Annotated in this window: 45 protein-coding genes, 1 tRNA gene and 1 pseudogene; 25 read left to right on the top strand and 22 right to left on the bottom strand. The window is 61.4% G+C overall.

The window, feature by feature from the left end:
• The coding region (locus tag PHF15_RS13590) for an integrase core domain-containing protein (protein WP_300120569.1) at window positions 1–87 on the top strand (87 nt) is incomplete at its 5' end.
• A 91-nt stretch (window positions 88–178) separates the two neighbouring features.
• On the opposite strand, the gene icmF is transcribed toward PHF15_RS13590, so the two are convergent.
• The 4 genes from icmF to PHF15_RS13610 form a co-directional block, all read right to left on the bottom strand.
• On the bottom strand, window positions 179–3,544 hold the full coding sequence (gene icmF, locus PHF15_RS13595) for a fused isobutyryl-CoA mutase/GTPase IcmF (protein WP_300121841.1): 3,366 nt from the start codon (window positions 3,542–3,544) through the stop codon (window positions 179–181).
• Window positions 3,545–3,699: 155 nt separating this feature from the next.
• Complete coding sequence (locus PHF15_RS13600) at window positions 3,700–5,652, bottom strand: TRAP transporter large permease subunit (protein WP_300121843.1); 1,953 nt, start codon at window positions 5,650–5,652, stop codon at window positions 3,700–3,702.
• Window positions 5,649–6,275: a TRAP transporter small permease subunit gene (locus PHF15_RS13605; protein ID WP_300121844.1), complete on the bottom strand. Its 627-nt coding sequence runs from the start codon at window positions 6,273–6,275 to the stop codon at window positions 5,649–5,651. The genes PHF15_RS13600 and PHF15_RS13605 overlap by 4 nt, the downstream gene beginning before the upstream one ends.
• An 85-nt stretch (window positions 6,276–6,360) precedes the next feature.
• Entirely contained in the window at window positions 6,361–7,479 is a 1,119-nt protein-coding gene (locus tag PHF15_RS13610) for a C4-dicarboxylate ABC transporter (RefSeq protein WP_300121845.1), read from the bottom strand.
• A 477-nt stretch (window positions 7,480–7,956) separates the two neighbouring features.
• Here PHF15_RS13610 and PHF15_RS13615 point away from each other — a divergent pair.
• The 3 genes and pseudogenes from PHF15_RS13615 to PHF15_RS13625 form a co-directional block, all read left to right on the top strand.
• Window positions 7,957–8,256 (top strand): annotated as a pseudogene (locus PHF15_RS13615) (MBL fold metallo-hydrolase); the annotation flags it as partial.
• A gap of 174 nt (window positions 8,257–8,430) precedes the next feature.
• Window positions 8,431–8,868, top strand: a complete 438-nt coding sequence (locus PHF15_RS13620) for a rhodanese-like domain-containing protein (RefSeq protein ID WP_300121895.1) — start codon at window positions 8,431–8,433, stop codon at window positions 8,866–8,868.
• Between the two features lie 10 nt (window positions 8,869–8,878).
• Window positions 8,879–9,643, top strand: coding sequence for a type III pantothenate kinase (locus tag PHF15_RS13625; protein WP_300121846.1), 765 nt, complete (start codon window positions 8,879–8,881; stop codon window positions 9,641–9,643).
• Window positions 9,644–9,688: 45 nt separating this feature from the next.
• On the opposite strand, the gene PHF15_RS13630 is transcribed toward PHF15_RS13625, so the two are convergent.
• Window positions 9,689–10,879, bottom strand: coding sequence for a M20 aminoacylase family protein (locus tag PHF15_RS13630; RefSeq protein WP_300121847.1), 1,191 nt, complete (start codon window positions 10,877–10,879; stop codon window positions 9,689–9,691).
• Window positions 10,880–11,087: 208 nt separating this feature from the next.
• On the opposite strand from PHF15_RS13630, the gene PHF15_RS13635 reads away from it, so the two are divergent.
• The 4 genes from PHF15_RS13635 to PHF15_RS13650 are packed head-to-tail and all read left to right on the top strand — an operon-like array spanning window position 11,088 to window position 15,443.
• Window positions 11,088–11,318 carry a hypothetical protein gene (locus PHF15_RS13635; protein WP_300121848.1) on the top strand — a complete coding sequence of 77 codons (231 nt, stop codon included), beginning with the start codon at window positions 11,088–11,090 and terminating at the stop codon, window positions 11,316–11,318.
• 11 nt (window positions 11,319–11,329) lie between these two features.
• On the top strand, window positions 11,330–12,544 hold the full coding sequence (locus PHF15_RS13640) for a histidine kinase (RefSeq protein ID WP_300121849.1): 1,215 nt from the start codon (window positions 11,330–11,332) through the stop codon (window positions 12,542–12,544).
• Window positions 12,541–13,344: a LytTR family DNA-binding domain-containing protein gene (locus tag PHF15_RS13645; RefSeq protein WP_300121850.1), complete on the top strand. Its 804-nt coding sequence runs from the start codon at window positions 12,541–12,543 to the stop codon at window positions 13,342–13,344. Before PHF15_RS13640 ends, PHF15_RS13645 begins: the two co-directional genes overlap by 4 nt.
• Before the next feature lie 11 nt (window positions 13,345–13,355).
• Window positions 13,356–15,443, top strand: coding sequence for a molybdopterin oxidoreductase family protein (locus tag PHF15_RS13650; protein WP_300121851.1), 2,088 nt, complete (start codon window positions 13,356–13,358; stop codon window positions 15,441–15,443).
• Window positions 15,444–15,682: 239 nt separating this feature from the next.
• Here PHF15_RS13650 and PHF15_RS13655 read toward each other — a convergent pair.
• A tRNA-Arg gene (locus tag PHF15_RS13655) sits at window positions 15,683–15,758 on the bottom strand.
• 160 nt (window positions 15,759–15,918) lie between these two features.
• Between PHF15_RS13655 and PHF15_RS13660 the strand changes: the two genes are divergently transcribed.
• Window positions 15,919–16,476 carry a c-type cytochrome gene (locus PHF15_RS13660; RefSeq protein ID WP_300121852.1) on the top strand — a complete coding sequence of 186 codons (558 nt, stop codon included), beginning with the start codon at window positions 15,919–15,921 and terminating at the stop codon, window positions 16,474–16,476.
• A gap of 16 nt (window positions 16,477–16,492) precedes the next feature.
• On the opposite strand, the gene PHF15_RS13665 is transcribed toward PHF15_RS13660, so the two are convergent.
• The 3 genes from PHF15_RS13665 to PHF15_RS13675 are packed head-to-tail and all read right to left on the bottom strand — an operon-like array spanning window position 16,493 to window position 18,481.
• Window positions 16,493–17,032, bottom strand: coding sequence for a DUF2946 family protein (locus tag PHF15_RS13665; RefSeq protein WP_300121853.1), 540 nt, complete (start codon window positions 17,030–17,032; stop codon window positions 16,493–16,495).
• A gap of 13 nt (window positions 17,033–17,045) precedes the next feature.
• Window positions 17,046–18,017 carry an alpha/beta fold hydrolase gene (locus tag PHF15_RS13670; protein ID WP_300121854.1) on the bottom strand — a complete coding sequence of 324 codons (972 nt, stop codon included), beginning with the start codon at window positions 18,015–18,017 and terminating at the stop codon, window positions 17,046–17,048.
• An 11-nt stretch (window positions 18,018–18,028) separates the two neighbouring features.
• A complete protein-coding gene (locus tag PHF15_RS13675) occupies window positions 18,029–18,481 on the bottom strand; it encodes a nuclear transport factor 2 family protein (protein ID WP_300121855.1) in 453 nt (150 codons plus the stop codon).
• Between the two features lie 78 nt (window positions 18,482–18,559).
• Between PHF15_RS13675 and PHF15_RS13680 the strand changes: the two genes are divergently transcribed.
• The 3 genes from PHF15_RS13680 to PHF15_RS13690 are packed head-to-tail and all read left to right on the top strand — an operon-like array spanning window position 18,560 to window position 22,026.
• Window positions 18,560–20,071 (top strand): Wzy polymerase domain-containing protein, encoded by a 1,512-nt coding sequence (locus PHF15_RS13680; protein WP_300121856.1) that lies wholly within the window; start codon window positions 18,560–18,562, stop codon window positions 20,069–20,071.
• A 48-nt stretch (window positions 20,072–20,119) separates the two neighbouring features.
• Window positions 20,120–21,415, top strand: coding sequence for an aminotransferase class I/II-fold pyridoxal phosphate-dependent enzyme (locus PHF15_RS13685; RefSeq protein ID WP_300121858.1), 1,296 nt, complete (start codon window positions 20,120–20,122; stop codon window positions 21,413–21,415).
• A gap of 23 nt (window positions 21,416–21,438) precedes the next feature.
• Window positions 21,439–22,026 carry a hypothetical protein gene (locus PHF15_RS13690; protein ID WP_300121859.1) on the top strand — a complete coding sequence of 196 codons (588 nt, stop codon included), beginning with the start codon at window positions 21,439–21,441 and terminating at the stop codon, window positions 22,024–22,026.
• Window positions 22,027–22,155: 129 nt separating this feature from the next.
• Here PHF15_RS13690 and PHF15_RS13695 read toward each other — a convergent pair whose 3' ends face one another.
• From PHF15_RS13695 to fur, 3 genes are all read right to left on the bottom strand, one after another.
• Window positions 22,156–23,451, bottom strand: a complete 1,296-nt coding sequence (locus tag PHF15_RS13695; protein WP_300121860.1) for a solute carrier family 23 protein — start codon at window positions 23,449–23,451, stop codon at window positions 22,156–22,158.
• An 83-nt stretch (window positions 23,452–23,534) separates the two neighbouring features.
• Complete coding sequence (locus PHF15_RS13700) at window positions 23,535–24,527, bottom strand: extracellular solute-binding protein (protein ID WP_300121896.1); 993 nt, start codon at window positions 24,525–24,527, stop codon at window positions 23,535–23,537.
• A 131-nt stretch (window positions 24,528–24,658) separates the two neighbouring features.
• Window positions 24,659–25,087 carry a ferric iron uptake transcriptional regulator gene (fur, locus tag PHF15_RS13705; RefSeq protein ID WP_300121861.1) on the bottom strand — a complete coding sequence of 143 codons (429 nt, stop codon included), beginning with the start codon at window positions 25,085–25,087 and terminating at the stop codon, window positions 24,659–24,661.
• Window positions 25,088–25,179: 92 nt separating this feature from the next.
• Here fur and PHF15_RS13710 point away from each other — a divergent pair, with 92 nt between their 5' ends.
• From PHF15_RS13710 to PHF15_RS13720, 3 genes are all read left to right on the top strand, one after another.
• Window positions 25,180–25,902, top strand: coding sequence for a VOC family protein (locus PHF15_RS13710; RefSeq protein WP_300121863.1), 723 nt, complete (start codon window positions 25,180–25,182; stop codon window positions 25,900–25,902).
• A gap of 2 nt (window positions 25,903–25,904) precedes the next feature.
• A complete protein-coding gene (ppk2, locus tag PHF15_RS13715; RefSeq protein ID WP_300121864.1) occupies window positions 25,905–26,705 on the top strand; it encodes a polyphosphate kinase 2 in 801 nt (266 codons plus the stop codon).
• A gap of 68 nt (window positions 26,706–26,773) precedes the next feature.
• Window positions 26,774–27,352, top strand: a complete 579-nt coding sequence (locus tag PHF15_RS13720; RefSeq protein WP_300121866.1) for a restriction endonuclease — start codon at window positions 26,774–26,776, stop codon at window positions 27,350–27,352.
• A gap of 13 nt (window positions 27,353–27,365) precedes the next feature.
• Here the strand turns inward: PHF15_RS13720 and PHF15_RS13725 are convergent, their stop codons facing one another.
• The 4 genes from PHF15_RS13725 to PHF15_RS13740 all read right to left on the bottom strand — a co-directional run bounded on the left by PHF15_RS13725 (window position 27,366) and on the right by PHF15_RS13740 (window position 31,590).
• A complete protein-coding gene (locus PHF15_RS13725; RefSeq protein ID WP_300121867.1) occupies window positions 27,366–27,752 on the bottom strand; it encodes a thioredoxin family protein in 387 nt (128 codons plus the stop codon).
• On the bottom strand, window positions 27,742–28,860 hold the full coding sequence (locus PHF15_RS13730; protein WP_300121868.1) for an ATP-dependent 6-phosphofructokinase: 1,119 nt from the start codon (window positions 28,858–28,860) through the stop codon (window positions 27,742–27,744). The genes PHF15_RS13725 and PHF15_RS13730 overlap by 11 nt, the downstream gene beginning before the upstream one ends.
• Before the next feature lie 76 nt (window positions 28,861–28,936).
• Window positions 28,937–29,560, bottom strand: a complete 624-nt coding sequence (locus PHF15_RS13735) for a response regulator (protein ID WP_300121869.1) — start codon at window positions 29,558–29,560, stop codon at window positions 28,937–28,939.
• Window positions 29,561–29,580: 20 nt separating this feature from the next.
• The gene (locus tag PHF15_RS13740) at window positions 29,581–31,590 is read right to left on the bottom strand and encodes a PAS domain S-box protein (protein WP_300121870.1); all 2,010 of its coding nucleotides are present in this window, start codon (window positions 31,588–31,590) and stop codon (window positions 29,581–29,583) included.
• Between the two features lie 86 nt (window positions 31,591–31,676).
• On the opposite strand from PHF15_RS13740, the gene PHF15_RS13745 reads away from it, so the two are divergent.
• The 5 genes from PHF15_RS13745 (at window position 31,677) to PHF15_RS13765 (ending at window position 36,231) form a co-directional block, all read left to right on the top strand.
• Window positions 31,677–32,171 (top strand): LapA family protein, encoded by a 495-nt coding sequence (locus PHF15_RS13745; protein WP_300121872.1) that lies wholly within the window; start codon window positions 31,677–31,679, stop codon window positions 32,169–32,171.
• A 7-nt stretch (window positions 32,172–32,178) separates the two neighbouring features.
• Complete coding sequence (locus tag PHF15_RS13750; RefSeq protein WP_300121873.1) at window positions 32,179–33,198, top strand: DctP family TRAP transporter solute-binding subunit; 1,020 nt, start codon at window positions 32,179–32,181, stop codon at window positions 33,196–33,198.
• Window positions 33,199–33,303: 105 nt separating this feature from the next.
• Window positions 33,304–34,299 (top strand): TRAP transporter substrate-binding protein, encoded by a 996-nt coding sequence (locus tag PHF15_RS13755; RefSeq protein ID WP_300121875.1) that lies wholly within the window; start codon window positions 33,304–33,306, stop codon window positions 34,297–34,299.
• Between the two features lie 52 nt (window positions 34,300–34,351).
• Window positions 34,352–34,951 carry a TRAP transporter small permease gene (locus tag PHF15_RS13760; RefSeq protein WP_300121877.1) on the top strand — a complete coding sequence of 200 codons (600 nt, stop codon included), beginning with the start codon at window positions 34,352–34,354 and terminating at the stop codon, window positions 34,949–34,951.
• A complete protein-coding gene (locus PHF15_RS13765; RefSeq protein WP_300121879.1) occupies window positions 34,948–36,231 on the top strand; it encodes a TRAP transporter large permease subunit in 1,284 nt (427 codons plus the stop codon). The genes PHF15_RS13760 and PHF15_RS13765 overlap by 4 nt, the downstream gene beginning before the upstream one ends.
• A gap of 62 nt (window positions 36,232–36,293) precedes the next feature.
• Here the strand turns inward: PHF15_RS13765 and PHF15_RS13770 are convergent, their stop codons facing one another.
• Window positions 36,294–36,935, bottom strand: coding sequence for an MBL fold metallo-hydrolase (locus PHF15_RS13770; RefSeq protein ID WP_300121880.1), 642 nt, complete (start codon window positions 36,933–36,935; stop codon window positions 36,294–36,296).
• A gap of 94 nt (window positions 36,936–37,029) precedes the next feature.
• Between PHF15_RS13770 and PHF15_RS13775 the strand changes: the two genes are divergently transcribed.
• On the top strand, window positions 37,030–37,452 hold the full coding sequence (locus PHF15_RS13775) for a hotdog fold thioesterase (RefSeq protein WP_300121881.1): 423 nt from the start codon (window positions 37,030–37,032) through the stop codon (window positions 37,450–37,452).
• Window positions 37,453–37,456: 4 nt separating this feature from the next.
• On the opposite strand, the gene PHF15_RS13780 is transcribed toward PHF15_RS13775, so the two are convergent.
• From PHF15_RS13780 to PHF15_RS13795, 4 genes are all read right to left on the bottom strand, one after another.
• A complete protein-coding gene (locus PHF15_RS13780) occupies window positions 37,457–38,938 on the bottom strand; it encodes a M20 family metallopeptidase (RefSeq protein WP_300121883.1) in 1,482 nt (493 codons plus the stop codon).
• Window positions 38,939–38,972: 34 nt separating this feature from the next.
• Window positions 38,973–39,800 carry a 2-oxo-tetronate isomerase gene (gene otnI / locus PHF15_RS13785; RefSeq protein WP_300121885.1) on the bottom strand — a complete coding sequence of 276 codons (828 nt, stop codon included), beginning with the start codon at window positions 39,798–39,800 and terminating at the stop codon, window positions 38,973–38,975.
• 48 nt (window positions 39,801–39,848) lie between these two features.
• Entirely contained in the window at window positions 39,849–40,970 is a 1,122-nt protein-coding gene (locus PHF15_RS13790; RefSeq protein ID WP_300121887.1) for an alkene reductase, read from the bottom strand.
• 107 nt (window positions 40,971–41,077) lie between these two features.
• Window positions 41,078–41,776 carry a nucleotide-binding protein gene (locus tag PHF15_RS13795; protein WP_300121888.1) on the bottom strand — a complete coding sequence of 233 codons (699 nt, stop codon included), beginning with the start codon at window positions 41,774–41,776 and terminating at the stop codon, window positions 41,078–41,080.
• A 161-nt stretch (window positions 41,777–41,937) separates the two neighbouring features.
• On the opposite strand from PHF15_RS13795, the gene PHF15_RS13800 reads away from it, so the two are divergent.
• Genes PHF15_RS13800 through PHF15_RS13815 form a run of 4 tightly spaced genes read left to right on the top strand, consistent with a single transcriptional unit; the run spans window position 41,938 to window position 45,947 of the window.
• Window positions 41,938–42,237 carry a DUF3144 domain-containing protein gene (locus PHF15_RS13800; RefSeq protein ID WP_300121889.1) on the top strand — a complete coding sequence of 100 codons (300 nt, stop codon included), beginning with the start codon at window positions 41,938–41,940 and terminating at the stop codon, window positions 42,235–42,237.
• A gap of 52 nt (window positions 42,238–42,289) precedes the next feature.
• Window positions 42,290–43,168, top strand: coding sequence for a PhnD/SsuA/transferrin family substrate-binding protein (locus PHF15_RS13805; RefSeq protein ID WP_300121891.1), 879 nt, complete (start codon window positions 42,290–42,292; stop codon window positions 43,166–43,168).
• A complete protein-coding gene (locus PHF15_RS13810) occupies window positions 43,168–44,622 on the top strand; it encodes a HAMP domain-containing sensor histidine kinase (RefSeq protein WP_300121892.1) in 1,455 nt (484 codons plus the stop codon). Before PHF15_RS13805 ends, PHF15_RS13810 begins: the two co-directional genes overlap by 1 nt.
• The gene (locus tag PHF15_RS13815) at window positions 44,619–45,947 is read left to right on the top strand and encodes a sigma-54 dependent transcriptional regulator (RefSeq protein ID WP_300121893.1); all 1,329 of its coding nucleotides are present in this window, start codon (window positions 44,619–44,621) and stop codon (window positions 45,945–45,947) included. The genes PHF15_RS13810 and PHF15_RS13815 overlap by 4 nt, the downstream gene beginning before the upstream one ends.
• Before the next feature lie 29 nt (window positions 45,948–45,976).
• Here PHF15_RS13815 and PHF15_RS13820 read toward each other — a convergent pair whose 3' ends face one another.
• Window positions 45,977–47,203 (bottom strand): ATP-binding protein, encoded by a 1,227-nt coding sequence (locus PHF15_RS13820; RefSeq protein WP_300121894.1) that lies wholly within the window; start codon window positions 47,201–47,203, stop codon window positions 45,977–45,979.
• Window positions 47,204–47,653 lie beyond the last annotated feature (450 nt).

Genomic DNA, 47,653 nt, shown 5'->3' on the forward strand with positions numbered 1-47,653 from the left:
CAATGGACCTGGTCCTACAATCACGACCGCCCTCACATGGCCCTGGGCGGGATCACCCCAAAGCAGCGGCTACTAAAGGCTGCATAACCCTCTACTTCTGACGCCAGTGGAAAAAGGGGGGATTACCCGACGGCTTCACTCACTATGGCGGAATGAAGTCCGCCCTGCTCACCAAACCTCACATATTGCGCCGGTATTGCCCGCCGACCTCGAACAGGGCGTTGGTGATCTGGCCCAGGCTGCAAACCCGCACCGCGTCCATCAGCACCTCGAACACATTCCGGTTGTCGATCACGGCCTGCTTCAGGCGCGCCAGCATGGCCGGGGCTTCCTTGGCGTGGCGCGCGTGGAAGTCGGCCAGGCGCTGCAACTGACTCTGCTTTTCTTCTTCGGTTGAGCGCGCCAGTTCCAGCTTGTCGTTGACCGGATCGCCATGCGGGTTGCGGAAGGTGTTGACCCCGATGATGGGCAACTCGCCGGTGTGCTTGAGCATCTCGTAGTGCATCGATTCATCCTGAATCTTGCCGCGCTGGTAGCCGGTTTCCATGGCGCCGAGCACACCGCCGCGCTCGGTGATGCGCTCAAACTCCAGCAGCACGGCTTCTTCAACCAATTCGGTCAGTTCCTCAATGACGAAGGCGCCCTGTGACGGGTTTTCGTTCTTGGCCAGACCCCATTCGCGGTTGATGATGAGCTGGATCGCCATGGCGCGGCGTACAGAATCCTCAGTCGGCGTGGTGATAGCCTCGTCGAACGCGTTGGTGTGCAGGCTGTTGCAGTTGTCATAGATGGCAATCAGCGCCTGCAAGGTGGTGCGGATGTCGTTGAACTGGATTTCCTGCGCGTGCAGGCTGCGGCCGCTGGTCTGGATGTGGTACTTGAGTTTCTGGCTGCGCTCGTTGGCGCCGTACTTCTCTTTCATGGCCACGGCCCAGATGCGCCGAGCCACCCGGCCCATCACGGTGTATTCGGGGTCCATGCCGTTGCTGAAGAAGAAGCTTAAATTTGGCGCAAAGTCGTCGATGTGCATGCCGCGCGCCAGGTAGGCTTCCACAAAAGTGAAGCCGTTGCTGAGCGTGAACGCCAGCTGGCTGATCGGATTGGCACCGGCTTCGGCGATGTGGTAGCCGGAAATGGACACGCTATAGAAATTACGCACGTTGTGGTGCACAAAGTAACTGGCAATGTCGCCCATGACTTTCAGGCTGAATTCGGTGCTGAAGATGCAGGTGTTCTGGCCCTGGTCTTCTTTCAGGATGTCTGCCTGCACCGTGCCGCGCACATTGGCCAGCACCCATTCGCGGATTTTTTGCGCCTCGGTGTCGGTCGGCTCACGGCCGTTGTCTGCCGCAAATTTTTCCAGGTTCTGGTCAATCGCGGCATTCATGAACATGGCCAGAATGCTCGGCGCCGGGCCGTTGATGGTCATGGACACGCTGGTGTTGGGCGAGCACAAATCGAAGCCGCCGTAAAGCACTTTCAGGTCGTCGATGGTGGCAATGGAAACGCCACTGTTGCCGACCTTGCCGTAGATGTCCGGGCGCGGGTCGGGGTCGTTGCCATAGAGCGTGACCGAATCAAAAGCGGTGGACAGGCGCTTGGCCGCCATGCCGGAACTGAGCAGCTTAAAGCGCTTGTTGGTGCGAAACGGGTCGCCTTCACCGGCGAACATGCGCGTAGGGTCTTCGCCCTCGCGCTTGAAGGCAAAGGTGCCGGCGGTGTAGGGGTAGCTGCCGGGCACGTTGTCGAGCATCAGCCACTTGAGGATTTCGCCGTGGTCCTCGTACTGCGGCAGGCAGACCTTGCGGATGGTGGTGCCGCTCAAGCTTTTGGTGGTGAGCGCGGTGCGGATTTCCTTGTCGCGGATCCTGACCACGTATTCGTCACCGGCGTAAGCCAATTGCATGGCGGGCCACTGCCCCAGCAATTTGGCGGCGGCCGGGTCTTGGCGCTCACTACGGGCCTGGGCCAATTCAAGTACCGTGCCGTAGGCACCGGGTTTGGCTGTGCCGTCCTTGCACGGGTCAGCGGCCAGCAGCATCTGCGCGCTGGCCTTGAGCTGCTGGATTTCACGCGCCAATCTGGCCTGCGCGCGGGCTTTGGACTTGTAGCCGCGTACGGTGTCGCTGATTTCGGCCAGGTAGCGGGTGCGCGCGGCAGGCAGCACCGGGGTCTGGTTGGTGCTGTGGCGCACATTGACCCTGGGCAGCTTGCCCTCGGAAACGGGCAGGCCGAGCTCGGCCAGGCGCACTTTGAGTGCCTGGTACAGCGCGGTCACTCCGTCGTCGTTGAAGCGCGCGGCCATGGTGCCGAACACCGGCATCTGCTCCGTCGGAACAGCCCAGGCCTCCTTGTTGCGCTGCACCTGCTTGGCCACGTCACGCAGCGCGTCACTGGCGCCCTTGCGGTCGAACTTGTTGATGACGACAAACTCGGCAAAGTCGAGCATGTCGATTTTTTCCAACTGGCTGGCGGCACCGAATTCGGGCGTCATGACGTACATGGGCACATCGACCAGCGGCACGATGGCCGCGTCGCCCTGGCCAATGCCCGAGGTCTCGACAATGACCAGATCGAACCCTGCCACCTTGCAGGCCGCAATCACATCGGGCAGGGCGGCGCTGATCTCGCTGCCGAAGTCGCGCGTGGCCAGGCTGCGCATGAAGACGCGCTGGTTGTTGCCCGTTCGGGCTGGGCTTGTCGAAGCCCAGGGGTTGATGGCATTCATGCGGATTCGGTCGCCCAGCAACGCACCACCGCTCTTGCGCCGCGACGGGTCGATGCTGATCACCGCCACGCGCAAACTGTCCTCTTGGTCCAGCCGCAGGCGGCGAATCAACTCGTCGGTGAGGCTGGACTTGCCGGCGCCGCCAGTGCCGGTGATGCCGAGCACCGGAATCTTCCTGGTCGCGGCGAGCGCCTGGATGTCTTTGGCGAGTGCCTTGAACGGCTTGGATAGCGCCGCCTTGGCCTGGCCGGCGGCGGCTTCGTTCTCAAGTCCGGTGATGAGTTGCGCCAGCGCGCGCCAGCTCAGTTCGGTGTGGCCCTGGATGGCTTCGATGCGGGTGGGTGCGTATTGCGTCAGATCTTTATCGCAGCGCATCACCATCTCGCCGATCATGCCGGCCAGACCCATGCGCTGGCCGTCTTCGGGGCTGTAGATGCGGGTCACGCCGTAGTCCATCAACTCCTTGATCTCGCTGGGCACGATCACGCCTCCGCCGCCGCCAAAGACCTGGATGTGCGCGCCGCCGCGGCTCTTGAGCAGATCGACCATGTACTTGAAATACTCCACATGGCCGCCCTGGTAGGAGCTCATGGCAATGCCCTGCGCGTCTTCCTGCAGGGCGGCGGTGACCACCTCATCGACACTCCGGTTGTGGCCCAAGTGGATCACCTCGGCACCCATGCTTTGCAAAATGCGGCGCATGATGTTGATGGCGGCGTCGTGGCCGTCGAACAGGCTGGCGGCGGTGACAAAGCGCACCTTGTTCACAGGGCGGTAATTGGCCAGGGCCTTGAAGTCGGCGGACAGGTCGGTCATGGTGGGTGTCTCCAGTGGCAGTTTGCAAATGTCAAAACCAGCGATCAGACTAGCAAACGCTGACTTGACGTTGACGTAAACGTCAATCTTAGCGGATTTGAAAATGAAAGGGGCGCCAGTGCGCCCCTTTCAGCCTTCACATGAATACCAACGGCCTACTTGTAGAGCAGCTGCGGCAACCACAAGCCGATCGCCGGAAACTGGTATAGCAGGATGATGGCGATCACCTGGATGCCCATGAAGGGCAACATACCGGCAAAAATCTGATTGAGCGTGACATGCGGCGGGCTCACGCCTTTCAGGTAGAAGGCCGCCATGGCCACGGGTGGGCTTAAAAATGCCGTTTGCAGATTCAACGCCACCAGCAGCCCGAAGAACAGGGGGTCGATGTTGAAGTGGGGCAGCAGCGGGATGAAGATCGGCATGAAAATGACGATGATCTCGGTCCACTCCAGCGGCCAGCCCAGCAAAAAAATGACGATCTGCGCCAGAATCATGAACTGCACCGGTGTCAGCTCCATCCCCAGCACCCAGGTGTTGATCAGCTCCTGACCGCCCAGCAAGGCAAACGCGGCCGAGAAAATGCTGGAGCCGACGAACAGCCAGCACACCATGGCGCTGGTCTTGGCCGTGAGGTAAACCGACTCCCGCATCACCGTCATGTTGAGCCGCCGGTAGGCGCCTGCCAGCAACAGACCGCCCATGGAGCCCATGGCCGCTGCCTCGGTGGGTGTTGCCAAGCCAAACACAATGGTGCCCAGCACCGCGAGAATCATGATGGCCAGCGGGAAAAACGAGCCCAGCAGCATCTTGAAGATTTCCAGCCGGGTGAAGCTGAAGATGGCATAGAAAATGATCAGCGCCACTGCGCAACTGGCCAGGCCAATCCAGAACGTCATCGGCGCAGGCACGCGCTCCTGCTCTGCCACAGGCTCAGCTGCCACCGCCGCGGCAGCCACCTGCTCCGCGGCAACCGGCGCGGCAGGCGCGGCGGGCGCCTCGGCCACAGCACCCAGCGGGGCGGGGGCTTCGTCAGCGGCCGGGGGCGACTGCAGGCCATCTTCTGCCTCGGGTTCGGCCAGGCCACCTTCTTCGGCAGGCGCGTCAAATGAGGAACCGCCCATGGCCACAACCTCCCCGGCCACCTCCGGCGGCAGCGGCGCCGTCACCTTCAGGTAAATGCCGCCCATGATGAGCATCACGGTGATCGCTGGCAGCAGGGCGATGAACAAGTGATTGACCAGCGTCTTCATCGGCACGGCCGCATTGCGCTTGCCCTTGATGGCGCCAATCAGGCCCGGCAGCACTTTGTTGCTGACGTTGGTGGACACAATTTCCGCAAACTCGGGCAGCGGCACGTGCCGGTCCTCGGCCGACATGGGTGGTGCCATGTGGGGCTTGAGCTTGGCCAGAATGATGACATAGACAACGTACAGGCCGGCCAGCATCAGGCCGGGAAAAAACGCACCCGCATACAGCTTGACCACCGACACGCCGGCCGTGGCGCCGTACACGATCAACATCACGGACGGCGGAATCAGAATGCCCAGGCAACCGCCGGCGGTGATGGCGCCCGCCGAGAGCTGCACGCTGTATCCGGCGCGCAACATGGCAGGCAAAGCCAGCAGGCCCATCAAGGTCACCACGGCGCCCACGATGCCGGTGGCCGTGGCAAAAATGGCGCAGGTGATGATGGTCGCCACCGCCAATGAGCCCGGTATCCGCGCCGTGGCCAGGTGCATGCTCTTGAACAGTTTCTCGATCAGGTTGGCGCGCTCGATCAGGTAACCCATGAACACAAACAGCGGGATCGAGATCAGCACGTCGTTGGACATCACCGAATAGGTGCGCTGCACCATCAGGTCGAGCGTCTGCTGCACCGCCAGGCCCGGGTTCTGACTTCGGTAGGCAATCCAGGCAAACACCATGCCCATGCCCATCAGGGTAAAGGCGGTGGGAAACCCCAGCATGATGGCTACCACCACCAGCGCCAGCATCAGCAGCCCCAAATGACCGTTCGTCATTTGCGCGGGCGACGGCAACAAAATAAACGCGGCCAGCACGACCATGGCCATGATCGTCAGCCCAAACCAGACTTCTTTTCTCACTTCTCACTCCCGTTGGGCTTGCTCACAAACGCGTCCAGCTTGGCAATATCTTCGTCTTTCACGTGCACCATTTCTTTCAATTTTGCGACGTCGACTTCGGCCACATCGTCCCCGCGTGAGGGCCAATCTCCCTGTTTCAGACACACGATGCAACGCACGATTTCAACCAGCCCCTGCGCCAGCAAAAAAGCACCGGCGATCGGAATGATGGTCTTGAACGGGTACACCGGCGGACCATTGGCCGTGACGTTGGAGTGCTCGTTGATGACCCAGGATTCGGCAGCGAAGTTGTAGCCAGCCCAGGCCAGCGCCACCACGCCGGGGATAAAAAACAGAAGGTAGAGCACCAGGTCAAGACCGGCTTGCAGGCGTGGCGGGAAAAATCCGTAAAGAACGTCGCCGCGCACATGACCGTTTTTGGACAAGGTGTATGCGCCCGACATCATGAACAGGGTGCCATACATCATGCTCATGACGTCAAAAGCCCAGGGATGCGGGTTGTCCATCACATAGCGCGAGAAGACCTCCCAGGAAATCATCAAGGTGAGCGCCAGAATCAGCCAGGAAAAAAACTGGCCAATGACGGTACTGAGCTTGTCGATCGTAAGAAGCAATTTCTGCATGAGGGATACCTAATTGAAAAAATCAGCCCTGCGGGCAAGACCCGCAGGGCTGATCCAGGAAGCAAAAAAAGCAAACTTTTTCGGGTCAGGCCTTTTTGCCGCCGAAGAAATGCCCCACCGCCATTTTGCGGCTGACATAGGTGTCCTGGTCCCACTTCACGGCGCGCTGGGCAAAGGCTTTTTGCGAGGCCACAATTTCCTTGAACAAGGGGTTTTCTGCAGATTTCTTGGCCACGATCTCGTCCCACAACTTGAGTTGATCCTGCAGCACGGAATCGGGAGTTTTGTAAAACTTGACCTTGTCCTTGGTCTGAAGCTCGATGTAATCCTTGGAATAACGGTCAATGGCCTTCCAGGACATGTCGGCAGACGCGGCTTCGGTGGCACCGGCAATGATGGCTTTCATCTTGGCGGGCAGAGCGTCGTACTTGGTCTTGTTGAACATGATCTCGAACGTTTCCGCGCTCTGGTGATAGCTTTGCAGCATGCAGACCTTGGACACATCGGCGAAGCCAAGCAGGCGGTCCGAACTGGCGTTGTTGAACTCGGCGCCGTCCAGCAAACCGCGGTCCATGGCGGGCACGATCTCGCCACCTGGCAGCGCGTTCACAGCGGCACCCATGGCGGTGAACAAGTCGATGGCCAGACCGTTGGTGCGGAACTTGAGGCCCTTGAAATCGCTCGATTTTGTGATCGGCTTCTTGAACCAGCCCAGCGGCTGCGTGGCCATGGGGCCATACAGGAACGATTGCACATTGCCGCCAATGGACGCGTAGAGCTTGGCCAGAAGCTCGGCACCGCCGCCGTACTTGTGCCAGGCCAGCACCATGTTGGCGTCCATGCCGAAAGCCGGGCCGGAGTTCCACAATGCCAGTGCGTTTTGCTTGCCGTAGTGGTAACCCAGCACGCCATGGCCGCCATCGAGCGTGCCCTTGGACACCGCTTCGAGCAAACCAAAAGCCGGCACCACGGAACCTGCGGGCAGCACCTCGATTTTGAGGTCGCCGCCGGTCATGTCATTCACCTTTTTGGCGTAATCGAGGGCGTATTCATGAAAAATGTCCTTGGCCGGCCAAGTGCTCTGCCAGCGCATTTGGATCGGACCAGTCTGTGCTTTCGCAATCATGGGGGCAGACATGGCACCTGCGGCAATGGCAGCACCTTTGAGCAGGCTGCGACGACGGGGGGTTTTGCTATCGGTCAAGGAAGTCTCCTGTTGTAAATAATGGGCTTCTTATTTTCAACACAGATGCTTCCGCAAAAGATTAGGGTTTTCACTCACATGAGCCCGTTACCTTCACAAAAGACTTTTTACTTTTCCGCTTGTACTCCGGGCATAAAGCTCACTTTATGTGTCTCCCACGCGACAAATAGGTCATAAGACCTTTTGCCGACCGCAACATCCACGGGAGTTACAGTTCAGATTGAGTACACCGTTCCCTAGACCTTAGCCCATACCCCATTGCCCGCCCACCCCGCCATGAACCCGATTCAACTCTTCGACACCGCATCGAGCACTTACACCTATGTGCTGTTTGACACCAGCACGCGCGATGCCATCATCATCGACCCGGTGGACACGCAGCTTGAGCGCGACCTGCAGGTGCTGCGCGACTACGGCCTGAAACTGGCCTTGACGCTTGAAACACACGCCCATGCCGACCACATCACCAGCGCCGGGATGCTGGCTGAGCTGGCCGGCGCCAAAACCGCTGCGCCAGTGGACTGTGGCATCAGCACGGCGGCGGTGCAACTCAAGGATGGCGCCATCCTGAGCTTTGGCACTGAGAAGCTGCGCGCCATGCACACCCCCGGCCACACCGCAGGCAGCATGAGTTTTGTATGGCGCGACCACGTCTTCACCGGCGACACGCTGCTGATCAACGGCTGCGGTCGCACCGATTTTCAAAGTGGCAGTTCCGAGGCCATGTACCACAGTCTGACCCAGGTGCTGTTCAAGCTGCCTGATGGCACCACCGTGTGGCCAGGCCATGATTACCAGGGCAAGACCAGCTCGACCATCGGCGCCGAGAAAGCCGGCAATGCCCGGATGGCAGGAAAGACCGAGGCAGAGTTTGTCGCCATCATGGACGCGCTGCACTTGCCACCGCCCAAACGCATCGCTGAAGCGGTGCCCGCCAACCTGCACGGCGGCCTGCGCCACGATGCGCACCCCGCCAACAGCTTGCAGGTGCAACCGGCCGCTGGCTACGCGGGCGACGTCAGCTGCGCGCTGGCCTGGGCGTGGGTGCAGCATGGCGAGGCCGTGCTGGTCGATGTGCGCACCGATGCCGAGCGCGCCTGGGTCGGCTTTGTGCCCGATGCCGAGACGGTGGCCTGGAAGCAGTGGCCAGGCATGGTGACCAACCCCAGCTTCGATGCAGAACTGCTGGCCGCGGTACCCCCTGGAAAAAAAGTGGTGCTGCTGTGCCGCAGCGGCCTGCGCTCCATCGCAGCCGCCAAACGCGCCACCGAACTTGGTCTGCAGGCGTACAACATTCTGGATGGTTTTGAAGGCGACCCCGACGGCAACGCGCACCGCGGTCACAAAGGCGGATGGCGCCTGAGCGGATTGCCGTGGCGACAGAGCTGATAATGCCGCCATGACTTTTTTGGCCATTGATGTCGGCAACACCCGTTTGAAATGGGCGTTGCACACCGCTCCCCATCGCAATGCACCGCTGCTGGCGCAAGGTGTCGAGTTTCTTGAAAATATCGACCGACTGGCCAATGGCGACTGGGGCGGCCTGCCTCATCCGACCCGCATGCTGGGCTGCACCGTGGCAGGCGACGTCGTCAAACGCCGGGTCGAAGAGCAAATGGAGTTGTGGGATGTGTCCGCCAACTGGGTGGTGGCCAACAGCGTTGAGGCCGGCCTGACCAATGGCTACGACTACCCGGCGCGCCTGGGCGCCGACCGCTGGGTGGCCATGATCGGCGCCTGGCACCGCAGCCTGGCGCAGGGCCCGGCGCGCCCGCTGGTGGTGGTTATGGTGGGTACCGCCGTGACGGTGGATGCCATCGACACGCAGGGCAAATTTTTGGGCGGCCTGATCCTGCCCGGCCACGGCATCATGCTGCGCGCGCTGGAATCCGGCACCGCTGGCTTGCACGTGCCCACCGGCAACGTCTGCGAATTTCCCACCAACACCAGTGATGCCCTCACCAGCGGCGGCACCTACGCCATCGCCGGCGCCATGGAGCGCATGGTGCAGCACCTGCGCCAGCATTGCGCACAAGAGCCGCGCTGCATCATGACCGGCGGTGCCGCCTGGAAGATGGCCCCCAGCATGTCGGTGCCGTTTGAGCTGGTGGACAACCTGCTGTTCGAGGGACTGCTGGAAATGGCGGCGCGGCGCTTTGGCTGAGCGACCGCAGGCGGTCCCCCTGTAGGAGCGGCGAGGGCGCCGCTCCTACAGGGGTTTTAGCCAGACCTCAGCCAGACGCACCCAGTAAGTCGCCCCCAGCGGCAGCAGTCCGTCATTGAAGTCATAACTCGGGTTGTGCAGCATGCACGGCCCGCCGCCGTGCCCCAGGGCGCGGTGGTCACCGTCACCATTGCCAATAAAAACGTAGCAACCGGGCTTGGCTTGCAGCATGAAGGAAAAGTCTTCGGCGCCCATGGTCGGCTCCTGCGCCAGCACCTGGTCAGCACCCACGATATCGGTCATCACTTGGCGCGCAAAGTCGGCTTCGGCCGCGCTGTTGATGGTGGGCGGGTAGTTGCGCCTGAATTCAATGTCGGCGCGCAGGCAAGATGCGGCACAGAGATGCTCGGTCATCACCCGCATGCGCTGCTCGATCTGATCGAGCACCGCCAGCGAAAAAGTGCGCACCGTGCCTTGCAGCTCACAGGAATTTGGAATGACGTTGGTGGCCTCCCCAGCATGAATCATGGTGACCGAAATTACGCCCGCATCAATGGGTTTCAGGTTCCGGCTGATGATGGTCTGGAACGATTGCACCAGTTGGCAGGCCACCGGCACCGGGTCCAGCGCGTTGTGCGGCATGGCGGCGTGACCGCCTTTGCCGTGCAGGGTGATCTTGAATTCATTGCTGGAAGCCATCACCGGGCCGCTGCTCACCGCAAACTGTCCCAGCACCATGCCGGGCCAGTTGTGCATGCCAAACACCGCGTCCATCGGAAACTTCTCGAACAAGCCGTCCTGGATCATCTCGCGCGCACCGCCACCACCTTCTTCGGCGGGCTGAAAAATCAGATAGACCGTGCCATCAAAATTGCGCTGCGTGGCAAGGTACTGCGCGGCGGCCAGCAGCATGGCCGTGTGACCGTCGTGGCCGCAGGCGTGCATCTTGCCGCGCTCGGTGCTGGCGTGGGCAAAGGTGTTGGCCTCCTGCATCGGCAGCGCGTCCATGTCGGCGCGCAGTCCAATGGCTCGGTTCGAGGTGCCCGCCTTGACAATACCGACCACTCCGGTGGTACCCAGGCCACGATGGATTGGAATACCCCACTCGGTGAGCTTGGCGGCCACCACATCGGCGGTGCGGAACTCGTTGAAGCACAGCTCGGGGTGGGCATGCAGGTCGCGGCGCAACTCAGCCACCGCGGCGGCCTGGGACACGATGGAATCGATCAGGTTCATGTTGGCTCCTTCGCTTCCAGTCTAAATCTTTCGCCAAGGCAGCGCTCTTTTGGGGACGCTCATCGCCTGCCATTGCCATTCATCGCACCGAGCCGCAGTTCATCGCAAAGCGGGTGCACCACACCGTTGAGATGCCTAAAGTTCACCCATCGCAGTCAACCGGCTGCCTCGATCAACCCGAAACCACTTTTGCAACAAGGAGCTCACCATGAATCGCGCCACCATCCAGCCACTGAAACTGAGCGCAGCCATTTTGAGCATCGCCATCAACCTGGTTCTGTTGCTGGCCATCGATACCGGCTTTGCTTCTCAAGCGGCGCCCAGCCTGCGCGTGGTGCAGTTGCCCACCGTCACCGTCCATGGCAAACGCCTGCCCCGCGCGGGCGCTGCGGTGACCGCAGCCTGCACACCCTGCACAAGCAGCGCCCATTCACATTAAACTTTGAAGCCATGAACACTCCCCACGACGCGCCCAAGACTGTTGCCATGGCCTGGCTCAAACGCCTGAATGCCACACTCAGCGCCTGGGCGGCATCGCTGAGCTGGTGGCGCCTGATCCTTCTGGCCTTGATCGCTGTGATGGCCGGGTCCATCATTGCGGAAAACCTGAAGCTCTCGCACGAGAGAAGACACGAGGTCGTCAGGAAAACCAGCACGCAGCCTGCGGAGCCAGCCGGCAGCACCTCCAAGACCTGCAAGACGCAAGAAATCATTATTGGCGGCAAGCAAACTGTCGTCATCACCGAGAAGGGCTGCACGCCGGCGACGCCGGCCTCCGCCGCCAGTGAAAGTGGTACCGGCGAAGCGCCGATCCGCATTGAAGTTCCGGTCTTGCCAGGCGGCGAGGACGTGGCTGGTGACAATGAAACCGAACTGGTCATTGAACGGACCCTGGGTGGCTGGATCAGCGACGTGTTCTCCGCGCTGTTGGTGGCCTTCTTTGCCTACCTGGCAGCGGCCAAGATCATCATGCGCAAGACGGCCGAATCGGATGCCAAACTGCAGGTGGCCAACGCCAGCGCCGAGCGCGAGGCGATGCAACGCCAATTGGTGCAGGCGCGGTTGAAATTGCTGCAAGCCCAGGTGGAACCGCACTTTTTGTTCAACACGCTGGCGGCCGTGGACTACCTGATCGAAACCGACCCCAGGCGCGCCTCCGAAATGCAGAAGCTGCTGATCGCTTACTTGCGCGCCGCGTTGCCACAGATGCGCCAGGAGTCTTCGACCCTGGGACGGGAGCTGGCGCTGATCAAGCCTTATCTGGAACTGCTCAAGTTGCGCATTGAAGACCGGCTGAGCTATGACATCCAGGTGCCCGTCGGGCTGGAGTCCACGGTGTTCCCGCCGATGGTGCTGCAAACGCTGGTGGAAAACGCCATCAAACACGGCATTGAACCCAAGCCCGAGGGCGGTCGCGTCACGGTCTCCGCGCAGGTGGTGGACGGCCATTTGCAGGTGGAGGTGGCCGATACCGGCGTTGGCTTGGGCGTGGGCAACATCTACGCATCCAGCACACAGGGCACGGGCCTGGGGCTGGACAACATCCGCAACCGACTGACCCTGCTGTACCCGGGTGCCAGCAGCCTGGAATTGCGTGCCGGCGTGCCTTGCGGTACCGTGGCGCGCCTGACCATTCCCTACCGCGCCGAAGTGACCAAATCATGATAACTGGCCAGGTTGACCTGCCCCCGGTGCGCGCCCTGATTGCCGACGACGAGCGTTTGCTGCGTGAGCAATTGCAGGCCCGACTGGTCGAATGCTGGCCGGAACTGCAGGTCTGTGGCATCGCCCGCGACGGACTCGAAGCCGTGCGCCTGACGTCTGAGCTCAACCCCGACGTGGTGTTTCTGGACATCCGCATGCCCGGTCTCACCGGCATCGAGGCGGCGCGCGAGATTGCCGCACAAGTTCACTGGCGCGGCGAAATTGTGTTTGTCACTGCCTACGATGAATATGCGGTCACGGCGTTTGAGGAAGGAGCCGTGGACTATCTGCTCAAGCCGGTCGAGCGCGCACGGCTCGACGTGACCGTAGCCCGGTTGCGCGCCCGCCTGGCGCAGGTCAACCCCCCGGACCATCAGGGCGCACTGCTGCAAACCCTGACGCAGTTGCAGGCGCGCCTGAACGGCAATGCCACGCCCAGGTTGCGCTGGCTGCAATGCGGCGTCGGTAGCAGCACCCGGCTGGTGAATGTGGAAGACGTGCTGTTTTTCCGCTCAGACGAAAAATACACGCGGGTTCAATTGCAGCATCAGGAGGCTTTTGTCCGCACCCCGATCCGCGAACTGATCGTCCAGCTCGACCCGCAGCAGTTCTGGCAGATTCACCGCTCGACCGTCGTCAACCTGGGCGCCGTGGCTGCGGTGCAGCGCGACGACAGCGGGCGCCAGCGGGTCACACTGAAGCAGCATCCTGAAGTGCTGGAAGTCAGCAGGGGGTTCAACCATTTGTTTCGAGGTACATAATTATTCCCGCCATGCCCCACTACGCATCGACCTCCGGTTCTGACACCCTCCAGATTCTGGGTGCCTGCCCGCACGACTGCCCCGACACCTGCTCACTGCTGACCACGGTGCAGGGCGGCGTGGCCGTCAAGGTGCAGGGCAATCCGGCGCACCAGCACACGGCAGGCAGCCTGTGCACCAAAGTGTCGCGCTACCCCGAGCGCACTTACCACCCCGAGCGCATCCTGCATCCCCTGAAACGCACCGGCACCAAAGGCAGCGGACAGTTTGAACGCGTGAGCTGGGACACCGCCCTGAGCGACATTGCCGCGCGCCTGAGCACCATCGCCGCGCGCGACCCGCAGGCCATCCTGCCCTACAGCTACGCCGGCACCATGGGGCTGGTCCAGGGCGAAAGCATGGCGGCGCGATTTTTCAACAAGCTGGGCGCATCCCAGCTGGAACGCACCATTTGTGCGACCGCCGGCGGTGAAGGGCTGGTGCACACACTGGGCGGCAAGGTCGGCATGCGGGTTGAGTTTTTTGCTGAGTCAAAACTCATCTTGATCTGGGGCAGCAACTCGATCACCAGCAACCTGCACTTCTGGCGCTACGCAGCCCAGGCCAAACACAACGGTGCCAAACTCATTTGCATCGACCCGCGCAAGACTGAGACCGCCGACAAATGCCATGAGCACATCGCCCTGCTGCCCGGCACCGACGGCGCGCTGGCGCTGAGCCTGATGCATGAGCTGATTCAAAACGACTGGCTCGACCATGATTATTTGGCGCGTTACACGCTGGGCTGGGACCTGCTGCGCGAACGCGCCCTGCAGTGGCCGCCAGAGCGCGCCGCGGCCATCTGCGGCATCACGCCCGAGCAGATTCGCGCCCTGGCCCACGACTACGGCGCCTGCGCCGCCAGCCGCGCGCCAGCCGCCATCCGCATGAACTACGGCGTGCAACGCGTGCATGGCGGCGCCAACGCGGTGCGCCTGATTGCCAGTCTGCCGGCGCTCATTGGTGCCTGGCGCCACCGCGCTGGTGGCGTGCTGCTGTCGAGCTCGGGGGCTTTTCCGGTGCAAAGAGCTGCCCTGCAGCGCCCTGATTTGTTGGCTGGCCGCACGCCGCGCACCCTCAACATGGTCACCATTGGCGACGACCTGATGCGTCGGAGTGGCCCGACATTTGGCCCGGCCATCGAGGCGCTGATCGTCTATGACGGCAACCCGGTGGCGGTGGCGCCCGAGTCGGCCAGGGTCGTGCAGGGCTTTGCCCGTGACGATTTATTCACCGTGGTGCTGGAACATTTTCAGACGGACACCGCCGACTACGCAGATTACATCCTGCCCGCCACCACTCAACTGGAGCACTGGGACGTGCACAGCGCTTATGGCCACACCGACGCGCTGCTCAACCGGCCGGCGATTGCGCCGCTGGGCGAGGCCAGGCCCAATGCGCAGATTTTTCGGGAACTGGCTGCACGCATGGGCTTTGACGAACCGTGCTTTTCTGACAGCGACGAGGCGCTGTGCCGCCAGGCCTATGGCAACACCGTCAACTTTGACACACTGCTGGCCAACGGCTTTGCCACACTCGACACGCCAGAGGCACCCTTTGCCCAGGGAAACTTCCCGACACCCTCCGGCAAATGCGAGTTCTTCAGCGCGCGACTGGCGGCACAGGGGCTTGACGGCCTGCCCGACCATGTGCCCAACCATGAAGCGGCGCACACCTCCGCCGCCTACCCACTGGCCATGATTTCGCCCCCGGCGCGCAATTTTTTGAATTCGAGCTTTGTCAACGTCAAGAGCTTGCGCGAGAGCGAAGGCGAGCCGCTGCTGGAAATGCATCCGGCTGACGCCGCTGAGCGCGGCATTGCCGACGGCGCTGTGGTGATCGTTTATAACGACCGCGGCAATTACCAGTGCCGTGCCCGCCTCAGCGCACGGGCCCGTCCGGGCGTGGTCAACGGTCTGGGCGTGTGGTGGCGCAAACTGGGACTCAACGGCACCAACGTCAACCAACTCACCAGCCAGAAACTCACCGACTTGGGCCACGGGCCAACCTTTTACGACTGCCTGGTGCAGGTTGCCTTGCTTGACGCCAAAGGCTCGTAAAGTTAAAAATCGGCCTTTTTGACTGTGGTGATCTCGCCCCGGTATTCCGCACTCCTTAAGCCACCCATTCTGCGGACTTCCTGTCTTGCTGCTGGGCCGCTGGGACTGTCATACGCACAAAATAGATGCCGCTTACGCGGCGCTGCAAATTCTCCATCGAGACACCCTTTGTATGAGGGTGCTGTAGAGGGCGCTGAAACGCTGATTTTTATTAATTAAATCAACAGATTATCGAGACGTGGTGCGGCTGGCGGGGATCGAACCCACGACCCTCGGCTTCGGAGGCCGATACTCTATCCACTGAGCTACAGCCGCAATGCTGTTCAAGACCGATACTCACATTCTCGCTTCGGAGGCCAATACTCTATCCATTGAGCGACGGCCGCGACGAAGAGTGGCGATTGTAGGTGTTTAAAAACGACCCAACCCTATAATCGCCTCCAGTTTTGGCACCCAACATCGAATCGAGACCATCATGAGCGACCACCATCACCCCGCAGAACACGACGCGCATGCAGCACCAGCTCCCAGCGCCCTCAAAAAAATCGCCTCAATTACAGTTTTGCTGGGCTTGCCCTTGTTGGTGATTGGCTCCCTGGTGAGCTATTACAAAGCTGAAAGTGGCGGCCAGGTGGCCTCCAGCATGTCCGAAGAAGCGGTTGCCGCGCGCATCCAGAAGGTGGGTACCTTGCAGCTGGGCGAATCCAAGCGCGAGCCGAAAACCGGTGAAGAAGTGTTCAAGGCGCAATGCACCACATGTCACACCGCTGGCCTGGTGGGCGCGCCCAAGTTTGGCGATGCCGCTGCCTGGGCGCCACGCATCGCCACGGGGTATGCCGCACTGCTGAACTCGGCTCTTAAAGGCAAAAACAGCATGACCGCACAAGGTGGCGGTGCTTTTGCCGACTTTGAAGTGGGCCGTGCCGTGGCTTACATGGCCAATGCCGCTGGCGCCAAGTTTGAAGAGCCCAAGGCACCGGAGTCGGCTGAAGCGGCAGCAGCACCTGCCTCGGCGGCATCCGAGGCCAAATAAGTTCAACCTCATGCGGCTACTTTTTTTGAAGTGATTGCGGGCTTTTGACAAAGCCGAAGCGCGTGGGCAGGTCGCGCTGCAAAACCTCTTGCGGCTGCCACAGGCCCAGTTCCACGGCGTCTGCGGCCAGGCCCATGTCCTGGGTGTGCACCCGCCCCAGCCCGGCCGTTGACGCCAGATACAAGCAACCTGCTTCATCGAGCCAAGTCTGCTGTATTTCGGCGTCCCGGCCCAGGTGGTCCTTGACCGTGTGGTCGGGTTGCACGCGCCAGATCAGCGGCGTGGCTTGCAGTTCCACATACACGCGTTGCGGCCCGTTCTGAAAAAACCATTGGCCCTGCGCATCGGGCTGGTAGTTGCGGGCGATGAAGTCGATCAGTTTCTCATGCGTCAGCAAGGCGCCCTTGCTGTCCGCCAGTCCGCTCTGGAAAGCCCCCGCGGCTTGCGCCCGGTCGTCGCGCAGGTACCAGTTGCCGCGCGCATCCAACCCGAGCCAGCCGAAACAGTCGGGCACGTTGGGCCATTTGGTCATGGCTTGTTTGACGATGTCGTCCATTTTTCGGTTCCTTTCAACTGTGCGCCATCAACCAGCCACCCACCAGCTCCGGCAGGGTGTGCAGGTGGCCCGGCGGCGACCCGGCCGCAAAACCGACATGCCCGCCCTGTCCGGGCTGCCAGAGGGTTACATGCGCGCCGACATCGCGCTGCTGCGGCAGGCTGGCCGCCGGTACAAACGGGTCGTTCAGGGCGTTGACTACCAGGGTCGGCAGTGGAATGTCGGCCAGGCGCGGCTTGGCCGATGCGCGCTGCCAGTAGTCGCGCGTGTTTTTGAAGCCATGCAGGGGTGCGGTAAACACATTGTCAAAGTCGTAGAGATCGCGCGCGGCGTGCAGCGCCCGGACGTCGAACAAGCCGGGGAACTGGGACAGCTTGAGCAGCGCCTTGGGTTTCATGGTTTTCAGGAACATGCGGGTATAAACCTGCCGGTTCATGCCCCGACCCATGGCCAGGCCGCTGGCCGTCAGGTCCACCGGGGCCGAAATGCTGGCGAGCGCCTGCACCACGCTTGCCGCCGTGCTGTCCGCCTCCTGCGCCCAGCGCAGCAAGGCGTTGCCACCCAGCGACACACCTACTGCGTAGAGCGGCCCGGCGTGCCATGCGCGCAGGCGCGCCAGGATCCAGCCGATTTCTTCAAAATCACCCGAATGGTAGGCGCGCGGGGCAAGGTTGATCTCACCACTGCAGCCCCGAAAATGCGGCACGGCAAAGCCCCATCCTTGTGCCTGTGCCCATTGGGCCAGCGCCAGCGCGTAGTGACTGTGCGAGGAACCCTCCAGCCCGTGAAACAGCACCAGCAAAGGCGCCGCAGGTTGGTCAGCAGGCGCATCGCGCCAGTCCACATCGACAAAGTCGTCATCGGGCGTGGCCCAGCGCTCGCGCCGGTACGGCATTGCAGGCAAGCGGTCGGTACGGCTTTGCAACGCCGGCCAGATGGTTTGGGCATGGCCACCGGGCAACCACCAGGGCGCGCTGTAGTGCATGGCCAAGAGCCCTAATGCAAAACCGGTGGTGTGTCGGTGACGTCCTGCGGCTCGCGGGCGTTGCCGGGGCTGGCGTGGTGCGCCACCAGGCGCCAGCCTTGCGCGGTCTTGTGATAGACGTTGGTGGCAATCACCACCGCCTCCATCGGGCCCTCGGGCGTGAGCAGTTCCACGCGTTCGCGCACGCTGTGCACGGCGCTGCCCAGCGCTTCAATCTTGCGCACACCTTCGGCGCGCACACGCACACTGCCGTTGTTGAACATGGCCTCGAACGCCGAGCGAATGGCGCCCAGGCCGATCATGCGCGGGCCGCCCGGATGCACACAGGCCACCTCGTCGTCATCGGCCCAGCAGGCCATCAGCCGTTCCAGGTCGGCGTTTTGCAGCGCCTCGTAAAAGGCGGCCTCCACCTCGTCGGATGACCCCCCCACGATGGCAGCAATATTTTTTTTGGCTTTGGACATGGCGCGACCTCTTTCAGTGTGAGCCCGATTTTGCCGTGCTTTCAAAAAACTGCGGCGCCCACACCAGCCGTCCGCCTGATGGACAATGCCGCTCTCATGCGCTTGCTTGCCTTTGCCATCCTCATCTGCCTGCCCTGGCTCAACCCATTTTCGCCCGGGCCGACGGCTGCCGTGGTGCCACTGCTGTTTGCCTGGAGCTGCGCGGCCGGCTTGCTGTTGCTGTGGGCTAGCGCCTACCCGCAGCAGCAGCGCACCGACCGGGTGAGCGCCATGGCCGGAGCTTGGGCTGTGGCCGCAGCCATGAGCGCCGTGATTGGCTTGTTGCAGTATTTCGGCGCCACCGAATGGCTCGGAGTGTGGGTCAACCACACGGAAGTCGGTCTGGCTTTTGGCAACCTGCGCCAGCGCAACCAGTTTGCCAGCTTGATGGCCATCGGACTGGTGTCCTTGTTGTGGTGGGCAACGCAGCCGTCGCGCCCCGGATTCGGGCGACACGCTGGCCTGATCGGTCCGGCCGCGCTATTGGGCGCGGGCAACGCGGCCTCCTCGTCTCGCACCGGTTTGTTGCAGTTGCTTTTGGTGGTGGTCTTGAGCCTTTACTGGCAACACCGCAAGCGCCATCACGACATCGGCAGTCAAAACCGGCAGGCGCTGCAGCGGGTCTTATTGGCTGCCGTACTGGCTTATGCGGTGGCCACCTGGGCGTTGCCGTGGCTGGCGGGGCTGGACCCGATGCACAGCGGCGCCTGGGCACGGCTGCGCGAAGGCGATGCTGTGTGCACCAGCCGACTCACCCTGTGGCGCAATGTGCTGTTCCTGATTGCCCAGAAGCCCTGGCTGGGCTGGGGCTGGGGTGAGCTGGACTACGCCCACTTCATCACGCTCTACCCGGGCGCGCGCTTTTGCGACATTCTGGACAACGCCCACAACCTGCCCCTGCACCTGGCTGTGGAGTTGGGTGTGCCGCTGGCGCTGTTGGTGAGCGGCGGCGCGCTGTGGCTCATCTGGCGCGCCCAGCCATGGCGCGAGCAGGACCCCACACGACGCATGGCCTGGGGCGTTTTGGCAGTGATCCTGCTGCACAGCCTGCTGGAATACCCGCTTTGGTACGGCCCGTTCCAGATGGCCGCCGGCTTGTGCGTCTGGCTGTTGACACCACAAAACAGGCGGCCAAAAAAGTCGCTGGCGCCCTACCTGCAAGCCGCATGCGCCGGCGTGTTGATCACCTTTTGTGCGCTGGCAGCATGGCAATACCACCTGGCCAGCCAAATCTACCTGGATCCCGAGCAGCGCGCCACGGCCTACCGCGTCAACACGCTGGAAAAAACGCGCCACGTGCATCTATTTCAGGACCAGGTGCGCTTTGCCGAACTCACCATCACCGAACTGACGCCAGGCAACGCGGTGCAGATGAACCGGCTGGCCAAGGAAACATTGCACTTTTCGCCCGAGGCGCGCGTGGCTGAGAGCGTGATCGACAGTGCGCTGATATTGGGCCGTGATGCTGAAGCCGCCTATTACCTGGCACGTTTGCAAGCTGCGTTTCCGCAGGCGTATGCCGAGTGGCGCAAAGCGCACCTCTCGCCATAGTGCCTAAACTACCACCCACCTGTTCACCTCACCCCTCAGGAGCCTTCCATGTCCCAGTCCTGGAAATTCGAAACCAAATCCGTCCACTCGGGTTACAGCCCCGACCCCACCACCAAATCGGTGGCGGTGCCGATCTACCAAACCGTGGCCTATGCCTTTGACAGCGCCCAACATGGCGCCGACCTGTTCGACCTGAAGGTGGCGGGCAACATCTACACCCGCATCATGAACCCGACCAATGACGTGCTGGAGCAGCGCGTGGCGGCACTTGAAGGAGGTATCGCCGGGTTGGCATTGGCATCGGGTTCTGCAGCGGTCACCTATTCGATCCAGACCATCGCCGAAGTGGGCGACAACATCGTGGCCAGCAACGCGCTTTATGGCGGCACCTACAACCTGTTTGCCCACACCTTTCCGCTCTCGGGCATTGAGGTGCGCTTTGCCGACCCCGGCGATTTGGCGGCACTTGAAGCCCTGATTGATGACAAGACCAAAGCGGTGTACATCGAATCCATCAGCAACCCGCAGGGCCGGGTGACTGACATTGCCGCCATCGCAGAAGTGGCCCACCGCAATGGTGTGCCGCTGATCGTGGACAACACGGTGGCCACACCTTACCTGCTGCGCCCGATCGAGCACGGTGCCGACATCGTGGTGCAGTCGCTCACCAAATATCTGGGTGGCCACGGCAACAGCATTGGCGGCGCCATCATCGACTCCGGCAAGTTCCCCTGGGCGGAGCACAAGGCCAAATTCAAGCGCTTGAACGAACCCGACCAAAGTTACCACGGCGTGGTCTATACCGAAGCCCTCGGCCCGGCCGCCTACATTGGCCGCGCCCGCGTGGTGCCGCTGCGCAATACCGGCGCGGCGCTGTCGCCGTTCAACGCGTTTCTGATTTTGCAGGGCATCGAGACACTGGCGCTGCGCATGGACCGTATCAACGACAACACGCTCAAGGTGGTGCAGTATTTGGAATCCCACCCGAAGGTGGCCTGGGTCAGCTACGCGGGTTTGCCCAGCCACCCGGACTACGCCCTGGCGCAGAAATACCTGGGCGGCAAGGCTTCTGGCCTGTTTACCTTTGGCGTCAAGTGCCAGCCAGGCCAAGGCCGGGTGGCCGGCGCCGCCTTTCTGGATGCCCTCCAGCTGTTCACCCGCCTGGTCAACATTGGCGACGCCAAGTCGCTGGCCACGCACCCGGCTTCCACCACGCACCGCCAGTTGTCACCGGCCGAGCTGGCCAAATCTGGTATCTCAGAGGACGCGGTGCGCCTGTCGATTGGCATCGAGCACATTGACGACCTGCTGTCCGACCTGGCCCAAGCCCTGGCCGCCGTTTAAACCGCCGCGACCAGGTAAGCACCATGAACGATCGAATCAACGAGTTGCTGGCGCAGATGGCTGCACTGGAGGCCGACCTGAAAGAGGCCGTTCATGCGCAGGAAAGCCGGATGCTTTTTCAGATCAATGGGAAGCGTGTCGAGTTCGAGGACTCGATCAAGGCGGCGCACCGCAAGCTGAAGACCAACTTCTTTCGCTGGCTGGTCACCAACCGGCCACAGAACCTGATCACCGGCCCGATCATTTACAGCATGATCGTGCCGCTTATGCTGCTGGACCTATGCGTGAGCTTTTACCAGTGGAGCTGTTTTCCGATCTACGGCATCACCAAGGTGCGCCGCAGCGACTACCTGGTGTTTGACCGCGCACAGCTGGAGTACCTCAATTTCATCGAGAAATTCCACTGCTTCTACTGCGACTACGGCAACGGGCTGATGGGCTACATGCGCGAGATTTTGGCCCGCACCGAAGCCTATTTTTGCCCGATCAAGCATGCCCACAAGATCCTCGGCACGCATGAACGTTACAACCGGTTTCTGGACTACGGCGACGCCGCCGACTACGAGGCCCGGCTGGAGGAGTTTCGCCAGGCCCTGGGCAAAGTGAAATAGGGTTCACCCAAGCCGGACGAACCGGAACCTGACAGACATTCGCGGCGGGGCGCCGCTCCTACAAAGACAAAGTCCCGTGGCCTCTGTTGGAGCGGCGCCCTCGCCGCGAATGTCTGCTGTTTTCCCGAGTCAGTTCGAGGCCACGCGACGGTTCAGCAGCGCGTACAACACGATAGCACCAAAGGTGGCGGTACCGATGCCACCCAGCGCGAAATCGCCGAACTTGAGGGTGAAGTCGCCGGTGCCCAAAATGAGGGTGATGGCGGCCACGATCAGGTTTTTGTTGTCAGAAAAATCCACCTTGTTCTCGACCCAGATGCGCGCGCCGGCCACCGCAATCAGGCCGAACACCACGATGCTGACACCCCCCATCACCGGAAGCGGAATAGCCTGGATCACGGCGCCGAACTTCGGCGAGAAGCCCAGCACCACAGCCAGCAGCGCCGCCACCAAAAACATGGCGGTCGAATACACCTTGGTTGCCGCCATGACGCCGATGTTCTCGGCATAGGTGGTCACACCGGTGCCGCCGGCGCTGCCGCTGACCATGGTGGCCACACCGTCGCCAATGAAAGCGCGGCCCATATAGACGTCGAGGTTTCTGCCGGTCATGGCGGTCACGGCCTTGATGTGGCCGAGGTTTTCAGCCACCAGGATGATGGCTACCGGCGCGATCATCAGCATGGCTTTGGAATCGAACACCGGGGCGGCAAAGCCGGGCATGCCGAACCAGGCCGCGTTGAACAGCCCGCTCAGGTCCATCGGCTTGCCCAGTCCGAGGCCATTGGTGAGCAGGGCGTAGAAGACACTGGCGACCAGCAGGCCGACCAGAATCAGCAGGCGCTGTACCATGCCGCGGGTGAACACGGCCACCAGCGCCACGCAGATGAAGGTGGCAGCCTGCATCCAGCTGTCGAAGTTGCTGGCCGCCATGTTCTTGATCGGCACGCCCGCCAGGTTCAGGCCGATCACGGCCACCACCGAGCCGGTCACGACCGGGGGCATCAGCTTTTCGATCCAGCCGGTGCCCGACACCTGCACCAGCAAGCCAATCGCGGTGTAGAGCGCACCGCAGGCGATGATGCCGCCCAATGCCACCCCCATGTTGGCGTTCAGGCCCTGGCCCGCGTAGCCCGTGGCCGCGATCACCACGCCAATGAAGGCAAAGCTGGAACCGAGGTAGCTGGGTACCTTGCCACCGGTAATGAAAAAGAAGATCAGCGTGCCGATGCCGCTCATCAGAATGGCCAGATTGGGGTCGAAGCCCATCAGAATGGGCGCCAGCACGGTCGCGCCAAACATGGCAATCACGTGCTGCATGCCCATCACCGCGGTTTGCGGCCAGGGCAGGCGTTCGTCGGGGGCAATCACGCCGCCTTGGCGCAGAATGTCAGGGCTCTTTTCGGTCCAGTCAAATAGGCTCATGGGGTTCCTTGGTTGTTGTGGTCAAGCCGGTTTGAATTGTGGCACGCCGCATCCCCACCCAGGCCTCATGACTGCAGCACAATTTATCTGAATCCCACCCGGTCGAGCATTTGCTGCACCTTGATCTGGTTCATGCCGACGGCGCTGATCGGCACCAGTTCACGCTTGAAACTGCCACCCGACATGGCCTGCAGGGCCGGGTTGGCAAACTGCACGCCCTTGGCGACCGGCCACTCGTTGTTGCCATCGGCAAAGTGCCTTTGCGCCGAGGGACTGACCAGGTATTCCAGGAATTTGATGGCGTTTTCAGGGTTTTTGGCATAACGCGCCACGGCACCGCCGGCAATGTTGACGTGGGTGCCCCAGCTGGACTGGTTCGGGAACATCACCTTGACCTTGCTGGCCACCGCCTGGTCTTCGGGCTTGCTTGATCGCATCAAACGCGCCAGATAGTACGAGTTGGTGACGGCGACCGCGCATTCACCGGAGGCTACGCCCTTGATCTGGTCGGTGTCGCCGCCCTTGGGCGAGCGCGCCATGTTGGCCACCAGGCCCTTGAGCCAGACTTCGGTTTTGGCAGGGCCGAGGTGCTCGGTCATGGCGCCGAACAGGCTCAGGTTGTAGGGGTGCGAGCCCGAGCGCATGCACAGCTTGCCCTTGAGTTTGGGATCGGCCAGTTTCTCGTAACTGTCGATATCGGCTGCGCTGACCTTGCGTTCGTCATAAACCAGAATGCGCGCGCGGGTGGACAAGCCGAACCAGGGCGTGCCGCCGTTGTTAGCCGGTTTGGCGCGCAGATTGGCGGGAATGGCGTCTTCGAGCACCTTGGACTTGACGGGCTGGAACAGGCCATCGATCTCGGCGCGCCACAGCCGCGCTGCATCCACCAGCAAAATCACATCCGCCGGCGACGCACTGCCCTCGGCCTTGAGGCGCGCCAGAATGCCGGCGTCATCAGCATCGACCCGGTTGATCCTGATGCCGGTGGCCTGCGTGAACTGGCTGTACAGCGCCTCGTCGGTGGGGTAATGGCGTGCCGAGTAAAGATTCAATTCGGGTTGCGCGGCCTGCGCCATGCACCAACTCAAGCCCAGCAGCGCCAGGGGAAATTTGCCGAAAAACCGAACCATGAAAAACTCCGCGAGTGGAAACAGGCGTCAGTATATCTCAAATGCGAATCATTCTCATTAGTATTTAGTCGTGCGGTTTATTTCTTATATGGGCAGGCGGCTTTGCTGCAATGGGCATACAGACTCAGCGAATGGTCCTCGATGTCGAAGCCCTTGGCTTTGGCGATGTGTTGCTGTCTCGCCTCGATCTCGGCGTCATAGAACTCTTCGACCCGGCCGCAGTCCATGCAAACAATGTGGTCGTGGTGTTTGCCTTCGTTGAGCTCAAACACCGCTTTGCCGTTTTCAAAATTACTGCGGCTCAGGATGCCCGCCTGCTCGAACTGCGTCAGCACGCGGTACACCGTGGCCAGGCCAATGGCGGTGTTGTCGCTCACCAGCAGTTTGTAAACGTCTTCCGCGCTCATGTGCCGCTGCACGGCACTCTGGAACAGCGCCAGAATGGTCTGGCGCGGTCCGGTCACCTTGAGGCCCGTGTCTTTGAGTTTGTGCGGTGTATCGGTCATGCTGAGGCCCGGGTTCAGGTTGGTGGTGCAGCGCAACTTATACCAAACTCTGGCAGCCCTTGCGCGCAACCCGTCAATGGTATGGTTCGGCCATGCAAACTCAAATAGATCACCTGGTCGTCGTCGCCCAAACCCTGGCCCAAGGCGTGCAATGGTGCGAAGCCACGCTGGGCGTGACGCCAGCGTCTGGCGGAGAGCACGCGCAGTACGGCACCCACAACCGCCTGTTCAAGATTGCCACGCCGACGCACCCATTGGCGTATTTTGAAATCATCGCCATCGACCCGTCCGCCAAACGTCCCGTCAACGCAACCGGCAAACGCTGGTTCGACATGGACGACGCGGCGCTGCAAGCGGCGGTTGCCGTTGAGCCGCGTCTGGTGCACTTTGTCGCCAACACCCACGACATCCAGGCCGCCCGCATCGCCCTGAAAGCACATGGCATCGAGCGCGGCCCCGCGGTGCACGCCAGCCGCCATTCGCGTCGCGGCCTGCTGCAATGGCAGATCACCGTGCGCGAGGACGGCCAGCGCCTGTTCAACGGCGCGCTGCCAAGCCTGATCCAATGGGGCAAGCCCGAGGACGCCGAGCCGCTGCGCCTGCACCCGCGCAACAGCCTGCCGCGTTCGGGCGTGTCGCTGCAAAGCCTGGCCATCACACACCCCAGCGCCGACAAGCTGCAAGCCGCGTATGAAGCCATCGGGCTCACCGGGGTCGTCATTGAAACCGGCCCGGCCGACCTGGTCGCCACCCTGAAAACGCCCAAGGGTACAGTGGTGCTGCACACGCCGAATCCAGGCTCCGTTACGATGTAGCCATGAAAAAATCCAAAAATGGCAAGCCCGGCACACTGGGCAAAAACGATTACTTCGAAAAGCTGGCGCCGCTGCAGCTTGAGCTCAATGACTTGGCCCGCTGGCTGGTGCACACAGGCAAGCGTCTGATGGTGGTGATCGAGGGGCGCGACACGGCTGGCAAGGGTGGCGTGATTTCTGCCATCGCCGACACCTTGAACCCGCGCCAGTGCCGCACCGTGGCGCTGGCCAAGCCCAGCGAGCGCGAGCAGTCGCAGTGGTATTTTCAGCGCTACGTGCCTTACCTTCCCGCGGCTGGCGAAATGGTGCTGTTCGACCGCAGCTGGTACAACCGTGCGGGTGTGGAACGTGTCATGGGATTTTGCACGGAACAGCAGACCAAAGACTTTTTGAAGCAGGCACCGGCGTTTGAGAAGATGCTGGTGGACGACGGTATTCTGTTGTTCAAGTACTGGCTGACGGTGGACCAGATGCAGCAGGAAGAACGTTTTGCCGAGCGCCTGGCCGACCCGCTCAAGCGCTGGAAACTCAGCCCGATCGATGTGAAAGCGCGGGAAAAATACGCTGAATACGGGCAGACGCGTGACGCGATGCTGAAAGCCACCCACTCCAAATTTGCGCCCTGGACGCTGGTGGACTTCAATGACCAGCGCGCCGGCCGCCTCACGCTCATTCGCCACCTGCTCGACCAGATTCCCGACCGCAAGGTCACTGAGACCCTGGTTGATTTCCCCCCGCTGGGCCACGAGCCCTTGCGCGAGAAGTTTGGCACCGCTCTGGAGCCGCTCGAAACCAGGGTTTAAAGGGATGACTTGATCACCCGGAATCGATCACACATTCCCGAACCAGACGCTAAAAACAAGCCAGCCCCATGAAACTGAAAATGTCCGACAACTCGCTGTTCGCGATTTTGCTGCGCTCGCGGTGGTGGATCAGCATGGCCATCATGGCGGTGATCGCGCTGCTGTCGGTTGCCCTGCTGCCCGAGCCCTACGTGGGCTTTGGCGTGATGGGCGGCTTTCCGTTCCTGGTCATCGGCATCCTGGCCGCGCGCAAACAATGGCACGCCCCGAGCGCGGCCCATGTGGCAAACATGCTGACGCAGGCGGGCGCGATGTCGTGGCGCGATTTTTCGGCGTTGATTGCGCAAACATTTACCCGGCAGGGCTACACGGTGACACGGCTCGACAGCCCGGCGGCAGACTTCCTGCTGGTCAAGGGTGGCCGCGTCATGCTGGTGAGCTGCAAGCGCTGGAAAGCCGCCAACCATGGCGTCGATGCACTGCGCGATCTGCTGGCTGCCAAAGCAGCGCGGGAGGCGCAGCAATGCAGCTACATCAGCCTGAGCCCCGTGAGCGAGACCGCCAGCCGTTTTGCCGCTGCGCAGGGCGTGGCCTTGGTGTCCGGTGATACGCTCGGGCGCTTTTTGCTTGAAAAACCCCAGGCCTGACGGTTATCCAAGGTCAAGATCGCGCGGGTAAGTCTGCCAGCCGCTGCGCCCGGATGCGCGCCACTGCCGCGATCAAGACCGGGTCAGCCAGCGCCTTGGCCGAGGTCTCGCTTGCGGCGCTGCGCACCAATCGCTCCAGGGTTTGCGGTTGGGGCATGAGCGGTCCGAAAAAACGCGGCGCATCGCCCACGGCAATCAACAGCGTGGGAAAGTCATCCACATCCAGCGGGTGCAGCAGGTCGGCCTCGTCTTCGATGTCGAGCCAGATGAACTGCGCCTGCGGGTGATCTGCCTGAATGGCAAGCTTCACTTGCGCAAAGCTGTGCCGATAGTCGCAACACACATGGCACCATTCGGCGCACAGGCACGCCACCAGCAGGGGCGCGCCCTCAATCGCCAAAGCAAATCCCCAGGTCGCGCCCGGTTTGCAGGGTGTCGCAGTCCAGCGGCACGGCTTTCATACGGCCGGCCACCTCTTCGAGCGCGACGTAATCGACCCCGTGAAAGCCCAGCGCCACCATGATGCCGCTCTGGCCTTCGTCGAGCGCGCGCACCGCCGCGGCGCCAAAGCGCAGCGCCGACAGCCGGTCGAACGAGGTCGGGCTGCCGCCGCGCAACAGGTGGCCAAGCACCACCACGCGCGCGTCCTTGCCAGTGCGCTCGGCCAGCGCGCTGGCGATGCGCTCACCCATGCCGCCTAGACGCTCGGCATGACCCTGTTCGGCAGGCGCGAGCAACTCGCGGTGGCCGTCCTTGGCTTGCGCGCCCTCAGCCACCACCACGATCGAATACAGGCGCCCCTCGCTGTCGCGGGCGCGCAGCTTGGCGGCGATTTTGTCCAGGTCAAAAGGAATTTCGGGGATCAGGATGGCGTGCGCGTTGCCGGCAATACCTGTGTGCAGCGCAATCCAGCCTGCGTAGCGGCCCATCACCTCGACCACCATCACGCGCTGGTGGCTCTCGGCGGTGCTATGCAGGCGGTCCAGGCATTCGGTGGCAAAGCCGACCGCAGTGTCAAAGCCAAAGGTAGTAAAGGTTTTGTCGAGGTCGTTGTCGATGGTCTTGGGCACGCCCACCACGCGCAGGCCTTTCTGGTGCAGCGCGTTGGCAATGGTCAGCGAGCCGTCGCCGCCAATTGACACCAGCGCATCGATCTCGTGGGTGGCAAAGTAGGCCAGGATCTCGTCGGAGCGGTCGATCTCGCGCACGCTGCCATCGGGCATGTTGACCGGAAAGTGCAGCGGATTTCCTTTGTTGGTGGTGCCCAAAATGGTGCCGCCCAAGTGGCCGATGCCGCGCACCCGGTCACGCGTGAGCCGGCTCACGCCACCTTCCGAGTAGCGCTCGGGAAACAAAATTCCGTTGAAGCCGTCGCGAATGCCAAAGCAGTCCCAGCCACGGTTGGCGGCGGCAATCACCACCGACTGGATCACCGCGTTGAGCCCGGGTGCGTCGCCGCCGCCGGTGTTGATGGCAATGCGTTTGATGGGTTTGATAGGTTTGGTCATGTCTTTTTTCCTCCGAAATTCACAAGGCACTGCGGCCGTTTTCAGGCACAGTCTGCATTGTGCCGTGAACGCACCCTTACCCGATGGGCTGAAGACGACCGATTTTGTGCGCCAGTTCGACCGCCGAATCGACCCCCATCTTTTCAAAAATATTGGCCCGGTGAAACTCCACCGTGCGCGCCGTGATGCCCAGATGGTCGGCAATGTTCTTGTTGTAATGGCCGCGGATCAGTTCATCAAGCACTTCGCGCTCACGCGGGCTTAAAGATACCAGCGCCTGGCGCAGGCGGCGCGCCTCCTCGTCGTCCTGCTGCGCGGCCGTGGCGGCGGCCAGCGCCTGCTGCACGCGGTCCACCAGCTCGTTGTCCTGGAACGGCTTTTCCAGAAAATCCCAGGCACCCTGCTTGACCGCCGCCACAGCGCTGCCAACATCGCCGTGGCCGGTCAGGAAAAGCACCGGCCAGGGACAGCCTAGCGCCTTGAGCAGTTGGAAGGTAACGGTGCCCGACAGCGGCGCCATGCGCATGTCCATCAGCACCACCGCCTCGCCCCAGTCGCCCTGCAGGGCGCGCGCCGCCGCCAGAAAAGCCGGGCCGCCGTCCCAGCTGGCGCTTTGAAATCCGCGCGAATCGAACAGCCAAGCCAGGCCGTCCCGAATGTCGGGGTCGTCATCGACAATATGCACGCGCGCCTGGCTCATGGTGTCTCCTTCTTTGGCGCCTATTCTGCCAGCGGCAACAGCACGGTGAAACGGGCACCGCCCAGCAGCGGGTCACGGCCCACTTCGATCCGGCCGTGGTGCGCTTCGACGATCGAACGGCAAATGGCCAGCCCCATACCCATGCCGCCCTCCTTGCGGCTGACAAAAGCGTTGAAGATAGTGGCCTGCGCCTCTTCGCTCACGCCCGGGCCGGTGTCGGCCACCGTCAGCACAGCCAGTTGTTGCGCCGCCTCCTGTTGCAGGCCGACCCACACCTGCGGCCTTTGGCCGGCCTGCGCGGCCCAGTCCTGCGCGTTGCCCACCAGGTTATTGACCAGATGCTCCAGCAGCAGTTCGTCAGCGTCAACCCAGATCGCGTGCCTTGGCAAGGCACAGGCCGGCGTCACGCTGTGCTCGTCGCCCAGTTGCGCCAGCACACGCTGCAAAAATGCCACCAGGTCGAGCCGCTGACGCGACAGCTCGCGCCGGCGCGCAAAGGCGTTGACGCGCTTGATGATGCCGCCGGCGCGCTCGGCCAGGCGAGCCATGCGCTCCACCACCGGCAACAGTTCAGGCAGGCTGATGCTGCCATCATGCAGACGGTTGAGCAGGCCGTTGGCAAAACTGCTCAAGGCTCCCAGCGGCTGGTTCAGCTCGTGCGCCAACGTCGATGCCACCTCTCCCACAGCCACCAGGCGCCCGGATGCCTCCAGCTTTTCCTGCTGCTGAGCCGCCATGCGCTGGGCGCGCTTGCGCTCGCTGATGTCGAGCACCGAGCTCATCCAGCCGATCTGCTCACCGGCTGCGGTGTTCAACGGGGCTTCGTGAATCAGCACGTCGATCAGGTGACCGTCGCGGTGCTGAAACTGCACCTCGACGCCTTCGCCGCTGGTGCCCTGCACCATGATGCCGTCATGAACCCGCTCAAGGGCCTCGATTTGCTCAACCGGCCAATACGGAAATGGCGGCGAACGACCAATCAACTCGGCTGCGCCATAACCCACGATGCGACAAAACGCGTGGTTGACATACAAAATCTTGCCGCCAAAGTCCCACGCCCGCAGGCCAATCGTCACCGAGTTTTCCATGGCGGTGCGCAGCGCCACCTGCGCCTGCAACAAGGCCTGCACCTGCTGACGCTTCACAATATCGCGCCGCAAGGCATACAGACTCACCAACATGCCAGACAAAAACAGCACGGCCACCAGGAAGAATATTCGCGGCACCGTGGTCGGCTGCGCTAGCGTCTGGTCCACTTGCGCAAACAGGTCGGTACCCGGCAAATTCAATCCCACCCGGTAAGCCGCAGGTGTGTCACCCGGGGCATCGTCACGCAACAGTTGCACACGATGATCCTGCATGAACCAGCCGGGCACCATGGCCGTCAAAGCCTGGTCCATCGACACTGCCGCCAGATAGTTTCCAGCGAACTGGCCCCGGTCAAAAAATGGCACGGCCAGCCAAATCACATCGGTGGTCTTGCCGTCGCGGTGACGCATCAAACCAGCATAGACTGAGCGCCGCAACCCCTGGCTGAGGTCTTGCATCAGCGCCAGACCTTGTGCATTTTCAGGATGCGCATTCCAGTCCGCTCGCCAACGCGCTGGCCCGACAGGCGTGTCATTCAACTGGCCAGCAGGAACCCAACCGCTCGACAGGATCACCCCCTGCTCGCGCCACAATAACCCCGCTTTCAGTTCAGGCGACTCATTTGCCGAGGAAGGGTCAGCATGCGGGGTCTGCATCGCCTGACGCGCCAACACCAGCAAATCATCTTCCAGCCGCCGGAAGTGAAACTGCACGCTTTGCTCCAGCCATTGGGCGTCGGCGGCACGGCGGCGGGTGGCATCCTCGGCTTCGTAATTATTCAGGTACAGCAGCAGTGTCACCACCGAGCCCAATAACAAGGCCAGCAAACCCAGCAGCCACCACAGGGCGCGGCGGTTGCGCCCGCCATGGCGCGCCGCCGACTGTTGCAGCAAGGCAAAGTCAAGCGTGTGGTCAGCAGCAGGTAAAGGGGGTTGGGTCATGGTCAACCAGGCAGGTTACGTGTGCGCATGATAGTCTTTGGTGTACCCTAACAAGCCTGCCACCCATCTCTGTTCAGGAGCTACCCATGCGCATTCGCAGTTTGCTTTTACTTTTGGTCCTCACGCTCATTGGCGCTTTTACGGCGCTCAACTGGAACGTGTTTTTGGCCAATACAACGCTGTCCTTCGGCATCACCACCCTGGAAGCTCCGCTGGGATTGATCATGCTGGCGCTACTGGTTTTTATGGTGGCCTATTGCCTGGTGTACGTGCTCTACCTGCAGTCCAACGTGCTGATGGACACGCGGCGCAACGCCAAAGAGCTGCAAGCCAACCGCGCGTTGGCCGACAAGGCCGAGGCCTCCCGGTTTACCGAACTGCGCGCTTTTCTGGAGGCCGGCATGAAGCAAAACGCCGAGCAGGACAAGGCGACACAGCAGGCGCTGGTGGCGCGACTCGACGCGCTGGAGAGCAGCTTGCGCACCAGCGTGGAGCAATCAGGCAACTCGCTGAGTGCCTACATCGGCGAACTCGAAGACCGCTTGGCAGCAGACAGCGCCAAGTCCGGGGGACAGGGCTGAAGTCACCATGGCCAGGCAGCCCCGGTTTTCACTTTCACGTCGAGCCTGGCTGGCTACTCTGGCCGGCGCGACGGCGCTGACCAAACCTGTTTTTGGTGCCATCAAACCCGACATCACGCTGCGCTTCTCGCACGTGGTGGCCGAAGAAACCCCCAAGGGCCTGGCGGCCAGGCGCTTCAAGGAACTGGTCGAGCAGCGTAGCGGCGGACGCATCGGCGTGCAGGTGTTTCCCAACGCCCAGCTTTATGGGGATCAGGACGAGATTCAAGCGCTGCAATTGGGCGCAGTCGATCTGGTGGCCCCATCACTGTCCAAGTTTGGCCGCATCGGCCTGCCGGAATTTGAGCTGTTTGACCTGCCGTTTTTGTTTGATGACTTGAGCGCCGTGCGACGCATCACCTTGGGGCCGCTGGGCCTGCGCCTGCTGAGCGGCTTGCCACGCCAGGGACTGGTGGGCCTGGGTTTTTTTGACAACGGCTTCAAGCAGATGAGCGCAAACAGGCCGCTGCTGGAACCGAAAGACTTTGCCGGCTTGCGCATGCGGGTGCAGGCATCCCGCGTGATTGCCGCACAAATGCGCGCTTTGGGCGCGCGCCCGATCACGCTGGCCTTTAGCGACACCCGCCGTGCATTGGAGACGGGCGTGGTCGATGGTACCGAAAACCCGATCTCGAACTTCTGGACCCAGGCCATGCACGAGGTTCAAAGCGATTTGAGCCTGACCGACCATGGCTACCTGGGCTACGCGGTGGTGACCAACCAGCGCCTATGGCAGCATCTCAAGGCCGGCGACCGCGAGCTGATTCAGCAGGCGCTGCAACAAGCGCTGACGTTTGCCAACCAAATTGCCGACACCCAGAACAACCAGGCGCTGCAAGCCTTGCGTCAGGCGGGCACCACCCGCATCCACATCCTGAACACGGGCCAGCGCACACGCCTGCGCGAGGCAGTGAAACCCGTACAGCAACAATTAGCCAGCCGCATTGGCGCAAGCTGGATCAATGCACTGCAACAGGCCTTGCACTAGAAATAGGGTAAACCCTAGCTGTTGAACGCCACAGTTGTTCTGCGTTCTGTTCAAAGTTAACCTTCGCTCGCTTCGTATTTATTGATTCAACAACTGGAGACATTCATGAAATTGAAAACCATCCTGGCCGCTGCTTTGCTGGCCGTCGGTTTAAGCGCCAGCGCCCAGACCATCATCAAGTTCAGCCACGTGGTGGCGGCTGACACCCCAAAGGGCAAGGCAGCTGTGTACTTTGCAGAAAAAGCTGCCGAGCTGACCAAGGGCAAGGTCAAAGTCGAGGTGTATGCCAACAGCGCCTTGTACAAAGACAAGGAAGAAATGGAAGCCCTGCAAATCGGCTCGGTGCAAATGCTGGCGCCTTCACTGGCCAAATTCGGCCCCTTGGGCGTGAAGGAATTTGAAGCCTTTGACTTCCCCTTCATGTTTGATGACACAGCCGACCTGCACAAGGTCACTCAAGGCCCGGTCGGCGCCGCCATGCTGACCAAGCTGGAGCCCCGTGGCATCAAGGGTCTGGCCTACTGGGACAACGGTTTCAAGGCTTTTTCTGCCAACACGGCGCTAAAGACTCCAGCGGACTACAAGGGCAAGAAGTTCCGCATCCAGTCGTCCAAGGTTCTCGAAGAGCAAATCCGTTCGGTCGGTGGAATTCCGCAAGTGATGGCTTTCTCGGAGGTTTACCAAGCGCTGCAAACCGGTGTGGTCGATGGCACCGAGAATCCGATTTCGAACTTCTACACCCAAAAAATGCATGAGGTGCAGAAGCACCTTACGCTGACCAACCACGGCTATCTGGGTTATGCGGTCATTGTCAACAAGAAATTCTGGGACGGCCTGCCCGCTGACGTACGTGGCCAACTGGAAGATGCCATGAAAAAGGCCACGATCTATGCCAATCAAATTGCGCAGGACGAAAACGACAAATCGCTTGATGGTGTCAAAAAGAGTGGCAAAACCACCGTGTATGCGCCAACCAAAGAGGAACGCATGGTGCTGAAAAAAGCCATGGCAACGGTTCACATCAAGATGGCTGACCGCGTGGGCAAAGAAACATTGAAAGATTTTTACAAAGCCACTGGTTTTGACCCCACTGCACTTTAAGCAGGGTTAACGGCCTACACCGCATTGAAGACGCTACGTCGGAGTTCAAATCATGAAATTTCTTGATCACCTGGAAGAGTGGCTGGTCACCTTTCTGATGGGCGGCGCGACGCTGATCATCTTTGTGGCGGTGGTACACCGCTATGCCGCCGGGTGGGCCATACCCGGCGTGCAGGACTGGCTGCTGTCGCTCAGCATGAGCTGGGCCCAGGAGCTCACCATCATCATGTTTGTCTGGATGTGCAAGTTCGGCGCGGCCTACGGCGTGCGCACCGGTATTCACGTCGGCGTTGATGTTCTGATCAACCGGCTGGATGACAAGATGCGCGCCAAGTTCGTTATTTTCGGTCTGGCCGCGGGTGCCTTGTTCACGGGTATCGTGGCGGTGCTGGCTTCGACCTTTGTCTGGGACAACGGGGCGCACCATTACTGGCTCAATCTCCTGGGCATGTCGGTTGAAGGCATTCCCGAAGGACCCACCACGCCAGACCTGGAGTGGCCCACCTGGATGGTCTACAGCGCCGTGCCGCTGGGCACCAGCCTGATGTGTTTCCGGTTCTTGCAGGTGATGGTGACCTTCATCAAAACCGGCGAGCTGCCGCACCATGACCATGGTCATGTGGATGGTCTTGAAGAAGAGGTGGCCAAATGAATGCCGCCATCATCTTCATTTTGCTGCTGGTGCTCATGCTCACCGGCATGCCGATCTCGATTTCGCTGGGCCTGACGGTTCTGGCATTTTTGTTTGGTTTCACCGAGGTGCCTCTTGAGTCTGTGGCCCTCAAGCTATTTACCGGGATTGAAAAGTTCGAAATAATGGCGATTCCGTTCTTCATTCTGGCAGGCAACTTCCTGACTCATGGCGGTGTGGCAAGACGCATGATCAACTTTGCCGCCAGCATGGTCGGCCACTGGTATGGTGGCCTCGGCCTGGCGGGGGTCGTGGCCTGCGCCCTGTTTGCCGCGGTGTCAGGCTCATCACCCGCGACGGTCGTGGCCATTGGCTCGATCTTGCTGCCTGCCATGGTCAAGGCTGGTTTTCCGAAGAGCTTTGGTGCCGGCGTGATCACCACCTCGGGCGCCCTGGGCATCTTGATTCCGCCATCCATCGTGATGGTGATGTACTCGGTGGCCACCAACACCTCGGTCGGCGCCCTGTTCATGGCCGGCGTGGTGCCCGGTATTGCACTGGCCTGCGTGCTGGGTGGCGTCACCTGGTATCGCGCCCACAAGTACAACTACCCGCGCCTGCCCAAGGCGAGCTGGACTGAGCGTCTCAGAACCTTCAAGGCCTCGGCCTGGGGCCTGCTGCTGATCGTGATTGTGATGGGCGGCATCTACAGCGGCATGTTCACGCCAACCGAGGCTGCGGCCATGAGTGCGGTCTATGCCTTCTTTGTCGCTGTATTTGTCTACAAGGACATGGGTCTCAAAGACGTGCCCAAGGTGCTGCTCAACTCGGCCAACATGGCGGCCATGCTGCTGTACATCATTACCAACGCCGTGCTTTTCTCGTTCATCATGACCAACGAAAACATTCCGCAGGCACTGGCCGACTGGATGCTGGGCAATGGCCTGGGCATGATCAGCTTCCTGCTGGCAGTCAACGTGATGCTGCTGCTGGCGGGCAACTTCATGGAGCCGTCGAGCATCGTGCTGATCTTTGCGCCCATCCTGTTCCCGGTGGCAATGAAACTGGGCATCGACCCGGTGCACTTCGGCATCATCATGGTGGTCAACATGGAAGTCGGCATGTGCCACCCACCGGTGGGCCTGAACCTGTATGTGGCCTCGGGTATCACCAAGATGGGGATCACCGAACTCACGGTGGCGGTGTGGCCGTGGTTGCTGGCCATGCTGTGCTTCCTGATGGTGGTGACCTACTACCCGCCCTTGTCCACCTGGTTCCCGCGCATGCTGGGCATGATGTAGCGTTTGCAAATTAGCCCCCCACAAAAAGCCCGACTCTGACCGGGCTTTTTTTCGCACTTCATTTACCTGGGATCCGCCACATAGGGGTTGCTGCGCCGCTCCCGCCCGAACGTGCTCTCGGGGCCATGGCCGGGAATAAACACCGTGTCGTCACCCATCGGCCACAGGCGCTGTTTGATGCTGGCGATCAGCGTGTCCTGGTCGCCTTGCGGAAAATCGGTTCGTCCGATCGAGCCGGCAAACAGCACATCGCCGACAAAGGCACGCTTGGCTTCACGTGAGTAAAACACCACATGACCCGGCGTGTGACCCGGGCAATGCCGCACCACCAGCTTGCAGTCGCCAACCGTGACGGTATCGCCGTCCTTGAGCCAGCGTGTTGGTGTGAACGCTTTGGCCGGTGGAAACCCAAACATTTTGCTTTGCCCGGGCAGGTCGTCGATCCAGAACTGGTCGGCCGGATGCGGGCCGATGATGGGCAAAGCCAGCCGCTCGGCCAGCTCACCGGCAGCCCCGGCGTGGTCGATGTGTGCATGGGTCAGCCAGATCTGCGTCAACGACAGTCCGAGCCGCTCCACTTCTTCGAGTAACAGGTCCAGGTCGCCACCGGGGTCGATGACTGCCGCTTGAAGCGTCTGGTCGCACCAGACCAGGGAACAGTTCTGCGCAAAATCGGTAACGGGGAGCGTGAGGTAGCGAAACATGGAATTTGAACGGTTGACAGAAATTGCGATTGTGCAGGATCGGTTCAGGCGCTGGCTATAGTGCAGGCCTGTTTGGTATTTTTTGGAGTTGTGTATGCGCGTGTGGCAACAGCCTATTTCTGTGGCCGAACTGACCCGTACCAGCCTGGACACGGCGGTCAGTCATTTGGGCATCGAGTTTCTGGCAGTGGGCGACGACTTCATCCGCGCCCGGGTGCCGGTGGATGCGCGCACCCGGCAACCCTTCGGCCTGCTACACGGTGGTGTCAGCGTGGTGCTGGCCGAAACGTTGGGCTCGGTGGCCGCCAACTATGCCTGCGCACCGGGTCACAAGGCCGTGGGCCTCGACATCAACGCCAACCACTTGCGCGGTGTCACCAGCGGCTGGGTCACAGGCACCACCCGCGCTGTGCACATTGGCCGAACGACACAGGTTTGGCAGATCGACATGGTCAATGACGCCGGCGAACCCACCTGCGTGTCACGCATCACCATGGCGGTGCTGGCGCCGCGCTGAGGCGTTACGCCAGCGCAGCCGCCGCAATCACCTGCGCCACGGCAGCGGTGAGCTTCTTGGCATAGGGCACATGCAGGAATTCATTCGGACCGTGGGCGTTGCTCTTGGGGCCGAGCACGCCGCAGACCATCATCTGCGCCTTGGGAAAGCCGGTGGACAGCATGTTCATGAGCGGAATGGTGCCGCCCTGGCCGATGTAGCCGCAGGGCGCGCCGAAGTAGTCTTGTGAGGCGCGCTGCAGCGCCTGCTCGAACCAGGGCGCGGTGCTGGGCGCGTTCCAGCCGGTGGCGCCGGCGCCGCCCTCGAACGTCACCTTGGCCTGGTAGGGCGCGTTGTCTTCCAGCAGGGTCTTGAGCTCGGCCACGGCGCTGGCCGCGTCGATCAGCGGCGGCAGGCGCAGACTGAGTTTGAAGGCGGTGTAAGGGCGCAGCACATTGCCGGCGTTCTTGAGTTCGGGCAGGCCGTCGGCACCGGTCACGCTCAAGGTGGGTGTCCAGGTGCGCGCCAGCAAGGCCTGCAGCGGGTCGCTGGTGGTGGGCAACATGGTCTGGCTGCTGCCACCGCAGTCGGCATGCGCCCAGGGAAAGCGCTTGTACAGCGCCTCGCCCAGAATGGCCGCCGTGGCTTTGGCCTGGTTCAGGCGGTCAGCGGGCACTTCACAATGAAAGCTGGCGGGCAGCAGACGGCCGCTGCCGCTGTCTTCAAGGCGGTCCAGCAGGTGGCGCAGGATGCGAAAGCTCGACGGCACCAGGCCGCTGGCGTCGCCCGAGTGCACGCCCTCGGTCAGCACTTCGACCTTGAGCGTGCCGCTGGCCATGCCGCGCAGGCTGTTGGTCATCCACAGCTGGTCGTAGTTGCCGGCGCCCGAGTCCAGGCAGATCACCAGACCGACATCACCCAGGCGTTTGCGCAGCGTGTCGATGTAGGGCAGCAGGTCGTAGGAACCGCTTTCTTCGCAGGTTTCCACCAAGCCCACAATGCGCGGGTGCGCGATCTGCTGGGTTTTGAGCGCCTGGATGGCCGTGATGGCCGCGTAAATGGCGTAACCATCATCAGCACCGCCACGGCCATACAGCTTGCCGTCTTCGTATTTAGGTGACCATGGCCCCAGGTCAGAGCGCCAGCCGGTGAATTCGGGCTGTTTGTCAAGGTGGCCGTACATCAGCACGGTCTGATCAGACACCACCTGGTTGGTGTTGCCGGTGGAGGCCGCCACTTCAAAAAACAGCACTGGCGTGCGCCCGGGCAGGCGGACGATCTCCAGCGTCAGGCCCGCCACCTTTTGCGCCTGCACCCACTCAAAGGCGTTTTGCACCACGGTGTCGATCAGGCCATGCTGCGCCCAGTCGGCGTCGAACATGGGTGACTTGGCGGGAATGGCGATGTAATTGGTGAGTTGCTTGACCAGGTCGGTGTCCCAGGCCTGGCTGACCTGGGTCAGGGCCTGAGCAGTGTTCAACAGCGATGGGGCGATGCGTGCGTTCATTGAAGAGTCCTTGCGTGATGCGTCAAACGGATGCTCAGATCATGCCACGACTGAACCAGCCCAGACCCACCGACGTGCCACCCGGTTGTGTGCCGAGCTTGGGCCGGTATTCGCAGCCGACCCAGCCGGCGTAGCCCAACTCATCGATCAGTTTGAGCAGGTACGGGTAATTGAGCTCGCCATGGTCAGGCTCCTGGCGCTCGGGCACGCTGGCGATCTGGATATGGCCGACGCGCCCAAATGGCAGGTAGTGGCGCAGCTTGGTGGCCACATCGCCCTCCACAATCTGGCAGTGGTACAGGTCCATTTGCACCTGCAAATTCGGCGCGCCCACAGCCGCCAAAATCTGGTGCGCATGGTCTTGCCGGTTCAGGAAGTAGCCCGGCATGTCGCGCAGGTTGATCGGCTCAATCAGCAGCGTCACGCCCTGCTGTTCGGCCTGGGCGCAGGCCCGGCGTAACTTGCCGACCACTTCATCCAGCAAGCGCTCGCGCTCGACACCGGGCGGCACCAGGCCGGACATCACATGAATCCTGGGGCAGTGCAGGGCGGCCGCATAGTCCAGCGCCAGTGCGATGCCATGGCGAAATTCGTCATCTCGCCCTTCCAAACACAATAATCCACGTTCGCCCGCGTCCCAGGCGCCCACCACCGAAGCCACATCGGTGCCGCCCGGCGGCGCGTTGAACAGCACCTGCTGCAAACCGCTGCCCTTGAGCCGCGCCGCCAGTTCCTGCGCCGACCAAGCATAGGGAAACAAAAATTCCGCCGCCGTAAAACCGTCGCACGCAGCGGCCTCAAAGCGGTCCAGAAAAGGCAGCTCGGGGTATAGAAAGCTCAGGTTAGCGGCAAAGCGGGGCATGGCGTGTCACATACCGTCTTGCCAATTTTGTGTTGGCAAGTACGCGGTTCAGGCGTTTTTGAGCGCAGGGTAGTCGGTATAGCCCCTGGCGCCACCGCCGTACCAGGTGGTTTTGTCGCTCTCGACCAAAGGCTTGCCCTTGCGCAGACGCTCCACCAGATCGGGGTTGGCAATGAACGGGCGGCCAAATGCCACCAGATCGGCGCCTTCCGTAATGACTTTTTGCGCCAGCTCCTTGTCCAGCCCGTTGTTGACCATCCAGGCACCCTTGCCAGCAGCGGCGCGGTAGGCGCGGCGCAGGCCGGTGTAGTCGAATGGGCGATCGGGCAACTCGCGTGGGCCGCCGGTGGCACCTTCGATGACGTGCACATAGGCCAGCCCAAACGCGGCCAGCTGGCGAACCACGTAGTCGAACAGCGGCTGCGGGTCGGGGTCGAAGGCATCGTTGGCCGGGGTCACCGGCGACAGGCGAATGCCCACCTTGCCGGCGCCCACCGCACTGGTCACGGCCTGCACCACTTCCATCAAAAAACGGGCGCGGTTTTCGATGCTGCCACCAAAGTCATCGCGGCGCTGGTTGGAGCCGCTTTTGAGGAACTGGTCGAGCAGATAACCGTTGGCGGCGTGGATTTCGACGCCGTCAAAACCGGCGGTCTGCACCGCATTGCGCGCCGCCGCCACATAGGTGTGCACGATGTCGGGCAGTTCGTAGGCTTGCAGCGCGCGCGGCGCCGAGGTATCGACAAAAACCGGCGCTCCGTCCTTGAGCAGCACGGTCTTGGTCTTGGCGGTGATGGCCGACGGCGCCACCGGCTGGTCGCCGTGGGGCTGCAGGCTGGTGTGCGAGACACGGCCCACATGCCAGAGCTGGCACACAATCTTGCCGCCGGCGGCATGTACGCTGCGCGTCACGTCCTTCCAGGCTTCGACCTGCTCCTCGGCATACAAACCGGGCACGTCGGCGTAGCCCTGGCCCTGCTGGCTGATGGCGGTGGCCTCGGTGATGATGAGCCCGGCGCTGGCGCGCTGGGTGTAATACTGGGCCATGAGGGCGGTGGGCGTGGCATCGGGCGCGCGGTTGCGCGTCAGCGGGGCCATCACGATGCGATTGGCCAGCGCCAGGTCCCCGGCGTGTACGGGGTCGAACAGGGTGGCGGTACGGTGTAGCATAAAAGCTCCAGGTTAACTTTGGCTAAGGCCTGCAGTTTAAGGGCAGCGCGCATGCCAAAGCGTCACCGTCAGCGCAACAAGCTTGCGCCGAATGTGGCCAAGCACCGTTACTTTTGCAGTTTGGCTTCTTCGATCAGCACCTGGTAGGTGTAGCCGGAACCCAGGTTGACATTGGTGCGCAGAACCCCTTTAAGCTGCACCACATCGCCCACCTTGAAAAGCTCCTGGGACGTGGCCAGCACGTCGTTGGAATTGTTGGCGGCAGCGCCCGAGCCGTCACGCAGATGGACCCAGTTCTTGCCCATGATGGCCGGGGTGAACTTGACCACCTGGGCGCGCACCAGCACCGGCTTGTCTTTAAGCGAAGCGCTCTTGGTGATCAGTTCAGCCACCGTTTGCGCGCTGGCGCCAGTCGCCTTGGCCACCTTGATGTCAGCCGCAACGGCGGTCTTGGGCGCTGCTGCATGGGCCGAGGCGACCTGGGCGGCTTCTTCGGAAGCACTTAATTTAGGCTTGGCCAGGCTGCCGAAGAAGATTTTCGGGAAAGTTTTCTTGAGCGCCTTGCTCTCGAAATTGTCCATTTGTTCGGCGTCTTCCACCGTTACCGTGGCCCCTTTCTTGACCGGCGCCTTGCCAACGGCTGTCCAGACTTCGCCATTGGCGGTTTTAAGAAGCAGGTAGGTATAGCTGTCCACATCTTTCGCTTCGAGAACCTCGCCTTTGATCACCACTGGAGTTGCCAGCGCATTGACGCTGTAGCCAAGGCTGGCACTCACTACCAACAGGGTCGCAAGAAACCGTTTCATATCAAAACCATCCATTCTGAAAAATAGGCTGCACGGGGCAGGCGGGCTAGCGACCCAAAAAATTCTTTCGAACTGCTGCCTTGAATTTTAGCTTTGCCTTGCAAGATAATTGCAGCCTGTGGTCAAGCCACCCTTTCAAACCCCATTTCCTGGAAAGCAACATGCCGAAAAATCCGGACCCGTCCTTTTACGACCGTGCCAACGCACATATCAACCTGTCCAACGACCAGCTCGAGCAGGACGTGCATGGCCAGGTGAGCGCCTCCATGATGTACGCCAGCGCCCGCTTCAGTACCTCCTTGACCGCCAGCGGTTACAAGAGCGGCACCGAAATGGCCGCGCAGCGCAACGCCAATATCGACTACTTTGTGCGTGAGTACCGGCTGGCGCTGGAAGAGCACATGGACGACTACATTAAAAATTTCGACCGCTACACGGCCATGTCCAAAAATATCGGCTGATTCTGATATAAATAACTTTGATTCAGGAAACCGCCTGCCAAAGATCGTGCCAATGAAGATGTCGTTTCGCCGCATAACGTGCCGCCTCCGGCGGCTACTGTGGCTGTGCGCGGCCGTCCTGTTCTTTTATACCCCCGCCGGGGCGGCGCCGGTCAATGAGTCGATCCGCATTGGCTTGCCAGACACCCTGCTGCACCAGCAGTACACGCTCATTGCAGAGTTGCGCCAGTACCTGACCAACAGGCTCAAACGCCAGGTCGATATTGTGATCCACCGAAAACCCGATGAAACCACGGTGCAGCTGGACACCGAAAAAGTGGATTTTGCCTGGGTCACCGACTACCCCAACGCGCATGTCAAGAACCGCATCCGCCTGCTGGCCTCCCCGCTGTACAAAGGGCAACCGTTCTTTACCTCTTACCTGATTGTTCCCAAATACAACCACGCCACCAGCTCCCTGTTGCAGCTCAAGGGCGCGGTGTTTGCTTTTACCGATGCCAGCCAAAACGGCAGCTATCTGGACGTGCGCTACCAATTGTTGATGGCCGGCGAAGATCCTGACCGATTTTTCAACAAAGTTTTATTCGCACGCTCACACCGCGAAGTTGTGAAAGCCGTGGCCTTGGGGCTGGCCCACGCCGGTGAAGTGGACAGCATGGTCTGGGATGCCCTGTCCGTGGCAACCCCTGGCCTGACCGCCCAAACCCGCATCGTCGCCAGATCACATGTCTATGCCGCTCCGCCGTGGGTCGCCAGTGCGCATGTCAGCCAGAACGACTTCAACGAGTTGCAGCGCGCACTGATCGGCATGGCGACCGATCCCAAGGGCAATGAGCTGCTCAAGCGCATCGGCATAGATGGCTTTGTTCCCGGCGATGAGAACGCCTTCGAGCGCATCAACAAAATGCGGCATGCCCTGGGCGGAGAATGATGCGCCTATTCGACCTGAGCCACCGCTGGAAATTTCCCATTTGGGGTAGTCTGCTGATCGTCATGAGCACGCTGGCGGTCACGGGTGCGTTCATGTTCAAGGTCTATGACGACTTGCGGCACGACCTGATCAACAACTCGTCGAGCCTGGGCAACACGCTAGTCACCAACATTTTTCAGCCGCTGATCGATGACGACATCTGGCAGGTTTTTGAAATCATCAGCGCACCGTTGGCCGTGACGCCCATCCCCGACCTGATGCTGCCCAAGAATATTCTGATCCTTGACAACGACCTCAAGGTTGTCGTCTCCACCACGCCCATGCTCATTCCCATGGGCACCCGGATCGACCAGCTCACACCCGAATACGGTATCTTGATCCAGCGCATTCTGAGCTCGTCAGTCAGCATGCAAAAGACCTATGACATGGAGGATGCGCAGAATATTTATATCGCCGCGCCCATTCTCAGCGAGGGATTCAGCCTGGGCACCCTGATCCTGGTCCATTCCAAAGACGTTTTGACGCCGCGCTTGTACCGCACTGCCGTTTACGGTGGCATGGTGGGCTTGCTGGTGCTGCTCATCCTGCTGCCGGTCAACTGGAGCTGGGGAAAACGCATGGCGCGCCCGCTGGTGCTGCTGACCGAACGCATGAAAAGGCTCAGGACTGGCGATGTCGATAATCTGGAAACCACCGTCTATCCGTACCATGACGAGGTGGGCCAACTGCTGGAGGCCTATCACAAAATTGTCGAGGAGCACAGCTCCAATGAGGCTCTTGAGCAGCAAATCATTCACTCGGAGCGGCTTGCCGCTGTCGGGCGACTGGCCGCCGGCGTGGCTCACGAAATCAACAACCCGCTGGGCGGAATGCTCACTGCCATCGACACCCTGAAGAACTACGGCGAAATGGATGCACGCACCGCCAAGACCATCGACCTGATCGCGCGTGGCCTGACCCAGATCAAGGAAACGGTGGGCGCCCTGCTGGTCGAGGCCCGCGTCAGGAGCCGCCATCTCGAACCCCAGGACTTCGAGGACATCCGCAACCTGGTGCTGCCCCAGGCGCGCAACAAAGAGCTGCTGCTCGACTGGCGTTCCAGCCTGGCCCGGCCGCTGCCGCTGCAGGCCAACCAGGTACGCCAGGTGCTGATCAATCTGCTGCTCAATGCCATCCATGCCGCCGAGCAAAAAGGCCTGGTGATTTGCGCCATCGAGGAAAAAGACCAGGTCTTGCGCATGCGCATCGAAAACGACGGCGCGCAACTCTCACCTGAGCAGTTGCTGCATCTGTTCGAACCCTTCTCGCCCATCAGCCAAACGGGGCACGGCCTCGGCCTGTGGATCACTTACCAGATCGTGCAACAGCTGGGCGGCAAAATTGCGGTGGAGCAAATCGACCATCGCGTCATATTTACCGTCACCCTGCCCTTTGAAGAAGCCAGCGCCGCATGACTGTCAATCGCATTTGCCTGATTGAAGACGACGAGATCATGGGCGAGGCGGTCTCCGACCGTTTTGGCCTGGAGGGCTTTGACTGCACCTGGTTCAAAACCGGCGAAGCCGCGCGCCAGTCGCTCCAGCAAGACCAGTACAGCGTCGTCATCAGCGACATCAAGCTGCCCGACATCGACGGTGAACAACTGTTCGAAGAACTCCGGGCCGCCGGCACCGAGCTACCGCCCTACATCTTCATGACCGGCTACGGCGCCATCGACCGCGCCGTGCGCCTGCTCAAGCTCGGCGCCCAGGACTACCTGACCAAGCCGGTCGATATCCGGGCGCTGATCGACATGGTGCACAACATCTTTGCCAAGGCTGGGCGCGGCAGCGAGCACGCCTCCGGCGAGCCCGGGCTGGGGTTGTCAAGTGCCATGCGCCACATCGAGTCGGTGTTGCCCAAGCTGGCATTCGACAACATCACCGTGCTCATCACGGGCGAATCCGGCGTTGGCAAGGAAGTGGTGGCGCGTGCCCTGCACAGGCTGCGCGACCCCGACTGGCGGTTGCCCTTTGTCACCGTCAATTGCGCCGCCATCACAGACACCCTGCTCGAAGCCGAAATGTTCGGCTACGTCAAGGGCGCCTACACCGGCGCCGTGCGCGACAAAAAAGGCTACTTCGAGCAGGCCAATGGCGGCACGCTGTTTCTCGACGAAATTGGCGAAATGCCCCTGTCCATGCAGGTCAAACTGCTGCGCGTCATTCAGGAGCGCAAGGTGATGCGGGTGGGCTCCGAGGCGCTCATCCCCATCGAAATCAACCTGGTCTGCGCCACCAACAAGGTGCTCAAGAAAATGGTCGAAGCGGGCGAGTTCCGCGAAGACCTGTACTACCGCATCAATGTGCTGGAGCTGCAGATTCCGCCACTGCGCGAGCGCAAGGAAGACATTCTTTGGCTGGCCAGCCAGATGCTCGATGCCGAAGCCAAGCAGCACGGCAGTCACCGCCGCGAGCTCAGCCCCGAAGCCGAGCAGTCCTTGCTGGACAACCCCTGGAAAGGCAACATCCGCGAGCTCAAAAGCTGCCTTGAGCGCGCTTGCATCCTGTCAAGCCAGGCGGTGTTGACGCCAGACATTCTGTTCGGCCACGGCGCGCAGGCCAAGCCAGAGGCCGCCACCTCGCTCACCGACTATCTGGGCAGCTACGAGCGCCACTACATCGAGCAAACACTCAAAGGCAAAGAGGGCCGCATCGCCGACTCTGCCGCCGCGCTGGGCATCAGCCGCAAGACACTCTGGGAAAAAATGAAGAAGCTGGGGATCAGCGAGGAAAAATAGCCCTTCCTCCTCGTTTGCGCAAACAGAAGTCAGCGCGCCAAAGCCCATGGCAACTGCGCGGGGTTGATCACGTCCACGCTGAACGCCTGGTCTGACTTGAGGGGCCAGCCCTGAGGCACCGGTGCCACCACGTAAGCATGGTCAACGCCAACGTCCTGGCAGGCCTGCCAAAAGCCACGGCTCACCTTCGGGGCGCTGGAGAACTTGATCTCAAAACCCAGCTTTTTACTGCCCAGCTCCACCACCACATCCAGCTCGGCGCCTGCTGCCGTGCGGTAAAAGCCCACGTCAGCCCCTTTGGGCAGCAGGGCGCAAATTTGCTCCACCATGAAACCCTCCCATGACGGGCCCGCCATGGGGTGCCCGATCAGGGCGTTGACATCGGGCACATTCAGCAGTGCGTGCAGCAAGCCGCTGTCGCGCACGTACACCTTGGGCGACTTCACCAGGCGCTTGCCAATGTTCACAAAATGCGGCTCCAGTCGGCGCAGCATCATGGTGTCCACCAAAGAATCGAGGTAGCGCGCCACCGTGGTGTGCGAGATGCCACCCAGCGACGCGGCCAAGTTGGAGGCATTGAACAGCGAGCCATGCAAATGCGCCGTCATGCGCCAAAACCGGTGCAGCGTTTGTGCGGGCACATTGACACCCAGCTCGCGGATGTCGCGGTTCAAGAACGTGGCAATGAAATCGGTGCGCCATGAAAAAGACAGCGCATCGGTGGGCGCCGTGTAGCTCACCGGAAAGCCACCGCGCAACCAGAGTTTTTGGAGTGTGGGCGCATCAAAGACAGCATCGGCACCCATTGCCACTACCTCGTCGACCTGCAAGGGCGTGAGTTCCAGGTAGCTGGCGCGCCCGGCCAGCGACTCCGAGCTTTGCTGTAGCAAGCGACCGGAGGCCGAGCCCAACAGCAAAAAACGCCCCGGTGTGCGTTGTGCATCAATTTCGGGGCGCAGTTGCGCAAAAACTTCTTGCACGTACTGCACTTCGTCGAGCACCAGCAATTTGTCGCGATGGGCCTGCAAAAAACCGCTGCCTTCGGTGAGTTTTTCGCGGTCGCCTGGCAATTGCAGATCAAGGCTGATGGTGTTGGGGTGCATGGCCGCAATTTGCCGTGCCAAGGTGGTCTTGCCAACCTGCCGGGGCCCAAGCAGCACGACGGCTGGTGAAAAGGCCAATTGCTCGGTTGCTGATTTGAGCAGTGCCCGAGGAAACTCCTGCGTTTCAATCGGATTGATGTCTTTTACTTTCATCCTAGCATTTTGTCTATTAAGCGATCAATATGCAAGGTACATTTATTTATGCCTGCATTAGGCTGTAGAAATCTTCTATCAGCAGCCGCGACCCGCCCGCACCAAGCCACAGCCCGATGCGAATCAACCGGCGCGCTGCACTCTTTCGCGCAACTCGCCCCCTTTGTAGCGCCGCACATGGCAGGCATGGGTATCAGCCTGGTACACCCGAAGGTCCAGATATCGGTAGTCATGGGACTGCCGCGTCGCTGCGCTCCTTGCAATGACGGTACGGTTTTCAGTGCGAGCGCAGCGTGGCAGACCAGGACTACATTGGCGCGCGTTTGCGGACTGAGCGCTTTGCATGGCCGGCAACCGTCCCCTGCGCTGCAACGTATGAGTCCAGCAAGCGGCGGATCATGCGCTGATACTGGGTTTGATGCTTGGATGCCTCTGACTTGAAAAACTCGA

The organism is Rhodoferax sp., from assembly GCF_028689295.1.
Lineage (GTDB): Bacteria > Pseudomonadota > Gammaproteobacteria > Burkholderiales > Burkholderiaceae_C > Rhodoferax.

Coding starts and splice junctions, on each gene's coding strand:
- icmF (WP_300121841.1), bottom strand. CDS start 3,544: ATGACCGACCTGTCCGCCGACTTCAAGGCCCTGGCCAATTACCGCCCT.
- PHF15_RS13605 (WP_300121844.1), bottom strand. CDS start 6,275: ATGCAGAAATTGCTTCTTACGATCGACAAGCTCAGTACCGTCATTGGC.
- PHF15_RS13625 (WP_300121846.1), top strand. CDS start 8,879: ATGACTTTTTTGGCCATTGATGTCGGCAACACCCGTTTGAAATGGGCG.
- PHF15_RS13630 (WP_300121847.1), bottom strand. CDS start 10,879: ATGAACCTGATCGATTCCATCGTGTCCCAGGCCGCCGCGGTGGCTGAG.
- PHF15_RS13635 (WP_300121848.1), top strand. CDS start 11,088: ATGAATCGCGCCACCATCCAGCCACTGAAACTGAGCGCAGCCATTTTG.
- PHF15_RS13640 (WP_300121849.1), top strand. CDS start 11,330: ATGAACACTCCCCACGACGCGCCCAAGACTGTTGCCATGGCCTGGCTC.
- PHF15_RS13645 (WP_300121850.1), top strand. CDS start 12,541: ATGATAACTGGCCAGGTTGACCTGCCCCCGGTGCGCGCCCTGATTGCC.
- PHF15_RS13650 (WP_300121851.1), top strand. CDS start 13,356: ATGCCCCACTACGCATCGACCTCCGGTTCTGACACCCTCCAGATTCTG.
- PHF15_RS13660 (WP_300121852.1), top strand. CDS start 15,919: ATGAGCGACCACCATCACCCCGCAGAACACGACGCGCATGCAGCACCA.
- PHF15_RS13665 (WP_300121853.1), bottom strand. CDS start 17,032: ATGGACGACATCGTCAAACAAGCCATGACCAAATGGCCCAACGTGCCC.
- PHF15_RS13670 (WP_300121854.1), bottom strand. CDS start 18,017: ATGCACTACAGCGCGCCCTGGTGGTTGCCCGGTGGCCATGCCCAAACC.
- PHF15_RS13675 (WP_300121855.1), bottom strand. CDS start 18,481: ATGTCCAAAGCCAAAAAAAATATTGCTGCCATCGTGGGGGGGTCATCC.
- PHF15_RS13680 (WP_300121856.1), top strand. CDS start 18,560: ATGGACAATGCCGCTCTCATGCGCTTGCTTGCCTTTGCCATCCTCATC.
- PHF15_RS13685 (WP_300121858.1), top strand. CDS start 20,120: ATGTCCCAGTCCTGGAAATTCGAAACCAAATCCGTCCACTCGGGTTAC.
- PHF15_RS13690 (WP_300121859.1), top strand. CDS start 21,439: ATGAACGATCGAATCAACGAGTTGCTGGCGCAGATGGCTGCACTGGAG.
- PHF15_RS13695 (WP_300121860.1), bottom strand. CDS start 23,451: ATGAGCCTATTTGACTGGACCGAAAAGAGCCCTGACATTCTGCGCCAA.
- PHF15_RS13700 (WP_300121896.1), bottom strand. CDS start 24,527: ATGGCGCAGGCCGCGCAACCCGAATTGAATCTTTACTCGGCACGCCAT.
- fur (WP_300121861.1), bottom strand. CDS start 25,087: ATGACCGATACACCGCACAAACTCAAAGACACGGGCCTCAAGGTGACC.
- PHF15_RS13710 (WP_300121863.1), top strand. CDS start 25,180: ATGCAAACTCAAATAGATCACCTGGTCGTCGTCGCCCAAACCCTGGCC.
- ppk2 (WP_300121864.1), top strand. CDS start 25,905: ATGAAAAAATCCAAAAATGGCAAGCCCGGCACACTGGGCAAAAACGAT.
- PHF15_RS13720 (WP_300121866.1), top strand. CDS start 26,774: ATGAAACTGAAAATGTCCGACAACTCGCTGTTCGCGATTTTGCTGCGC.
- PHF15_RS13730 (WP_300121868.1), bottom strand. CDS start 28,860: ATGACCAAACCTATCAAACCCATCAAACGCATTGCCATCAACACCGGC.
- PHF15_RS13735 (WP_300121869.1), bottom strand. CDS start 29,560: ATGAGCCAGGCGCGCGTGCATATTGTCGATGACGACCCCGACATTCGG.
- PHF15_RS13740 (WP_300121870.1), bottom strand. CDS start 31,590: ATGACCCAACCCCCTTTACCTGCTGCTGACCACACGCTTGACTTTGCC.
- PHF15_RS13745 (WP_300121872.1), top strand. CDS start 31,677: ATGCGCATTCGCAGTTTGCTTTTACTTTTGGTCCTCACGCTCATTGGC.
- PHF15_RS13750 (WP_300121873.1), top strand. CDS start 32,179: ATGGCCAGGCAGCCCCGGTTTTCACTTTCACGTCGAGCCTGGCTGGCT.
- PHF15_RS13755 (WP_300121875.1), top strand. CDS start 33,304: ATGAAATTGAAAACCATCCTGGCCGCTGCTTTGCTGGCCGTCGGTTTA.
- PHF15_RS13760 (WP_300121877.1), top strand. CDS start 34,352: ATGAAATTTCTTGATCACCTGGAAGAGTGGCTGGTCACCTTTCTGATG.
- PHF15_RS13765 (WP_300121879.1), top strand. CDS start 34,948: ATGAATGCCGCCATCATCTTCATTTTGCTGCTGGTGCTCATGCTCACC.
- PHF15_RS13770 (WP_300121880.1), bottom strand. CDS start 36,935: ATGTTTCGCTACCTCACGCTCCCCGTTACCGATTTTGCGCAGAACTGT.
- PHF15_RS13775 (WP_300121881.1), top strand. CDS start 37,030: ATGCGCGTGTGGCAACAGCCTATTTCTGTGGCCGAACTGACCCGTACC.
- PHF15_RS13780 (WP_300121883.1), bottom strand. CDS start 38,938: ATGAACGCACGCATCGCCCCATCGCTGTTGAACACTGCTCAGGCCCTG.
- otnI (WP_300121885.1), bottom strand. CDS start 39,800: ATGCCCCGCTTTGCCGCTAACCTGAGCTTTCTATACCCCGAGCTGCCT.
- PHF15_RS13790 (WP_300121887.1), bottom strand. CDS start 40,970: ATGCTACACCGTACCGCCACCCTGTTCGACCCCGTACACGCCGGGGAC.
- PHF15_RS13795 (WP_300121888.1), bottom strand. CDS start 41,776: ATGAAACGGTTTCTTGCGACCCTGTTGGTAGTGAGTGCCAGCCTTGGC.
- PHF15_RS13800 (WP_300121889.1), top strand. CDS start 41,938: ATGCCGAAAAATCCGGACCCGTCCTTTTACGACCGTGCCAACGCACAT.
- PHF15_RS13805 (WP_300121891.1), top strand. CDS start 42,290: ATGAAGATGTCGTTTCGCCGCATAACGTGCCGCCTCCGGCGGCTACTG.
- PHF15_RS13810 (WP_300121892.1), top strand. CDS start 43,168: ATGCGCCTATTCGACCTGAGCCACCGCTGGAAATTTCCCATTTGGGGT.
- PHF15_RS13815 (WP_300121893.1), top strand. CDS start 44,619: ATGACTGTCAATCGCATTTGCCTGATTGAAGACGACGAGATCATGGGC.
- PHF15_RS13820 (WP_300121894.1), bottom strand. CDS start 47,203: ATGAAAGTAAAAGACATCAATCCGATTGAAACGCAGGAGTTTCCTCGG.